The sequence below is a fragment of the Sphingobium sp. CECT 9361 genome, assembly GCF_918741285.1.
GTDB lineage: Bacteria > Pseudomonadota > Alphaproteobacteria > Sphingomonadales > Sphingomonadaceae > Sphingobium.
The window spans coordinates 57,672-115,342 of record NZ_CAKKNC010000012.1 but is presented as its reverse complement, the minus strand read 5'-3'; the positions used below and the strand labels follow the sequence as shown (position 1 = coordinate 115,342).

Sequence of the window (57,671 nt, the reverse complement as noted above, 5' to 3'; positions counted from 1 at the left end):
GCGCAAGCACAAGGTTACGACGGACAGTCACCATCGCTTGGGTGTCGCGGCAAACTGGTTGGACGGTGATTTTGCCGCCGATGCTCCCAATCGGAAATGGGCGGGCGACATTACTTATATCTGGACGTCGGAGGGCTGGCTCTACCTTGCCGTCATTCTCGACCTGCATAGCCGTCGCGTCGTGGGCTGGGCAGTCAGTGACAGAATGAAGAAGGACTTGGCGATCAGAGCGCTGGATATGGCGGTGCGCCTGCGCCAGCCTCCGGAAGGCTGCTTTTTTCATTCGGATCGTGGCAGCCAATATTGTTCTTACGACTATCAGAAAAAGCTGCAGGCCTATGGCCTGCGTCCATCGATGAGCGGCAAGGGAAATTGCTACGACAATGCGTCCGTCGAGACCTTCTTCAAATCCCTGAAGGCCGAACTCATCTGGCGGCAGAGCTGGCCGACACGGCGTCAGGCAGAAGCCGCCATCTTTCAGTACATCAACGGGTTCTACAACACCCGCCGCCGACATTCATATCTGGGCGGCATCAGCCCGCTCGCCTTCGAAGCCAAGGTGGCTTAATGAGATAGGTGACCGGCACAAAACCGTTACAAGTCCAATCAGCCACGCCACCATCGAGACCGAGCAGGCATGACGAAACCGAAAATCGCTAAAAATTGGTGAAGCAGACATTCACGCTCGATAGGGGCATAGTCGCGTTCGGCCCTGAGCGGACAGTCAACCTAGATGCAGCTGCCGCTGGCCTAATCGCTCGTAGCTGGCAATACTCCGGACCAAATGGGTAGGCGAAGGGGCATAGAAAAGATGCAGAGTTACGAAACGCTTATCACGCGGCTTGACCGCGCCGTGTTCGAAGAAGCGCTTAATATGCAGTCGGGCTACGTTTTGGATTTTTCAGATCGCACTTTTGGGGATTTCTTCTGCACAGAAGTTGGTGTCGATCCTGATGCCCCGCCCGGATCTTCGTTGTTTTCAGCCTATGGCACTTCGAAAGCCAAGCGCCTGCGGTCATTTATAGCACGAGCGCAACCTCACCTTGTCGCTCGTGCGCTACGTGCGCTCTGGGAGTACCGGGAGAACAACATCCTAGGCAGCAGCGGGCCACGCGAGGATCGTTTGAGAGAAGTCTATTTCAAGATAGTTGGCAAGTTCGAAGGGGAAGAGCACGTAGTTGATTCAACGGGGATAGAAGCATTCGAGGCAAATGAAACCCTTCAAGAATTAGTCGCTGCGATCCGCAGGGACTTGGACGCTGGCCGTCCAAATGCTGGATTGGACCGACTGCATACGTATTGCATGAAGCGCTTCGCGTCCCTTGTAGTCAAACACGGGGGTGAGCCCTGTGGCGAAAATGACGCCCTGCACGCCAGAGTGGGGAAATATGCTAAGGCACTGAAAGCATCACGAAACCTCACGGAAATGTCGGACCGCATCATCAAGAGTTCCATTTCCACTTTCGAGTCGATGAACGAGATTCGGAACAACAAGTCCTTTGCGCACGACAATGAAAGCCTTGTCTCGATGGATGAAGCGAAGTTCATCTATGACAGCGTGACCGCCCTGCTACGTTTCATCAAAACGATGGATGCGCAAAAGTTTGAGGATTGATGCAGATGGCACATGCGGGCTTGAGTGCCCGCAATGTCCCGCGGAGCTGATGTTCGAACTTGCCTTAGCGTTGGTCAATTCTTGGGTCGGAGGCGCTGAGCGCCGCACTGCGCCTGCAAGGCAGCTTTCGGGGTGTGAACTGAGGTCGGGAACGTCCACTTCTGACGCGGTGCAGTCCGCAGCTGCCGACCAAAATTCGCCATTCCGATCCAACGCTCCGTACGGCAGCTCACGCCGAAAGCTGCCGATAAGGCTCTGCGAAGCGGTGGCTCATCATTTCGGGCGTCGCCTCAGACACTGAAATTAGCAAGGTCGAACCGGCAGAAGAAGAAAACGCCGGACTGAACAGCTTCGCTTCTCTTCGACTTTCGCCCTATAGACAGCTGCGCAGCAATCCCGAGCTTGCTACCATGACTTCGAGGTCCAATTGCCTTATACCGCCCGCGCGGACGGCCGCGTGGCCGTCACCATCGACAGCAATGTCTGGGATCAGTTCTTTGCCCTCGGCTTCGATCTGGCTGCCGAACTTCCCGTCACGCGCTTTGCGCTATTCGTGCCGCGCGAGATCGAAATCGAAATCGCCGCCATCCCCGATCGGCCGGACAAGGTCGCTCTGAAGGCGTACATCCGGGAGCAGATGCGAGACGCCTCCGTCAAGGTCTCCGCCGTCTTCGGCTTCACCATCTGTGGACGCCCCGGGTAACGCAAGTGGTATTTGGAGGTAGGCACGTAGTCGGATGCTGCCATCTGTCCGGCCTCTGATGCAGCGATGATAGCTGCGGGCCCGTATGGGAGTTCGCGGACCGGAACCACATCACCCATAGCGTGCTGATGAAGCACGGTGGGAAGCCCTGGTTCTTCCGATCCCGTCTCGCCGACTGTTGTGCCATACCCTCCTTCGACCGACTACGTTCCGACGACCTCTGGCCTGCCCTGGCTTACGCCGTGGCTGCGACCGGAGCTTTGTAGACTTCATCCTTCATCAGCAGCGCCCAGACGATCCGCGCCGTCTTGTTGGCCAGCGCGACCGTCACTAGCATGCGTGGCTTGCGGGCCAGCATCTGCTCGAGCCACGATCCCTTCGCCGCGCCCCGTTTGCTCGCCTGTAGCACCACTGCGCTACTGCCGATAATCAGCAACCTTCGCAGCGTGCGCTCGCCCATCTTCGAGATGGATCCCAGCTTCTGTTTCCCACCAGTTGAGTGCTGACGAGGGGTGAGGCCGACCCAGGCGGCGAAGTCACGCCCCTTGGCGAACGTGCCCGACGGCGGCGCAAGCGCGGTGATCGCCGTTGCAGTGATCGGTCCGATGCCTGGGATCGTCATCAGGCGACGCGCGACCGCATCCTCTCGAGAGCGCCGCACGATCTCCTTGTCGAGTAGCGCGATCTGCCGGTCCAGCATGGCCAGAGTATCGAGCAACACCATGCACACCGACCGCGCCTCTTCGGGCACCGCCGATCGATCGGAGAGAAGCGCCCTAAGCTTTTCCAGATGCGCCAAGCCCTTGGGCGCGATCCAACCATATTCTGTCATGTGCCCGCGCAGGGCATTGCTGATCTGAGTGCGCTGGCGGACGAGCAGATCTCGACCCCGGAACACCATCGCCGCCGCCTGCTGTTCCTCAGTTTTCACCGGCACGAACCGCATGCTGGGACGCTGTGCCGCCTCGCAGATCGCCTCCGCATCGGCCGCGTCATTCTTCTGGCGCTTCACAAAGGGTTTCACATAGGCCGGAGCGATCAACCGCACATCATGACCGAGCTTGAGCAACTCGCGCGCCCAATGATGGGCTCCGCCACACGCCTCCAACACAACCAGGCAAGGCGGATGAGCGGCAAAGAACGGCAACAACTTTGAGCGCGTAATCTTCTTGCGCAAAATCGCATGGCCTGACGCATCTACCCCATGCGCCTGAAAAACATGCTTGGCGATATCCAACCCGATTATGCTAACTTCTGACACGGACGCCTCCCTCAAGTGGTGTTCAACACCTCCACTGTGGCACATCGATGCCGTCGGGGGGCGTCCACCCCATCACCCAAAAGGGTCCACAGCGGCGCGGCGGCTTCGGCTTCGGCACGTTCCAGTCTGAAGATGCGCGCGCATTCTACGCTGCGATCCGAGAGCCCTTTCTGATCGGAAAGCCGACCCGTAACAGCCAGCTTAGCCATAACGAGGGCGATGCGGCCCTTGGCGCGGCGTCGCTCGCATCTGTCGTCCTGACCCGTGACCTCAAGAAGGCCGGCCCGCTGCGCGTCGCGCGCGATCATGGCGGCAAGCTGATCGATATGACGACGTTCGATCGCGCGGGGCCATCCCTCGCCTCTCTCATCGATACCTGTCACGCGGAAGACTGACCGATGCGGGAGCAGGCCCGCCCCCGGGCACAATGTTGGCCATAAGGACGCAGTAACCGATTGCCTGCCCGTCGCCCGCTGCTTACCTTTGTCCTGCCTATCTCCGAGGAAGATTCACGACGTGCCGGCATTCGCGCAAAACTTCTCGAGTTATGCCCAGTCGTCATTCGAGGTCCTCTGCGACATCGCCAATGTCACCAAGAACCCCTCGATCCAGGATCGCGAGGGTTGGGACTATATGGTCGAGTTTGCTCGCGAAAGGGTCCATGGCCTCCCGCACGATCGGCAACCGGGGAACGCCACGGTGCGGGTTCAGGTAAGTCCAAGACCGATGGAAAGCCGACCACGAGCGTCAAATTGAGCAATGCGCTCCGGTTCGCCAATGAGCCGGATCCGTGCTTCATCACGCTCTGGTGGCGCAACAGCGACCATAGCGAGGAGAGGATCTACGCCCGTCACTTCGACAAGCCGCTGATCGAGGCCGCCCTGCGCCGCGCCCGGGAAGCGCAGCGCGACGGTAAGACGGATCTCCATCGTCTCCGCTTGTCGATCGCCTTCGACGAAGCCGACGATCGCACCGATGATCTTCTGCCGTGGATACGCTCGATCGGCGACACCGACCAGCACGACTATGCCAACCAGAAGCGCCAGTTGACCCGCGAGTTGGGCTTCGACGAAGGCCATTTCGGCGGCACGGTGACGATCCCCTTCGACGACGTCCAAAAGCTGATCGATGCCGCCGTCGGACTGCCGACAAGCCCGGCCGACGTCGAGATCATCTTTGGCGACAAGCGGTTCGACATCGTTTCACCGCTTTTCGCCGGCAAGCCCACCATCTTCAACCTCGACGCCATTCCGCAACCCGGGCAGCTCACCTTTCAGAACGCGGCCGGCCAAGCCGCCACCTTCGCCGGCGAGGTCCGCAAGTTCGCCATGGACAATCTCCCGTTGGAGACGGTCCGCGCGACCTTCACCTCACCGACCATAAGCGCTGTCCTGCGCGGCCCCGAGCTCAACATCAGCTACCAGTTCCGCGGCACCGATGTTCACCCTTTCGATCACCTCCAGAATCTTGCGCGGTTCATGGTGATCTCGGGCGAGCGCTGCACGGTTTCGCTTATGCTCGACGACCAGGACGAGCCGCTCGAGACGACCTGCCCTCCTGTCGCAATCGAGGACCGTGAGATTTTCGTCTGGTTGGACGACGCCTTGGGATATCTCCGAAGCTGCTGCAGCCCCGACGATAATCCGCCAATGCGCGCCGCCGACGTGTTTGCCGCGCATGACGAGGTCGTCAATTTCGCGATCGCCGGCGCCGCCGGCACGCCCACTTTCGATTTCGAAACCGACCGCGACATCAGCCTCCCGCTCGTGAGAAGCATGGTGGCCTTTCGTCTCGTCCAGTTCGGAGACCTGAGCTTCTACTCGATCTTCCGCCGCGCCTGCCTCGAACAGTCGGCCGAGGCCAGGAGGATCCATCTCCGTTTCAACGATCCCGTCGAGCTTGAGGCCGGTATGTTGGCGACCGACAGTGTGTCCGCGCGCGCCACCGTCGCGCGAAGCTTCGGCGCGCTCGCCACGCGTATCGGCAAGGGTGCGCTCATTCTCAATGGCGGTGACTACCTATCGCTGATGCGCAAGGAAGGCCCCCTCATCGAGGTGCTGTGAGCTCCTTGCCAGAAGACGCCCTGCGTTCATGCGTCTCGCAGACGGCTTTGGGCCGGGCCGTTACGCGCCGCCTCTAACTTCAGCTCGAGCTCATGGGCTTCTGACACGCCAAGGCTGACAAGTCTCCCGAGCATGGCGTCGATCCGCAGGCGCTGCCCATGATCGTGGTAATAGAGCGACGGGTCGCCCTTCGACGCACTTTCGAACCACTGCGCGACCTTTCGGCCGATCGCCAGTTCATGCCACATCGCCCGGTCGCCCGCCGTGGCCTCTAGCCAGGATTCGATGGCGAAGAGAAGGAAGTCGAGGTGACGCGCGGTCGGCCCAATCAGGAGAGTGTTCATCGTGCAAAGCGCCACAAAGGCGGTCGGCCCGCCCGGCATCATGGGGCGCAGCGCTTCGAGCAGCGGATCGATCCGGTCGAAGATGGCTGGAACGAGATAACTCTGACTGCCCGAACCGAAGACATATTCATTCATCAGCATCACGGCGATCGTCGGACCTGATTCAAGGTCGATGCTCAGGTCGCCCGGTCGGCGGTGCCGGGACCAGCGATCGAGAGCTATGGTGCGCGTCACCAGCTGCCGCCGGATCGTGAGGGCGCGATTGGGCGGGCGCCCCCGATCATTGAAGTAGGAGGCATCGGCCGCGCGTGTGAGCGTGTCGGCGACGTCGCAGAACGAGCGGTCGGGAAGTTCCAGGATCGGCGTCAGGATAGCATCGAGCCGGTCATGCGCCGAATCCATGATGACTGCGGCGACCAGCAGATAGAATTGCTGGTTCCAGTCGTCAGGCGATCGGTCGAGCTCGGCGTCGGCGGGATAGCCATGAGCGTTGAGCCGCGCCGACCACGGCGCATAGGTATCGACAATCTCGCCGAACCACGCCGGCCTCGGGCACGCCTCGCGATTCAAAAGCGCGAGCCACTTCGCAATGCCTTGCGTCTCGACATGGATCGATGCCTTTTTCGAGCGCGGCGCCCAACTCTCCTCTGCCTCGTCCTGTTCGAACTCGATCCGCGCCCCGTCGCGCGAGAGGATCGCGCGCGGACTGTTCCGCAGAAAGGGTCTTTCGTCTAGCAGCGCTGGCCACTCAGGCTCGGGCCCGCCGTCCAGCCATGCGATCTCGGCAGAAACCGCCTCCCTGTCCTGACGCGCGCGCTCTGTCTCATAGGCGACCTCATCGGCGGGATCATCATCATAGGGGTGCCACCGATAGCGGCGACGGGCGAACGCCATCCGGATCGCCGACTTGATGAGCCGCGGATCAGCGTGATCGATCGTCGCCCGGGCCGCGGTGAACGCCGGTATCGCTGCCCTGTCGCCTCGCACGGCGGCTTCCACGATCCGATCGCGATCTGCCGTCACCTTGCGACGATGCCAGAGATGAACAAGCGCGCAAATCGCCATCCCGGGCCGGTTGAAGCCGAGTGTCTCGCCGGAGCCGTAGGCGTCCACCTCCTCAATCAGAGCGATATCTATGACTGCCCTGACCCAGGCTTCATGTTCGGCGAGAAGGGCGTCATCGCCGTCGCGCGCGACCAGCATGGCGGTGGCAATGAGGCGGGTGGACCGTGCTTTTAGATAATCTTCGTCGCGGTCGTCGGGCAGATCGCCCGCCGCATGCTCCGCCGCTTGTCGTGCGGTCTCCGCCGAGCCTCTCGCCGGATCGTTGGTCGCGAGCTGGATTCTCGCCTCGATATCACTCGACAAGGCGAGCGCGCGGCTTGCGGTTTCGAGGCGCGCTAGATGCTCGGCTTCGGCGGGCGGCGGCACGAAGCTAAATAGGCCGTCGACCTCGACCCAGTTGGCCCGGTCCAATAGGTTCAGCGCATGCGCTCCCATGAACGTTGGATCGCGAAAAGTATCGCTCTCGTTACAAGGTCCGAGTTCATCGACCGCTTGGGCAAGAAGCCGCCGGACGGCGGAACTGGCATCGTCGTTCCCGGAATAGGAGAACATCAGTTGCTCGAGGGTGAAGCGGCGGGAGCCGCGTTTTGCAAGATCGGCGAGCCGCACGCGGCCGCTCGGCTCTTTCTGGAAAGCCATCATGTCTCCGAACATCTCGATCGACGCGCGGTCGCGATCGCTGGCGAGGATATGCGGGTTGGCCACAAACGGAACGAGCGCGTCGCGCGTCGCGGGCCAATGGGACATGAGGACGTCGATCGCGACCACGAGATAGGCAGCGCAGCTTCCCTCCGGCCCGAGGATGTCCTGCAGCACCGTGGCGACATCCTCGCCGCGCTCGAGCCGCTCATGCGACCAAGCTTCGAGGGCCTTGAGGGCGGAGCCGACCGAGGATTCCGGTGCCTGAAACTGCCGTGACCAGAAATAGGTCTGGACCCAAGGGAAGAACCGCGGCGTACCGTCGACGACGACCGTGAAGCCATTGGTCTCGGTCGCCTTGCCAGCGGCATGACCGTCGACTGCCGCTGCGACGAGCGTGCGAATGAGCGCAAGTCCGATTTGCTGATTGGCATCGAGCAGATCGAGAAACGGGGTCTGTGCTGGTGACGCCGGCATGTAATCGCTATCCGCGAAACCGAAGACGCGGCCCATTGACTCGCGGCGAGACCGTCCCTTGCGCGGATTCTCGATGAGGCTGGCTTCGATGAGCGCCGCAAGTTCTGCGGGCGCGACGCTCGCTAGAGCCTTGCTGAACAGCCGGATCGCCTTGACCTTGTAAGTGTCGTTCTCGCCCGCCACCGCCCGCAGATAGGCCTTTGCCTTCTCCGGCGCGTTGGCCGCGAGCAGCAGCGTCATGCTGCGAAGATCCTCGATCATGCGCGAGCGCGCTTCACCCTGCATCCTCGGGGCGTCCGCCGGCGACGGGATCGCGATCGCCGTCTCTCGCACATCGAGCTGCAACAGCCAATCAAACAGCATCCCGGCGGCCGCTTGTCCGTAAGCGGAAATGGTCATTGCGAGGAAGAACTGGATCTCCACGAGTTTGACCACGGACGCGATAGCGTGAACCGGGATCTGCGCCTGATGGTCCAAACACCACATCAGCATCGCGGGCGCCGATGGTGAGGATGCCGCACGAAGGGACGTCGTGCCTTCGGGAACCTCGAACCCCTGGGCCTTGATCCGTGCGAACAGCGCCGCCGCCGACATCGTTTCCACGGCTATGATCGCGGTGCAGAGTTCGATGAGGAGCGCACCGCCCTGCGCAAGCAACGTGTCGGAGCATCGGTTGAGCAGCTCGGCCGACAGTTCCGACCTCACGATGGCGAGGAGCGCTTGCCGACGCCACGCTGCATGCGCGCCAGGGCGCGCCAGAGCCTCAAGGAGCGCCTGCCATACCGCGCCGTTTGTTGCCCTCTCCAACGCAAACCGGCCGGCAAACTCGATACCGCGCGCGAGGCGCGGCGAAGGCTGCACCGTCAGGTCGACGCCATCGAGCAGGGTGATGTTCTCATGGAGGCGCGCGCCGATCGCCCAGTCGCGCAGCACGTCATGGCGGAAACCCAGCTTGTCGCGGTGCGGCTCGCTCAGGCTCCGGCTGTCCAACAAATGCGTGCGTGCATCCGAATCGGTGGCGACATCGATTGTGTCGCGGCCGCCGAGCGCCGCTTCGGCCAGTCCGGCGAGCAGGCGTTGGGCCGCGCGCTTGTCTTTCGGCTCCGCCCCGTCGGCGCTGTCCCACCAATGGTGCGCCAGCGCCGCCTCCGTGCGGATGTCGACCGTGCTCGGCACCTTCAGCAGCCGGGTCAGCCGGTACAGATTGCGGGCGATCGGAGCGGCTGGATGGTCCGGCGACAGCAGGGCGTGCAATTCCGGCGCCATCTCGACCAGAACCGCGACCTCGTCCTCGTCGAGCTCACCCACGAATACGCGATGCGGGGCGCCGAGCCTGGCGATGGCGTCTTCGGCGAGCCAGCTGCAGTCCTCGACGCCGAGGTCGGGCCGCGTCGAGACAACGACCGAGAACCCCTCGATACCGGCGATTTCCCGCAGGACGTCGTTGACCGTGCGGCGCCGCTCCGCTGTCGCGAACATCTCGAGCCCATCGATGAACAGGATCCCGCCGCCGCTGGCCGCGATATCGCCGAGAAATTCCCCGGCGGTCCCCGGGACGCCCAACCGCTCCGAGAGCGCCGACCAGCCCCCGTCGGGCGTTGTAATCGGATCAAGGACGATGACCTGGCCTTCGCGCGCTTGCCTCTCGGCAAAATGACGCAGCACCCAGGATTTGCCGACGCCGGGATCGCCGGTGATTTCGATGAAGCGGTGCGCGTCGCGCGCCTCTTCCATCGCCGCCACAGCGCCCAGGCGAGGCAGGGTGATCCCGCCGACGCTCGTGCCGATGTCCATGAGTGCGTGGCGCGACAACTCCGCAAGCTTGCCGCGGGCCAGGGAAAAGTTCCGGTCGCCGGCGAGGCGAAAGCCGTGCGCCGTCACCGTGTCGATCAGCACCTCGCGCGTGAGCGATCCACCGGTCGTGCCGGTCTTGATGGCCACCGCGATCAGATCGCTCCAGAGCCCTTCGGCGCGGCCGGCATCTTCGGGCGCGAGCACCTGCCGCGCCAGCATGAGCGCATAGTCCCGCGCCTGTGGTGCGCCGGATTCAAAGTCGAACTCTAGGATCAGGAAGCGTCGGATGATATTCCAGATCACCTCGTCGTCGTCCGCGATCCCATGCGCGACGAGATGGGTCCGGAACGCTTGGCCGAAATTGCGCATTTTCGGGCTGGCCACGCCATTAAGCGCAAGCCGGGCGAAGAATTGAGCCCCGGAACTCGCGGCGCGCGCCCAGGCGAGCACATCCTGATACGGGCCGGAGATCGCAAAACTGGTGCGCTGGGTCGCGGCAGCCAGGAGGTGCCGGTCGGTCGGCGGACTGTCCGGCGCGGTGCGCGCGATCTGTTCGCACAGGTTGATGAAAATCGCGTCCTTCGGCGCGAAGGTGGCGGTGCGCTTGGACTGGATTTCGAGAACCGAGCTTCCGCTTTTCGACGCCGCGTGGACGATCAGATCGTCAAGCGCATAGCCTTCATCCACGCCCTGGAACTGAACCCGTTTGATCACGGCATCGGGGAGACCACGCGCTTCGCTGCCAGCCAACATCTGAAGCAGATAATAAGCGCCAAGCTCACCCTCAATGTAAGTGCCTGCACCCCCGCGCCCGACCGGGCTCGAGCTGCTGACTTCATCTTTGGGAGGCTTCTCCGGTTCCTGTTTCATCCATCTGCATTCGAAATCTCGGCGGCCCTCACGTGGCCGCCCACCAGTAGCGCGAAGCAGGACTTAACTCGACTAGTTTTGATCGCGATTTTGCCTATCTATACCTTCCGAGCTTGCACTTGGGGAGCGGCTCGACAGGGGAATGCCGTAACCTACGTGCCGGCAACCGAGCAGGTCTTGAGATCGAAGAAACTGCGAGGGATGGCGGCTTACCGCAAGAGCTGCCGTTCAGTATTTGGATTCGGAACGGCAGGAATGTCGAAGGGTTTCGGCCGCCGGCAGGCGTACGAAAGTCTCACATGTACGACCCGCGGGGCCTCAGGCGATAGGCTATGGGGATTTCGGGTCGGCGCCGTTTCGCGGACTGGCACAATCGCCGGTAGGGTGCGATGGACGGGAACCAGGCGGTCGGCATTTTGTCCGGGGCGGGCAGCATAATCGGTGCGTGCTGCCATCATTCTGGTTGTGAGCGGCGTCATGGATCGCTTCCAGCGCAAGCGCCGTGATTTCCTGCCACGACGCTTTGACAGGAGGGATATGGAGCAGTTCATGCCGGTTCATGACGTAATCTCCGGGATCGGCATCAGGATGTCCGGCGGTGCCCGCGGCTGTCGCCAGCGTTCGAAGGTTTCGATGATGATCATATGCCCGCCGCAGCAAGGGCATGGTGGTCGCAGATCGACGGGCTCTTCGAGGATCGCCTCGTCAGGCGGCGCAGCTACCTCGAGCAACGCGCGAGCACGCGCGAGGTTGGCTTTGCGCGATGAGCTGGCCAGCAGACCGTAATGCCGGATACGATGGAAGCCACGAGGCAGGACGTGCGACATGAACCGCCGGATAAACTCGTCGGTCGCGAGTGTCATAACGCTTTGGCGTTCGGGTCCATCGCGACGGTAATCTTTGTAGCGCAGCGTGACGCCCTTCTCGTCGAAGCTGATCAACCGGCGGTTCGAGATGGCGATCCGGTGGGTATAGCGGGACAGATAGGCGAGCACCGCTTCAGGGCCCGCAAAGGGCGCCTTTGCATAGACCACCCATCGCGTCTTCCGGACCGGCGCCAGATGACGCAGGAAGGCGCGCCGTTCGGTAAGTGATGCGAGCGATCCGAAGAAGGCGAGCTTGCCGACGTCATAAAGCTGGATCAGCCGGGTCAGGAACAGACGGCGAAACAGCTTGCCTAGGACACGCACCGGCAAAAGGAAGGCAGGGCGCGTCGATATCCATCGCGTCCCGTCGAGTGCGATGCCGCCACCCGGCACCACCATATGGACGTGGGGATGGTGCGTAAGGGCCGAGCCCCATGTGTGGAGCACGGCGGTGATCCCGATCCTGGCGCCTAGATGCCTGGGATCGGCCGCGATCGTCAGCATAGTCTCCGACGCTGCCTTGAACAGCAGATCATAGACCACCGCCTTGTTCTGGAAAGCGACGCTGGCGATTTCCACCGGTAGCGTGAAGACGACGTGGAAGTATCCGACCGGCAAAAGGTCGGCTTCGCGCTCTGCCAGCCAGGTGCGCGCGGCCGCGCCCTGGCACTTTGGGCAGTGCCGATTACGACAGCTGTTATAGGCGATCCGCCGATGCCCGCAGTCCTCGCAGGCCTCGACATGACCGCCAAGGGCTGCGGTGCGGCAGTTCTCGATCGCCGTCATCACCTTGAGCTGGGTGAGGCTCAGATGCCCGGCATGGGCGGCCCGATAGGCCGGTCCGGCGGTGCGAAAGATGTCGGCGACCTCGAGTGAGGTGCGCAACGGCTCAGCCGTCTGGCGCCACTTGTGGATCGGGCAGCGTTACCAACCTGTCGAGCGGGCTAATGACCGCGCGCACCGTTCGGGTGGCGACCGTGGTGTAAAAGGCGGTGGTCTCGAGGTTCGCATGCCCCAGCAGCGCCTGGATGATGCGAATATCGACCCCGTCCTCCAACAAATGCGTGGCGAAGCTATGCCGCAGGGTGTGCGGGCCGACCCGCTTGGTGATGCCCGCGGACTCTGCGGCGTCGACAACTATGCGATGGAGTTGTCGCGTACTGAGCGGCTTGAGGTAGTGCATCCCCGGGAACAGCCAGCCATCGGCATGCATGACGCCCTGTTGCCGGCCAACGGACCACCACTCGCGCAACAGGGTAAGCAGGTCAGCAGGCAGGAGCGCATTGCGATATCGCCCGCCTTTGCCGCGCTCCACCCGCAGGAGCATGCGCTTGCTATCGACATCGCGGACCTTGAGCATCGTCACCTCGGCGGCACGCAAGCCCGCGCCATAGGCAACGGACAGCGCTGCTTTATGCTTGAGGCATGTGGTCGCCCCCAGCAGCTGCGCAACCTCGTCGGGGCTCAGAACGATGGGCAAGGAACGCGGGTTCTTGACCGTATGGAGCTTGCGGGAAAGATCCGGTCGATCAATCGTGTGCGTGAAGAAGAAGCGCAGCGCTGAAACGATACTGTTCATGGTCGGCACGCCCAGGCCGGCGTCGCGCTGTTCGACCTGGAATAGCCTCAGGTCCTCTGCTGTCGCGGTGTCGGGAGGGCGCCCAAGATAGGTGGCAAAACGCGCGACGTGACGCACGTAGTCGAACTGGGTTTTGCGAGCGAACCGTCGCAGGTTCATGTCTTCAATCATGCGCTGGCGCAATGAGCTGACTGGGGTATCAGAGACACTGGTGATCATCGTACGCTCCTTGGTTGAAAGGAGTCGCGATAATCTGCCTATGCCGCAGCAGGCTCAACCAAAGCGCCGATATCAGTGGATCAGCGGTACTTCAAATCCAGGCACCCATCCCGCGCCAGCGGGTTCGTACTTGTCCCAATCGAGGTCATCGAGCAACCAGATGACGGAAAACCCGGTTGCCGTCATGACTGGCGACAAACAGGTTTTTTCAGACACCATGAGCGGGGCTGTCGGGCCTTAGCGTATATCTGGGTCCGTTCTATGTACCGACGCCAAACCGAAGGAGACGACGTTGCGTCATTCCTGTTGGAGCGGGTCCATAGCCTTACGGAGAGCGGAGGCGATGACGGCGTGTCGACCTGGCTGGCCATTGCCAATCGCGTTAGGCAACTTGTGACCGCGCCAGATCGGATCCACGGACTGAACCAACAGGTCGTGGCAAGTGCCTTTTGCGGAGGATTATTTTGCACCTTCCCACTTGAACCCTTCTCAGCTCGAACCCTCTCCGATACCAATGGAATGTCACGGGCGGAATCCCCCCAAACATTGCTGTCCGTGACACCTCCGGTAAGATGCAGGATTATCCCCGGGTGCCGAACACGATCCCTTTCGGACTTCCCCTCATGGGGCGCACGCACATTGCAAAAGGAGGTGAACCTCGCTCATAGCGCGTAAAGAACCGATGTGATGCACATATGCAGGACTTGTTGTTGTACAGGCTCAATTACTGTTGGATGTTAGCAGCCTTTTTTAGATGGCGGGAACCGCGGAGCGTCATAAAGGTCATCAGGCCGAGGAATGCCGCTATATCATAGAGCCCGTATCCCACGGCGGCTCCCAGGGCGCCAGTTGCCCAAAGGCTCGCAGCGGTTGCTGTGCCAGAAGCTTGCCCCCCATGCTTGAGGATAGCCCCTCCACCGATGAATCCCACGCCGGTGATCAAGCCTTCTAGAATTCGAGCTTGGCCAGCCGACTCTTTGCCAAGAACCGCGATTGCAATAAGCACAAATCCGCAGCTGGCCACCGCGACCAAAGGGAAAGTCCGAATCCCGGCACTACGCTCTTCAGTTTCCCGGTCCCATCCAATAGGAAGAGCAAGACCATAAGCGGCACCCAGATTTATGAGGTGAGATCCAATCTCATAAAGAGAGCTAATTTCAATACGCATACGGCCCGCCTCCTTCGGCCCTATCATCATCGGGCAGGCGTGAACCCGTCGTTGCCATGTCGGCCGACAAAAACAGCTTGGTCTCCGCAAATCTCCCGTTGAAAACGTATAGGATCCACCATTTCATGAAGCCGGGCCGTTTCCGTCGTGGTCGCGCAGATCATTGTGAAGGGCCGTTGCTGCTATTGCGGCGTGGCCCATTGCGACGCTGATCTGATCGAGCGACATGACAATATCGCCGGCTGCGTACACGCCCGCGACGCTGGTGCGTTGCTTGGTATCGACAAGGATGCAGCGACCATCGCTCAGTTCGATGCCAAGCTGCAGCGCGAGCGAGTGGTTGCTGTCCGATCCTAGCGCGGGATAGATAGTGTCAAAACGGCAAGCGGTTCCATCACGCAGCCGGGCCGTAGCGCGTCCTCCGAACTCGAGCTCTTCAAGCGGGCTTTCATTCACCTTCACCCCGGCACGCCAAAGGTCGGCGCGATCCGTCCCGTTGAGTTCCATAGTTTCATAAACGAGGAGCGTTACGTCATCGGAGTAGGTCGTGAGGAACAGCGCCTCTGCAACCCCGTGACGATTGGCCCCGATCACCCCGATCGCCTGTCCGGAAGCTTCATATCCATCGCAGACAGGACAATAGCGCAGCAAGCCGCTCGCGAGGGCGTCGCGATGTGTGGCAGCATCCATTTTCGGGCGCCTGTTTTCGACGCCGGTTGCCAGCAAGACGGCGCGAGCGGTAACTGCAATATCTCTGCCGCGCGCCACGAACACGTCATCGCCACCCTCAAGGGCGATGAGGCGGTCGTTGACGATCACCGCGCCATATTGCTCGGCCTGCTTGCGCATCCTGGCTAGCAGATCCTCCCCGCCTATCCCTTCCGGGAAGCCGGCATGATTGTGGGAGAGGGGTATCCATTTTGCACGGCTGTGCCCGTCATCGACCACGACAACGCGGCGATGATAACGGGCAAGGTAGATTGCGGCTGTGAGGCCGGCAGGGCCGCCGCCGACGACGAGGGCGTCGTAGCGATCAGCGGTCATGCCGCCTGCCTCGCCGGATCGCGATAAGCGAGCAGGCGAAGAGCGTTGACGACGACCAGTAGAGTCGAGCCTTCGTGCATCGCTACCGCCGGGCCTATACCTAGCCCGAGGATCGTAGCGGGTACAAGAAACGCCACTACCCCGAGGCTGACGAAGACATTTTGCCGTATGATGCCGCGAGTGTGGCGGCTCAAACCCACTGCAAACGGAAGATGTGCCAAATCGTCGGCCATCAGCGCGACGTCAGCGGTTTCCAACGCCACGTCCGAACCCGCAGCGCCCATGGCGATACCGACCGTCGCACTGGCCATGGCTGGCGCGTCGTTAACGCCGTCGCCGACCATCGCAACCTTGTCCTCACCCGCCAGTTTCTTGATTGCAGCGACCTTGTCCTCCGGCATCAAGTCGCCCCATGCCTCGTCGATACCAACCTCCCTAGCGATGGCATCAGCCACCTTCTGGTGATCTCCAGAGATCATGATCATGCGCGTGACGCCCATGTCATGGAGGCGCTTGAGCGCCACCTTCGCTGCCTCTCTGGGTGTGTCCATGAGCCCGATTGCGCCAATGTCCCGCTCGCCCTTCCGCACCACCATCGTGGTGCGCCCACCCTCGCGCAGCGTGGCAATGGCATCAGTCGCGGCCGCGTTTAGCGTAGGGATGCCTTCCACGCCGAACATCTCGGCCTTGCCGATCCACACTGTCTCTCCATCGACGGTTGCAGTGACACCGCGTCCGGTCAGGCTTTTAAGAGCGGTCGCGCTCGGCAGCTCGCGCCCGCCTAGCCGCTCGCGTCCATCCTTCACTATCGCCTGTGCCAGCGGGTGATCACTCAAGGCTTCGACCGCAACGGCGAGCATCAGTAGATCCTCCTCGGTTGCGCCATCGACGGGCACGACATCGGTGATACGGGGACGACCTTCGGTTAGGGTGCCGGTCTTGTCGAACGCGATTGCCTTAAGCGAGCCTAGGTTTTCAAGCGGCGCACCGCCCTTCACCAACACGCCGCCGCGTGCGGCCCTTGCAACCCCGGACAGCACCGCGCTTGGGGTGGCGATGGCCAGCGCGCAGGGGCTGGCGGCGACCAGCACCGCCATCGCGCGATAAAAGCTGTCGCGGAACGGCTCGTCGACCACAACCCACGCAAAGAGAAGAAGAAACGAGAGGGCCAGCACAGCTGGCACGAAGACACGCTCGAACCTATCGGTAAAGCGCTGAGTGGGAGACTTTTGCGTCTCCGCTTCGCTCACCATCTTCACAACCTTGGCAAGCGCACTTTCGTTGGAACGCCGTGTCACCTCGATTTCAATCGCGCCGCCGCCATTAATCGTGCCCGCGAACACCCGCGACGTCGCCTCGACTGCATCGGGCTTCGCACGCGCGGCCTCGACATCGGCAACAGGTTCCTTGTCGACGGGGATGCTCTCGCCTGTAACGGGGGCCTGGTCGATCGCGCTCGAGCCGCTGGTGATGAAGCCGTCGGCGGGCAAGCGCTCGTTCGGACGGACAATCACAACGTCGCCGACCACCAGTTCCTCAACAGGAATCTCCGCAGTCTGCCCGTCGCGGCGCACGGTCGCTTTTTCAGGCGCGAGTTTCGCCAGCGCCTCAATCGCGCGCTTTGCGCGGCCCATCGCATAATGTTCAAGCGCATGGCCAAGGCTAAACAGGAAAAGCAGCAGGGCGCCTTCCGCCCAAGCGCCGAGCGCAGCGGCTCCGGCAGCTGCCACAAGCATCAGCGTGTCGATCTCGAATTTCCTGAGCTTCAGATTGTCGATCGCCTCGCGCAGCGTGAAGAAGCCGCCGAACACATAGGCGCCGATATAGAAGGCGGTGGGCAGCCAGTCCGGCGCGCCCGCTACCAGCTTCTCGATTCCGAACCCGATCGCCAGCATTGCGCCGCACGCAACCGCGAAGATCAGCTCAGTGTTGGGACCAAGGAAATTGGCGTGTGCGTGATCATGTCCATCACCCGGCCCATGCTTCTCCGCGCCTCCGGCATGGCCGCCACTTCCATGCGCGTGCCCAGAATGGTCGACGGTCTGATCCGATCCAGTCCGCTTCCCGGGTTTGACGTTGAGCTTGCCCAGCGCGGCCAGGATCGCCCGTTCGTCCGCGCGCTCTTTGTCATATTCCACCCGGACACTACCCGAGGCGCTGGCATCGGCCTGCAGCACGCCGGGCACCCGGCACAGGGTTTCGCCAACTGTACGGGCGCGGCGCTCATGGCCGATACCCTCGACCTGCCATGTTGCATGGCCGTAACGTCCGCTGAGCTCGGCACCTGCCGCCCGCACTATGTCGCGCACGCGTGACAACGGTAAGGCGTCACTGTCGAAATGGATGCACAGTTTTGCCGGCGTATCGCCATCAGCTGGCAGGACATGCGCACGCTCGACGCCGGGTTTAGCGCTCAAAGTCGAGACAAGGCGGCCGACACAAGCATCGGCCGCATCTGGAACTTCCGGCAGAAGGACGGGAATGTCGAGTTCGAGCTTTTCGGTCATCACGCCGTCTCCGTATTGGTCTTGGTTTCTGTCCGCGCATCGCGCAGGATTTCGATGCCGCCCTTGATCGCGATAAGCGCGGTAGCCAGGCCGACCAGAAGATCGGGCCAGTTGGCCCCCAACCAGAGCACGAGCGCGCCGGCGATCAATATGCCGCCATTGGAGATGAAATCGTTGAAGCTGAACGTGGTCGCGGCACGCAGGTTCACGTCAGGTTGCTTGAGCCGCTGCAGAAGTCGCAAACAGAGATAGTTGACGACGCCGGCGATCGCCGACATGACCATCATAGTCGGCCCGATCGGTTCACTGCCCTGGATGTAGCGGCGACCCACGTCGATCAAGATACCGCCGGCAAAGATCAGCAGCATGACGCCGGAGACCGTTGCAGCACGCGTCTTCCACCTAATCCCGCGGCTCAGCGCGACGAGGCTCAGCCCGTAAACCGCGGTATCGGACAAGTTGTCGACGCCGTTAGCGATAAGCGCGCTGGAATCGCCGGCTAGGCCGGTGGCGAAAAACCCAACCGCGATCGCCGCGTTGAGCAGCAGCACGATCCAGAGCGTGCGTCGCTCGGCTGAAACCTTGCCGTTCGGTGCAGCCGTCATACCATGATCTCCTCGATGAGCAGGAGGGTCAGGAAGCCGACGAAGAACATCGCGCTGATTAGTGGCGAGTCTGGCGTCTCGTGCGCCTCGACCAGCAGTTCTTCGGTGACCAAGTAGAGCAGCGCCATCAGGCCGAAGCTTAGGAAGCCAGTGATCCATATCGGAGTCAGCAACGCCACCGGCTGCGCGATAAGCGCGCCGATCGGCACCAGCACTGCCAGCGCACAGGTCAGGCCGATCGCCTTAGCCTTGCGATACCGGCCTGTCAGATCGTTGGTGAGGGTGAGCGCGAGAAACAGCACTTCGAGAGTCAGCGCGACGGCCAGCAGCGTACCCGCCTTCTCACCAGCGATGAACGCAAGACCGAGGACCAAGCCGTCGATGGCCAAATCGAGACCGATCGCGGCTAGCAGCGCGACCGGCCCCTCAAACCGGCCTTCTGCCGCCTTCAGGCCAAGCATCACAGCGACTCCTAGCGCTCCGCCGATGAGAGTTGCGGTCGGAGAACCACCGTGCATTACCAGCGGCAGTATCTCCGTTGCAGCGGCGGCGAACACCACGCCGGCTGCGAGGTGCTGCATGGCCGCGACCAATTTCGCGCCGGGCTGCCGCCACCCGGCAATGAATGCACCGATCATGATCGCGATCATGGGGATCATGGAAAATTTGAGCGCTGCCATTGTCAGCGCCTCGCTGTGGCGGGTGGGTTAGTCACAAGCTCGTTGCCTTCCTGCACAGGATAGGAAGCTTGTCCGCTTCCTCGATCTTGATGTCGCTACCGGAGAAGGTCGCGCTGACTCCGTCGCCGACATATTGCAGACCTTGAGACGGCGCGGTCAGGACGGTCGGCACCGCGGTCGGATCGCTTCGCAACACAAGGGTAAGTCCCGCATCCTTAAAGTCGATAAGGAGCATGCGATCGTCGCTGCATCGATACGGATGGCGACCCGGAGTTCCGCTGGCGTCTCCTCTGTCGTTCGCATGGATTTCCTGCTCGGTTGGCGGCGCCTTGCGAGGCTGCTCCGAGCACGCGGCCAACGGCAAAGCCGCACTGCAGGCGAGTCTCGTGGCCCAACGAATAGTCGATGTCATCGCTGCCTCCTGCTCCTGCTTCCCTTGGCTCCATGACGAGCGGGTGAAGACCTGACGTTGGGATTCGGTTGGGCTGACAGACGCCGCAAATAGCGCTCAAGACAGATATCTGACCAAATGAGACTGGCGTGAAGCTTACGGCGCATCAGTGCCGCAAGCGTGTCCCCCAGCAGTCCTGAAAACCTCAGGGTATGGCGCAACCGCGTGCCCGTCGGCTCACGTTCGAGCGCATACGCCTCTTCGAACATTAGGAGCTTGGGGACGCCCGCAACCCAGGCAAATGTCACCGGCTTGTCGAAACTTGTGATGTCGGCCCTTGCGGTTACTGATTTATCGATGCGGTCGATGCGGAACGTATACGCTGTGTCACCGCCAAGCGTGGCTGCACCCGACAGCTGGAAGGCCGGCTTCCATTGCGAATGGCCCGCAAAATCGGTGAGCACCGACCAAACACGCAGCGGCGATGCCTTCAGACTCGTAACATTGTCGATCATTGGCACCTCACTCCTCCTTTCTGGACAAAGCGGGGAGAGCGGATGCCGCCCTCCCCTTCTCGATCATGTGAGCTGCGGCGACGCTTCGATGCCTTCCACCTTGTCCGGTTCTTGAGCCTTCACTGCTTGCTGACCGAACCGCGCGTAAAGCGTCGGAAGCACGAACAATGTCAGCAGGGTGGCCGAGATCAGACCGCCGATTACGACGGTGGCGAGCGGCTTCTGGACCTCTGCGCCCGCGCCGCTGGCGAACGCCATCGGCACGAAGCCCAAGCTCGCGACGAGCGCCGTCATAACGACGGGGCGCAGGCGCTGGATCGCTCCTGTGCGCGCCGCCTCTGCGCGGTCCATCCCGGACCGGATCAAATCCTGCACCGAACTGACCATCACAAGTCCGTTGAGGACTGCGATGCCCGACAGCGCGATAAAGCCCACCGCGGCCGAGATCGAGAAGTCCATCCCGCGCGCGAACAACAGCAGCACACCGCCGACCAACGCGAATGGCACGCCGGTGAACACGATCGCGGCATCGCGCGCTGACCCCAACGCCCCATAGAGTAACAGTAGGATCAGGATGAAGCAGGCCGGGATCACGAGCTGAAGCCGCTCGCTGGCCGACTTCAGATTCTCGAATTGGCCGCCCCACTCGAGATAGCTGCCCGCCGGCAGGCGTACGCCCTGCCCGACGGCCGCCTGCGCGTCCGCCACCACGCTGCCGACGTCACGACCACGCACGTTTGCCTGGACGACGACGCGGCGCTTGCCATTCTCGCGGCTGATCTGGTTAGGCCCGTCAACCACCCCAATGCTGGCGACGCTGGAGAGTGGTACATAGCCACCGCCCGCCACTGGCACTTGCACCTGTTCGAGCAGCCCAAGATCGGCACGCTCGGCATCGGACAGCCGGATGACCACCGGGAAGCGTCGATCACCTTCGAAGATCATGCCGGATTCCCGTCCGCCAAGCGTGGCGGTGATGGTGTCCTGCACATCCTGCGCGGTGACGCCGACCCGGGCCATCGCGTCACGATTGACGCGAATATCAAGCATCGGAAGACCCGTCGTTTGCTCGACCTTCACGTCCGCTGCCCCTTGCGTCTTGCGCAGGACGCCGGCGATCTGCTCGGCAGTGCGGTTCATGGAAGCGAAGTCGTCGCCGAACACCTTGACCGCGATGTCGCCGCGCACGCCGGCAATCAGCTCGTTGAACCGCATCTGGATCGGCTGCGTGATCTCATAGGCGTTGCCCGGGATTTTCCCCAGCTTCGTCTCTAGACGTTCGACCAGATCAGCCTTCGCCAGCTTGGGATCCGGCCACTGATCGCGGGGCTTCAGGATGACGAACATGTCGGTCGCGTTAGGCGGCATCGGGTCCGACGCCAGTTCGGCCGTGCCAGTTTTCGAGAAGACAAACCGCACTTCTGGTTGCTTCGACACCATTTGCTCGATCGGCACCTGCATAGCCTGGCTTTGCTGGACCGAGGTCGCCGGGATGCGCAGCGACTGGATGAGCAAGTCACCCTCATCGAGCTGCGGAAGGAACACCGATCCCAACGTCGTGAAAGCCAACGCTGCCACAACGAGGCTGCCGATCCCCGCCCCGATCGTGAGCGAGGGTCGCTTCATCGCCTTTACCAAGCTCGGCTCATAGCGGGCCTTGAGCCAGCTAATGATCCTTCCGTCCTTTTCCTCAACCCGCTTCGACAGCCAGATGGCGATCGCCGCAGGCACGAATGTGAGAGAGAGCACGAAGGCGAACAACAAGGCGATGATGACGGTGAGCGCCATCGGAACGAACGTTTTGCCCTCGACCCCGGTGAGGGTGAGCAGCGGCACATAGACGAGGATGATGATCGCCTGTCCGTAGACCGAGGGCCGGATCATCTCGCGGGCTGCGGTGGCCACTGCTTCAAGCCGCTCCTTCACGGTCAGCAGTCGGCCTTCGTGATGTTGCTGCTCGGCCAGACGCCGCAGCGCATTTTCGACGATGATGACCGCGCCATCGACGATAAGACCGAAGTCGAGCGCGCCGAGGCTCATAAGGTTCGCCGAAACGCCCAGGCGGAGCATTCCGAAGCCCGTAAGCATCATTGTCACGGGGATGACGGCCGCGGCGATCAGCGCCGCCCGGAAGTTGCCGAGGAGCAGGAACAGCACGACGATCACCAGCAGCGCGCCCTCGGAGAGGTTCTTGGCGACAGTCTTGATGGTAGAATTGACCAACGCGGTGCGATCGAGAACCGGCTGCACCACGACGTCAGGCGGCAGCGAGGCATTGATCTCCTTGAGCCGGTCGGCGACTGCGGTGGCGACATTGCGGCTATTTTCGCCGATCCGCATAATTGCGGTGCCGACGACCACTTCTGTACCATTCTCCGATGCCGACCCCATCCGGATCGCCTGCCCGTTGCGGACCCGCGCGACCTGGTCGAGCGTGATCGGCACGCCCTCGCGGGTCGCGACGACGGTTCGGGCGAGTTCCGCCGCATTGCGCACCAGCGCGTCGGAGCGGACCGCAAGGCCTTCGCCGTTGCGGTTGACGAACCCCCCGCCGACGCTCGTGTTGTTGCGTTCGAGCGCGGTGCCGAGTTCAGTAAGTGTGATCTTAAGCGACGCGAGTTTCTGGACGTCGGGGACGACCAGATACTGCTTGGAATAGCCACCGATCGAGTCGATGCCCGCAAGCCCATTCGTGTTTTTCAGGAGCGGGGTGACAATCCAGTCCTGCGCGGTGCGCAGATAGGTTGCCTTGTCCTCCGCGGTGGTCAGCCGCTCGCCTTCCGGCGTGATGTAGCTGCCATCGGGTTGCTGGCCCGGCTCTCCGGGCCGATGCTCGTCATCCTTTCGGTGATCGAGCCGAACGGTCCACATATAGACTTCGCCAAGACCCGTCGCGATCGGCCCCATCTCGGGATTCACGCCGTCGGGCAGGTTCTCGGCGACGCCTGCTAACCGCTCGCCGACCTGTTGGCGGGCGAAATAGATATCCGTCGAGTCATCGAACACCGCAGTGATTTGCGCGAAGCCGTTGCGGCTGAGCGAGCGCGTGTTGTCGAGGCCGGGAATGCCGGCTAGCGCGGTTTCAATCGGGAACGACACCTGCTTCTCGACCAGCTCGGGCGAGAGTGCAGGTGCGCGGACGTTGATCTGCACTTGATTGTTGGTGATATCCGGCACCGCGTCGATCGGGAGCCGGTAAAGCGAATAGCCGCCGATTACGGTGGCGATGGCAGTGAGAAGCAGGACGAGCCAGCGCTTCTCGACCGCCCATGTGACAATGCGCGCGATCATGGCATCAATCCTCGTGCGCCGCTTCGCCCTTGCCGATTTCGGCCTTGAGCGTGAAGCTGCCTGTGGTGGCGATCTGCTCGCGGCCGGTGAGGCCAGAGCCAATGATGACGGTTGCCCCGGCAGCGTCCCCGAGCGTGACCGGGGTTGCCTGGAATCCAGTTGGCGTTCGTACGAACACGACCGACTTGCCCTCGACTGTCTGAACGGCGGTGGTGGGCACTAGAATGGCCGTGTTAGCGGCGCCGCCGGTGCCGCTGAGCTGCACCGAGGCCGTCACCGCCTCACCGACTCGCCACTGACCGCCACCATTTTCGAGAGTTGCGATAACCGGCACCTGCCGCGTTTGCGGATCCAGGGCTGGCGACACGAAGCTGATCCGTGCGCTCGCCTGCCGTCCCGAAGCCGTCACCATTACGGTGTTACCGGGCTTCACCCGACCTGCATCTTCCGGTTTGAGGTTTAGCGCCAACGACACGCGGCTAAGGTTCGCGATGCGGTAAAGTTCGGCATCGGCCGCGACCGTTTGCCCCAACACGACCGGGCGGGCGATGATCTGGCCGCCTATCGGCGCGACAATGCCGAGACGGTTGAGTCCGCCCCCGCCGCCGCCTGCGGCCGAAACCTGGCTTTGAGCCTGCCGATAGGCGATGCCCGCCTCAATCGACGCGGTGCGCGCCGCGATCAGATCCTGCTCGGGCGACACCCGCTGCGCGAACAGCCGCTGCTCGCGCGCCAGGTTCGAGTTGGCAAGAGCAAGCCGGGCACGTGATGCCTCGACCTCACCTTTGAGCTGCGCAGCCTCACGACTTTCGATGACGGCGATGGTCTGTCCGCGTCCGACCGACTGGCCGAGATTAAGGGTCAGAGAAACGACACGGCCACCGATCGCCGCCGAGACGACCTGCGTTCCTTGCGGATCCCCCTCAATCGTGGCCGGCAGCTCGATCGTGCCCGATCCGCCAAGCGTCGGGCGGCCGACCTGAATGCCCGCCGCCGCTATCTGATCGGCGCTAAGCGTAACCTTGCCCTCATCGGCATGTCCGCCTCCTGCGCCTTCTTCGCCACTCTTGGCCGACGCGGCCTCGTTTGCAGTCTCATTAGCGGGCTCAGGTGAGCCGCCACACGCTACGAGAGCGAGGGCAAGCGTCAGTGAAGCCGCGGTACGCGGCATGAACATCGACATGGATCAATTCCCCTGTTGGTCTGGCGCCGGAGCGGTCAATCGCTCAAGACGGGCGCGGGTATTTTGGTAGTTGGCGAGCGCATCGATCGCGGCGACGCGCGTCTCTGCTAATGTGCGTTCGGCATCGAGTAGATCGAGCTGCCCGAATTTGCCCTCGCGGTAGCCGATGCGTGCGATCCTGGCGGCCTCTTGTGCGGCGGCTAGAGCCGGACCGGCGGCAGCTCTAGCCGAAGTCGCAGCATTAGCCGCTTCCGCTTCCGCGTCGGTGATCGCCTGCTCGACATCGAGCGCAGTCACACGACGCACAGCTTCGGCGCGCGTTCGTTCGGCGGTCGCTTGGGCAATGGCGGCGCGCCCATTGTTGAACACTGGGATCGGTATCGAGATCGCGAACACCGCAGCGGTGTCTTTCGTCGCCTCCAGACGCCGCAGCGCCGGTCCTATATTGATGTCGGGAATGCGGTTGGCTTTGGCGAGCCGGATACCTGCGTCGGCGATGGCAAGGTCGGCATCAGCTGCCGCCAGCGCAAGGGTTCCCGCCGCCGCGGTCGGGGCCATCGGTCCATAGGTCGGTGCGGGGAGTCGATCGAGCAATCCTACATCGAGAGGCCCGTCGATAGGGCGACCTATCCGGCGTGCAAGATTGATCCGTGCGGCTGCTGTGAGGCGCGTTAGCCGCTCGACATTGGCATCTGCATTGATCCGCGCGACATCGGCACGTTGTTGTTCAAGTGGCGATGCGCGGCCAGCCTGAACTCGGACCCCGGCTCCGCGCAGCACCTCGCTCGCGATCCGTGCCTGGTCACGTGCCGTCGTCAACCGCCGTTCAGCGGCGATCGCATCCACGTAAAGCTGTGTAACCTGCACCCGGATATCGGCGGCTACTATTGCGGCTTGCAATTCCGCCCGAGAGACTTGCGCGCTTGCGACTGCGACACGCGCGCTACGCTTTCCACCCAGTTCCAATGGTACGGCTACACCGACCGTAGTCTCGGCGCTTCGAAGTCCCCGATAGGGCCCTGAGCCGACCACATTCTCGACCTGACTCTGAAAAGTCGGGTTGGGACGCAGACCCGCAACGGAACGTCCGGCCTGCGCGGCCTCGACCCCCGCTGCAGCTGCTACGTTGGAAGGCGCGACGCCGCCCGCCTCCATCACAGCCTGATCCAACGTGAATGCCGACGAGGGCTGTGCGGATGCTAGCGTCGCCAATGAAGGCTCCGCTGTCGGCGCAGGCGCTTGTTGCGCCTGTCCTTGCGCCTGTGCAATCGATGCACAGGACGCCGCAGCCAGTGCGGCCGCGATCATCTTTTTCATTACGTGGTAATCCTGACAAATTGCGTCAAACCAGCATGCGCTGGCCGGCGAAAATGTCAGGCGGAGGGCGGCCTTAGTGCAGGGTCAACCGCATGCGATGCGATTCCTGCGTCTGAGCTGGGGAAAGGGCGTACGTCTGCGGCACGCAAAGTAGCCGCCAGCTCACCCGAAGCCGGGACATTCATCGACGACCCGTGGCAACTGCCGTGATGGTGCGGAACAGCGTTGTCCGAATCACCTTGCGATTGATCGGCATCGCCATCGATATGTACGATACCGCTGCACTCGAATGTGACTGATTCCGGCCTTTCTTGCGCGTGCACGGTCGCCGTCACCACCAAGGATGACGCGAGCATTACCAACACGAGGGACCAGAACCTCTTCAACATAACTGCTTTGTGTAGTCAAAACACAGCGCCAAGTCATCGTAAAACTTCAAGCGGCACCGTTGTGCCCCGAGACACGCGGAATCTCCGCTGCCAAAGCCTCCAAGCCGAGCGCATAACGATTACCGGTATTGTGAGTCTACCGAGATATCGAGTTAGGCGGCCCCGACCGCCCAACCACTGCGGCTGCGATCAGAATATTGACCTTTGGGGCCCCGCTTTTGCGAGTTCGGCGGTCGGCATCAATAGCCCGCCCATGCCATGTTGCTGGTGGGTAAGGTATCGAAAGCACAGCGGGCCTGGGAGTGGCGATTGTCGACAATTGGATTGCTTAGTGGGCGGGCAATCTCTCAGGCACATGCGAATGATCGTCGCTGACAACCAGTGCCCTGCCAATTTATGGTCCTGCAGCTCCTAGCCGGTGAGTGTGCAGGAGCTAGCCTTCATCGATCTGTGGCGGCGACTTTGCAATGACAGGTCGTACAAATTCATCTATGGAGATGAATATGGTTCGTTGGGGCTTCCTGATGCTTTGCACGATTGTTGCGTCGCTGACAGCGACTGCGGCGGTGCACGCAGGTGAGTTTTCCAGTTCCTTTACAACCAGCGCGACAACGATCGAATGCTCTGGATATGTCCATAGCGATGGGGATCAGGATCAGTCGCAAGGGGACGCCGATGGGTCTCTGCCCCATCATCATGGTGGCTGCCATGGCGTGGCGTCGCTCGTTTCGGCCCGATCAATTGTTCCAATCCTATTCGACCTTCGGAGCGCCCCCGCTGTATTTGTCGATTCGACGGCCCTCGGCCGTTGGTCGCCTGGGCCTGATCTTAGACCCCCTATCGCCTGATTGATGCTCAAACGACCGTGCGCTGCCTAGAGCAGACGCACAACTTGATGCCTATCAATCGGAATTTTCATGCATGAACAAGGTCATCGCGGCCTTTCTGGCTGCCACGTCGCGTCGCCGCGGCGCGGGCCTAGGACACCATTGCGGTGGGCCAAGCCCTGGACGTGGCATTCACACCGCACGTTGCGGTTTCAAACGCTGGCTGGATCGCGCACGCACCGTGTCCAGGCCAAGCGTCTTCGCGGGATAGTCATTCCTCCCAGGGAATATCGCTCCTCGATGAAGAACATCGCATCAAAGGCTATGCCGCTGGACGCGCTCAATTATTTAAGGCCATAGGCTTTTTCGACGCCTCTTTGGGTGACGTCGATGGACGTAGCGCCCCATGTTGATGGATAGACCGGGTAAGCGCCCCGCAAGATCGGATCGTATGATCTTGCGTTTGGCAAAATCGGGTTCCCATTTTTCTTTCGCATCCCGCGGCGCCCCTGTCCAAGCGCGGAAAACTTGATCTGGCTGCCGCGATCTTCTATCCGCTCGCCCCATGTCACCGTCTGGGTAGAACCGGTTGCTGCAAGAGCTGCATCGAGCGCCTCAAGAATGGCGCGCCGCTGCTTACCATCAAAGACTTCGGCATCGATGCGCCGCCACCCACCATCGTATCGGTATAATTTTGTTCCCGTAGTAGGCATGAGCCAGAGTTTCGAGGCGTCAGCACTCGCCGGAAGCGTTGCGCGACCTGAACCGCGCCGGGTTTGCCGGAGGCTATTTGGTTTGGGTCATGCGGCCATAGGCCGTTGTTCGATCATGGCATAGTATTGCTCCTCTGCTTCTGCGGGCGGGATGTTGCCGATGGGTTCGAGCAACCGGCGGTGATTGAACCAGTCGACCCATTCGAGCGTCGCGTATTCGACGGTCTCGAACGATCGCCACGGTCCCCGCCGGTGGATCACCTCGGCCTTGTAAAGGCCATTGATCGTCTCGGCCAAAGCGTTGTCATAGCTGTCGCCGACACTGCCGACCGAGGGCTCGATGCCCGCTTCGGCGAGGCGTTCGGTGTACTTGATCGAGACGTACTGGCTACCGCGATCGGAGTGATGGATGAGACCGCCGCTGTGCGTCGGTCGGCGATCGTGGAGGGCCTGCTCGAGTGCATCAAGGACGAAGCCGGCATGGGCCGTGCGGCTTGCTCGCCAACCCACGATCCGCCGTGCGAACGTATCGATGACGAACGCGACGTACACGAACCCCGCCCAGGTCGCGACATAGGTGAAGTCCGAGACCCAGAGCATATCGGGCGCTGGCGCGCGGAACTGCCGGTTGACGTGATCACTCGGGCACGGTGCCGAGCGGTCGCCGATCGTCGTGCGCACCGGCTTGCCACGGATGACGCCCGCCAAGCCCATCGCCCGCATGAGCCGTGCGACCGTGCAGCGCGCGACGTCGAACCCCTCGCGCTGCAGCTGCCGCCAGACCTTGCGCACACCGTAGACGCGGTAGTTGGCTTCGAACACGCGCCGCACCTCGATCCGAAGTGCAAGGTCGCGGCGCGCCCGCGCCGACAGGCGCAATGGATCACGGCGCTTCGCCTCGTGTGCATGGTAGGTTGACGGGGCGATCGGCAGGACCTTGCAGATCGGCTCGACCCCATGAATGGCACGCTGATCGTCGATGAACGCGATCATCGCTTGAACGGGCGGTCGAGCTCCGCCTGAGCAAAATACGCCGATGCTTTGCGCAGGATCTCGTTGGCCTGGCGCAGCTCGCGGTTCTCGCGCTCCAGTGCCTTCAGCTGGGCCGCGACCTCGGTCGGCACGCCGACGCGTCGGCCGCTATCGACCTCGGCCTTCTTGACCCACTCGTGCAGCGTCTGCGCCGCACAGCCGATCTTGGCTGCGATCGACATCACCGCCGCCCATCGCGATGCGTGGTCGCGCTCGTGATCGAGCACCATCCGCACCGCGCGCTCGCGGACTTCCGGCGCATATTTGTTCGTCGTCTTGCTCGTCATGGCTCCACCTTCTCAGGAGTTGGAGCGTCCGACAAACCCGGGGCGGTTCAACCTGCTTTTCAGACTGCGGCCAATCATCCCCCAGAGATGACCGCAACTTGCGCAACGACGCGAAGCTTTTCGTCTCCGAGCGCTACGTTAAAGCAGCTTCTTTTAGTAACCTTTAGCGATTTTCAAAAGACAGGATTTTTATGAAACTTGGCGCCCGCTTGCGGTCGATCGCACTCTTCAAGCAACTCGGCCCTGGCCTCGTCACAGGCGCAGCGGACGACGACCCTAGCGGAATCGCGACTTACTCCCAAGCCGGTGCGCAGTTTGGCTTTGGGCTGCTTTGGACCATGGTACTAGCCTATCCGCTCATGTGTTCCGTTCAGCTTGTTAGCGCACATATCGGCCGGGTGACCGGCTGCGGACTCGCCAAGAATATGGGTGACATATTACCAAGGTGGTTGGTGACGGGTTTGGTCTCACTCCTGTTTATCGCCAACACAATCAATATCGGTGCCGACATCGCAGCAATGGGTGCCGCAGCCGAAATGGTTGTGGGTTGGGGCTCGCATATTTTCACGATCCTGTTTGCCCTCGTGTCCCTCACTCTGCAACTCTTTGTCCCCTACCGTCGATATTCCAGTCTGTTGAAGTGGCTCACACTGGTCCTCTTGGCCTATGTAGCAGTATTGTTCATGGTAAAGCTTGACTGGTCTCTCATAGGCCTTGGCTTGATCATGCCCTCCGTCAGCAGCAAGGAAGCCGTCGTCACGATCGTCGCGATCTTCGGCACGACGATCAGTCCATATCTTTTTTTCTGGCAAAGCGCGCAGGAAGTGGAAGAGGTCACCCAAGATGATGATGCTGAGCCGCTCGTCGAAGCCCCCTGGCAGGCCAGGCGGGAGTTTCGCCGCATGCGGCTCGACACTTTTTCTGGCATGGCAATTTCCAATTTGGTGGCCCTGGCGATCATGATTGCGACCGCGGCGACCCTTCACGCGTCAGGTCAAACATCGATCGGAACCGCAGCCGACGCGGCGAAAGCGCTTGAGCCTGTTGCTGGCAGATTTGCCTTCCTGCTGTTCGCCCTTGGCATCATCGGCACCGGCTTGCTCGCGGTGCCGGTCCTGGCGGGTTCGGCAGCATATGCCATAGGTGAAAGCCGCGGATGGAAGTGCGGCCTCGAACATAAACCTTGGGAAGCGGTCGGATTTTACGTCGTTATAGGGCTAGCCACGCTACTCGGAATTGGCATCGACTGGTCAGAGCTGGATCCCTTGAAGGCACTCTTTTGGAGTGCCGTTATCAATGGAATTACGGCAGTACCGATAATGATCGCTATGATGATCGTCGTATCAAAGCACTCCGCCATGGGTAAGTTTACCGCCCGCCCACAGTTGCTGTTCGTAGCCATCCGGTGAGGGCCGCGGCGGACGTGTGTCAGGCGGCGATGTCAGCGCGGTGGGTTTGCCAATTCCAGGGCAGCAGGTCATCGAGCCGACTGGCGGGATGGCTGGCGATGCGGGCGAGGACATCGGCAAGCCAGGCCTGAGGATCGACGTCGTTAAGGCGTGCGGTCTGGATCAACGTGTAGATCACCGCTGCACGCTCGCCGCCTCGATCGGACCCGCAGAACAGCCAGGCCTTGCGGCCAAGCGGCACGCAGCGAAGTCCGCGTTCGGCGGCGTTGTTGGTGAGGCACACGCGCCCGTCTTCAAGGAACCGGGTGAACGCGTCCCAGCGCCGCAGCATGTAGTTGATGGCCTTGGCGAGGTCGTGATTACGCGACAGCTTGGCGAGCTGGGTAGTGAGCCAGGCGTGCAGCTCGGTCACCAGCGGTGCGCTTAGTTCGCGCCGCATAGCGAGGCGTTCGCCGGCGTGCTTGCCGTTGATGGCGCGCTCGACATCGAACAAGGCGTCGATCCGCTGCACGGCTTCGAGCGCGATCGGATAGATCATGCCGGCGCGCTCGCCGCGGCTCTTCCTGCGCGCCGCGCCCTCGACGTCGGCCAGCTCGAAGAACTTGCGCCTCGCGTGAGCAAAGCAGCCAGCCTCGAGCACGGGTGCCGGCATGCGGGTAGGTGCATAGAGCTCGATGTAGCCGCCATAGGCATCGGCCTGCAGGATACCTGACCAGGATGCCAGATGCGCGCGGGGATGCTCGCCGCGGCGATCGCGCGAGTAGTGAAACAGCGCCGCTGGCGGATCGGCGCCGGCGAATGGCCGATCGTCGCGGACATAGACCCACAGCCTGGCCGTATCGGTCTTGCCCTTGGCCATGACCGGCACAGTGGTATCGTCGCCGTGCAATCGCTCGGCGGCCAGGACATGGGCCTCGATGCGGCGGTAGAGCGGCATCAGCGCAAAGGCGGCGGCGCCGACCTGATCGGCGAGCGTCGAAGTGCTGAGCGGCACGCCCTCGCGGGCAAAGCGGTCAGCCTGGCGGTTGAGAGGCTGGTGCTGTCCGTACTTATCGAACAGGAGCATGGCCAGGAAGCTGGGACCTGCCCATCCGCGCGGTACGACATGGAACGGCGCTGGCGGCTGCGTAATCAGCTCGCAGTCCCGGCAGGCGACCTTCTCGCGCACGGTCTGGATGACCTTCCAGGAGCGCGGAATCACCTCGAGCGTCTCTGTGACGTCTTCGCCGAGCTTGGACAGGCGGCTGCTGCCGCAGGCCGGGCAAGCGCAAGGCGCAGGGATCACCACCCGCTCGCGCGGCAGGTGCTCGGGGAACGGCTTACGGGAAGGCTTCTTGCGCTCGAACGGGGTGACGCTCGCGCTCCTTTGAGCGGCGGCCTCGGCGGCGAGATCGTCCTGGGCGGCGTCACCTTCGAGATCTTCGAGGCTCAGCTCCATCTGCTCGAGCAAACGGCGAGTACGCTCGGCGCTGAGCCCGTACTGCTCGCGGCGCAGCTTGGCGATCTGCAACTTGAGGTGGGCGATCATCGCCTCGGTGGCGCTTGCGCGGGCATGGGCGTTGGCGAGCTTGGCCTCGGCCTCATCAGCTCGTCCGATCGCGGTCGCCAGCAGCGCCTTGAGCGCTTCGACATCGTCCGGAACGGGCGAAACCGCAGCTTCCATGAGCACGATGGAATCACAAAATACCGCCCGGATGAAGCACAAAATGCGCCGCTGACGAAGAAAGTGCGCGGTCTACCCCGCGCTTTGCGGGCGCCAGGAATACTGCGGGTTACGCCAGTCGATCCCGTCGAGCAGACAGGCCAGCTGCGAGGCCGTCAGCGACACCATGCCGTCCTTCGCCGACGGCCAGACGAAGCGCCCCTTCTCAAGCCGCTTGGCGTAGAGCGACATGCCGATCCCGTCATGCCAGATGAGCTTTACCAGCGAACCTGCCCGCCCGCGGAACACGAACAGATCGCCGCCGTGGGGATCGCGGCTGAGGCCTTGCTGGACCAGCAGCGCCAAGCCTTGCATCCCCTTTCTCATATCCGTGTGACCCATCGCGATCCACACGCGTGCACCTGCAGGGATCACCGCAGCGCTCTCAAGGCGGCGGCGACCAGCGCCGGCGATGCCGAGGGGAAGATGCTGACCCGGTTGCCGCGCGCCAGGTCGACGACGATCGCGGGGTTGAGGCTGGGCCGAGCTGAGCCGGCGCGCGGTATGTGGGTGGCGAATTGCTCACAGGATAGCCGCGATAATCCCCCCCGCCATAGCCGTGCCCGCCATCCCAGCTAACGCCGCCATGTCCTCCGCTCCAATTGACACCTGCTCCGTGAGATTGCGTCTGCGCGACGCTCGGAGATGCAAACGCCGCCGCGAAAGCTGACATCGACAACATCTGCGCTATTTTCATGGTCATATTGTCCTTAATCCGCTGGCCGATCGACCCATGGCTGCAATTTGTGTCAATGATGCCGCTCTTCCCGCCGTCTGTCATGATGGTCACGGCGATAGCCTCGATTACCGTCGTAGTAGCCGCGTTGCTGGTAGCTGATGCGCCGATCATAAAAATAAGGGTCATCATAGTAGGCGGACCGGGGGGCATAGCGGTAGCCACCGTAGTCGCCACCATAGCCACCGTAATATCCAGCTCCGTGACCAACGTTGATGCCAACCCCGCCATGCCCGCCCCGATGGTGGCCGCCGCCATGCCGGTCCCGCGCCAAGGCGGGAGACGCAGTCAATGTCGCGAGGGCGGCACTAGCGAGAACGAGAAGGATCTTTCGCTGCATCTCTTCTCTCCTTAGCGCTTCGAACCAGCCACTCTTGCCGATCTCCGTAGCCACGCAGCACTGAACTCATCGTGAACCACAAAGCCTGAAATTGTCTGTCAAGCCAGTTCGTCGTGAAGGCATGCCAAGTAAAAGGTGGCCGACCGCAGGACGAGCGCCTCGCCGACAGATGGCGCACTCTTCTCGGTGAAGCGATAGAACAGGCGCAACAATATAAATGACGATGCAAGATGCTGCGGACTTTGGGTGGGACAGTGGGGAGGATGTCGTCGATCGCCTTGCGGGGCGATTGCACGACCATGCAGGACGAACCTCGCTATGCCTACGCCCATTAACGGGTGCCCTGCATACCCCGAGTGCCGTCGTCGCGATCAGAGTTACGCTTCAACCTGCGAACGGAGCCGCCCGAACGAGGCGCCTTCAGCGGTCGCGGTCGCGGTCGCAGCGACGGAAGGGGAAGCGACGTGCGTGGTCAAGGTGTCGGACGTCGGCCCGGTCGTGGACGATCCTACTATCCATTTTGTGGCACCTATTCCGGGCAACCTTATTTTGGCTCCATCTGGTTGGAATCGGCGTAGGCGGTCACGGTGGCGGGCATGGTTCCTTCGGTGGTCACCGCTCCGGTCCTCATCGCTAGAGGCGGATCGGTATTTGACCAAAAATGCAACCGCCAGGCTGCGCCATTCGGGTTAGGTTCATTGCGAGACGCGCATCATGCTCTGGTCAATGGCCGTCGCGGTGTCCTGTTGTCAGTCGCAAGCCGCATCCGAACGAGCGAGGAATTCAGCATGTCCGATATCGTCCCAGCATCTGCATCCACGGCCCGCGCGCAGGGGATGCTCTGCCCGGTATGCAGAGTTGATCTCCTGCTTTCCGATCGACAGGGGATCGAGATCGATTATTGTCCGCAGTGCCGGGGCGTCTGGCTCGATCGTGGCGAACTCGACAAGATCATCGAACGGAACGCCGCTTTCGAGGCCGATGCACCGCCGCAGTCTATCGGCGGCGGCGCACCTGGGCCCGGCTACGGCCAGTCAGCCCCGTGGGGTGGAGGTCATGGCGAGGATCGTTACAGTGGCGGGCACGGAGGGGGCCATGGCGGAGGTCACGGCGGAGGCCACGGCAGCGGCCATCAGCGAGGCGGCTTTCTGGGCGGTCTGTTCCGATAACACCAGCATCCGCTCGTGACACGTTGCCGCTCGGGTCTGATCAGGTGGCCGGAGACTGATCAGACCGGCATGTTCATTATATCCTTGTAGGCAGAAAGAAGCTTGTTTCTGACCTGCAAGGTCGCTTCGAAACTGATTGATGCGCGCTGCTGCATGAGCACTACCGACGCGATGTCGGTTGTTTCACCGCGTTCATAGGCCTCAGTCGCGACATCTTCCTGCTCCTGGAGGGTGTTGACCTGCTGGAGGGCATTTTGAAAAGTTGTCGCGAAGGATGCCGAACCGGCAGCGACACCGTCAACGCGGGCTGTATCGGTCGTTTGGCCAGTGTTCGCAACGGGGCGGGTGGCGGCATCCCGCAAGGCAGCATTTCGCTGCAGCACTGCGTTGCGAATAGCCATGACATCTGCAGCACCGACGCTCGTCACTATGGCTTCCTTCAGGACATCAGTGGGGCCGGGAAATCTGTCGCACTGGAATGAACCGCAAAGACTATAAGAACGCCCCCGCAGTCCTTGGTTACGCCGGATGCGTTACGATCTCGTTAACCATCATGATCGGGCCAAGGGTCCCGCACATCGAAACGCGCCGAGTAAACGGGATCCTCGTCTGGTGGTGATACCACTGATCGAGCACGCATTCATAAAAAGAAGAACCGACCTTCCAGTGGCGTGCGCAATGGCAATGACATTGGCTACGCCTGCCTGGCGGAATCTCGACGCTACCGCTGCCCTAAAAAGCGAATTACTGTCGGCCATTGAAACGTCACGTCATTGCCCTGACCAGCGCGTCGATCGAAACGGTCGCGAAGCGCGTATAGTTGTCGGCGACGCCGTAGGGCAGGAGTAGCGACCGACCGCGCACCAATCCGCCGCAGCTATAGACGACGTTGGGAACATAGCCATCGCGGTCGTCCACGCTAGGCTCGATGAGCGGACTGGCGAGGCGCCCAAGAACCTTCGAAGGGTCATTGCGGTCGAGTAGCGCCGCGCCGATGCTATAGTTGCGGACCTCCCCGACCCCGTGGGTGAGTAGCAGCCACCCTTCATCGATCTCGATGGGCGAGCCGCAATTGCCGAGCTGGATAAATTCCCACGACTCGGCCGGCTCGAGAATCTTTCTGCCGCCGACCCAGTGGAACCGGTCGTTTGAAGCAAACAGCCAGAGGTTCTCGCTGTCCTGTCGTCCGATTGCCATGTAACGCCCTCCGATCTGACGCGGGAACAGCGCCATACCTTTACCGTCAGCGAGGTCGCCGGTGACCGGGCGCATCGCAAAGCGATGGAAGTCGTCGGTTTCGAGCATCTCCTGCCGCACGCCGCGCAGGCCCAGCGCGGTATAGGTGCCGGCATAGGTGTACGTGCCGTCGGCGCGCTCCACGCGGGTTAGCCGCAGGTCCTCGATCCCGCCGCTCTGGCTTTCGACGAAGGGGAACAGGACGGTCTGCGACACATCGTGGCTGGCCGAGCAATCGAGCGAGAAGGGATCGCCGTCCTTCCAGTCGTCCGGCAGGATCAACTCCGGCGGAACCGAGACCGCACTGGGCGTATCGAGCATCACCGATCCATCCGCCGCCCAGATGCCCGTGCGGAACGTCACCGACGAGAGGTGGCCCTCACCTATCCCGCGCAGCGACAAGATAAAGCGTAAGGCGCCCGCGGGCGTCGCACCCTGGTCGGGGTGGGCGACCACGCTGGGGTTGAACAACGCGGCCGATTCATAGGAATACTCCGCACTGAAATAAGCTCCGATGAGCAAGCGCTGGTCGCGCCTGAGCGCAGCCTGGCCGGGTACGAGGTCCGCGACCGCTTCGAAACGGCGAAGCAACGTCGCCTCAACATCCGGATAACGCGCATCGAGCGAGAGGCGGACCCGCGCGAGGTCCCGATCGAGCTTCGCGGCGTCGAGGAAGAGTACGCGCGCAATGATGCGCGCGCCGCGCGACCGGCCAGCTATGGCGTAACGCGGGGGATCGGAGGGTAAGAACGGACGAGTCACCGTCCGCGCCGGATCGGGACGCAATAGGATCGGCAGGTGGGACACGGGAACGGTAGTCATCTGAACACTTATGCTCCCGTAACCCCATATGTTGGCTCGTGAAGGATGGGCATGATTGTGCCAAGCGCCGTCGTGCTCGCGTCCCTGCAAGCGGGTGGACGTCTCGAGCTCTTGAACGGCTCTACTGCGCAGTGAGGCGTCAGCGTGTCGCTTGATCCTGGATGCTGCCTGAGCCCTACGGCGTTCCAGAAGCCGGGATATCCTCGACGCTCTCCCGGCCATCGTCGTCGGCGGGGGCGAGCTGCTCCGGCGTCTCGTCTGAACCGCTAGGAAGCGAGTCGGGGTGGGGGTCGGGCGGCGCGCTTGCCATTGAGTTTCTCCTCTAGCCTAGCTTCTCAAACTTGTGATTTTCCAGATTAGTTCCGGTACTGCAAAGAGAATAAGGGGGTTGCTGGCTGGCGCGGCCGCATCAATCGGCAGCCGCGGCGGCACGGCGACGGTTCAGGAAGAAGCCGCCGAGCACCGCGATCAACATCAGAAGCTGGGCGGCCATCGATTGCAAGGTCGGGAAGATACCGAGCATGGAAACGCGGATCCCGCCTCCAAGCGGCGCAATGTCGATGATGCCGGCTTCCTGTAGCGCCGACACGCCCTTGCCGGCAAGGACGATGGTGAGGATTGCCATAAGCCAAGAACTGTAGGAAAAGAATTTCGCGATCGGCAGGTCGCGGCTGTAGCGCAGCATGGCCCAGGCGATGAGGCCGAGCAGAACGACAGCCGAGCCGGCGCCCGCCAACATCGTGCCGCCATTGCCCTGGGTCCAGAGCGCGGCGTAGAACAGGATCGTCTCGAACACCTCGCGATAGACGACGATGAAGGCCAGGCCGAACAGGAACCAGGCCGACTGCTTCGACAATGCGTGCGACATCTTCTGGCGGATGTAGCGTTGCCATTGGTCCGCCTGCGCCTTGCCGTGCATCCATATCCCCACGGAGAGCAGGACGACAGCCGCGAACAGCGACCCGAACCCTTCGGTAAGCTCCCGGCTCGCGCCGCTGATCCCGATCGCATAGGTCGCGATTCCCCATGTGATCGCGCCGACTATGAGCGCCCCGATCCAGCCGCCATGGACATAGGGCAGCACTTCAGGCCGCTCGGCCTTGCGCAGGAAAGCGATCATCGCGACGACGATCAGCAGGGCTTCGAGCCCCTCGCGCAGCAGAATGGTGAAGGCGCCCAGGAAGGTCGATGCGCTGCTCGCTGCGTCCGGGGACAATGCCGCGTCGGCATCGTCGAACAGGCCGTCGAGCACCTGGACGCGCTTGGCAACCTCGTCGGCGGGGCGACCTTGCTGGAGCGATGCCCGAAATTCGCCCATGGCGCTTTCGATGTGCCCCATGAGCGTTGCGTCGCGCGCGGTCAGCATCGGCTCGAGTGGCTCGAAGCCATCGAGATAGGCGGAGAGCGCGAGTTCCTTGGCGGCGTGGCGGTCGCCACCACGATAGGCCGCAAGGCTCTGTGCCAGCTTTGCGCGCGCGATGGTCAGCGAACCGGGTGCCTGCCGGATCACCGCGTCCGGGTGACGGCGCAGATAGGCGATCACCGCGTCTGCCTTGTCTGGTCCGATCGTCTTCGCAAGCACCTCGGGTGTCAGCCCCGCTAATGTCGTCAGGTCGGGGATCCTGTTCCGCAAGTCCGGATCGGACTTCCACAGCCGCTCGCCCTGGCTTGCAAGAGCATCGGGAAAGGCGAAGCGACCGGCATAGAAGGCCAACGCCCAGCGATCGTCGCTCGGCAAGGTCGCAAAGCTTTGCATCGCCGTCCCGTCGATGCCCTGGTCGATGACCTGGTAGAGCGCGAACGGGCTGCGCTGCCGCGCACGCACTACCTCGCTAAAAGCGATCGGCGGCGTCTTGAGCTTTGCAGCATCGGGGCCATGCCCATCCCCGGTCATGCCGTGGCAGCTCGCGCAATTCTGCGCGAACAAGGTAGCGCCGCGGGCCAGATCGGGCGCCTTGCTCGGCGCGAGGGGCACAGGGTACGCCTTGAGCAGATCGGCGGCGAGGCCATGGGCGATGCGGGCGACCTCCTCGGGCGTTCCTTTCGCGGCGATGACGCCCTGAAGTCGAGCTGCACCCGCGATCAGCTGCTTGCGCGCCGGCGTGGGCGACAGCGTCGAAAGGCGGGTCGATACCGAAGCCGCGAATTCGGTCATCTCGGCATATTCGGAAGGACTCTTCACCCGTCCGCCGCTGACAGCACCGCCATAATCGACCGCTATATAGTCGAGCAGCCGCCATGCCGTCTGCACGTCGGTCGTTTGCGCATCGGCAGCGACGCTTGTGGCAAGGGCAAGCAAGACGGCACCGAGAACCGCCAACACGCGCCACAGCGCAACCGTCCGCCGACGAATCGATAAAAGGTGAAGGCTGCCAGAAAGCGTGAACATACGTCGCGTCTACACCCTCTAGCTGCTAGAGGGTCAAGCAGTTTTGCGACTTATTTGCATTAGCTGCTGATAATTGCGAACGGTGACATCATCGACCGCCCTGCTCAGCCGAACGCAGTGCAATCCGGCGCCAATGTCTCGATGATGCGGCACTCGGAAATGGTGCCATGCCCGCACTGGACAATGACGTTGCTCAATTCGGACCTCAGCGTGTTCAGATCGCGAAGCTTTCGGTCGATTTCGGCGAGATGCTCCCGCGCGATCGCGTCCACCGCCTTGCAAGAAATATCCTTCTGGTCGGCAAGCTTGAGCAACTCCTGAACCTGGTCGATCGAGAAACCCAGCGCGCGAGCCCTGCGAATGAAACTGAGCCGTGCGAGATGTTGGGCGGTGTAGGCGCGATAGTTGTTCTTTGTTCGGGCGGGCGCCGCCAACAAGCCGATGCTCTCATAATAGCGGATCGTCTCCACCTTGGTGTCGGTGGCTTTGGCCAGACTCCCGATGCTGAGCGGCTCGGTGGACATATCGTTTGACCCTCTAGTGACTTCAGACTGTATAGAGGGTGTCATGTCGAAAAGTCGAGGTGACGCTATGTTCGATCAAATCGGGACGAGCCCCATAGCGATAGAGCGCCGATGGCGCTTCAAGGTGCAGGGGCTAGACTGTCAGAACGAGGTTCGGTTGCTCAGGGAAGCGCTGCTCCCACTCGGTGGAGATGAGCGGTTTTTGTCGTTCCAGCCGAAGCTTGGCCTGCTCGACGTCGACGTCGCGTCCGGCCTCACAGTCGAAGCCGTGATCGCGGCCGTATCGACCACCGGGATGACCGCTGAGCTAGACGGTCAGAGCGGTATCTCAAAAGATGCCGCGGGAGCCGATGGTTGCAGAAGCTGCTCGGGTGAACCGGCGCCCGTTGCCCAGGCCCTGCCGGACCGTCCGGACGGCGTCATTTTCGCAATCCATGGCATGGACTGCGGTGACGAAGTCGCGGTGCTCAAGCGCGAACTCGGTCCGATCGTCGGGCCGGAAAAACTGTCGTTCGATCTGATCAACGGTCGCATGTCGATCGCGAGCGATGCCGATCTCTCTCTTCACGCCGACATCCTAAGGGCAGTCGAACGCACGGGGATGCGCGCCGAACTGTGGAATGAAGGCGAGCGCAGTGTCGGTGCGCCAGAGGAACAGCGGCGGCGCCGTGTTCAGGCCGGGCTGACCATCGCAAGCGGCGCTTTGGTCCTGATCGGTTTTGCGATTCACGCGCGCGCGAACGGCTTCGCTGCGGTACTGCACGAGAGCCTGGCGCGCGAGGCGCACCCCCCGCTTCTGGCGATGCTCGCTTATTCCTTGGCGATTCTGTCGGCCGTTCGATACGTCGCGCCCAAGGCGATCCTCGCGGCGCGGCGACTCCGGCCGGACATGAACCTGCTCATGCTGGTCGCGGTGGCGGGCGCCCTCGGCATCGGCCAATGGTTCGAAGCGGCGACTGTCGCATTTTTCTTCGCCCTTGCGCTGGCGCTTGAGGCATGGAGCCTGGGACGTGCCCGCCGTGCCGTCGCCGCCCTTTTGGAAATCGCGCCGGATTCGGCCCGGATACGGGATGCGGCCGGCGTCGAGAGGGACGTGCCCGTTGCCGACGTTGCGGTCGGAACGCACGTGATCGTTCCGCCGGGCGGAAAGATACCGCTCGATGGCCAGGTGGTTGCGGGGACCAGCGCGGTCAATCAGGCACCAATCACGGGTGAAAGCGTACCCGTCACGGTCATGCAGGACGCAACCGTCTATGCCGGGACCATCAATGGCATGGGCGCGCTCGAAATCGTAACCACCCGGCCAGCCTCCGACACGACCCTCGCGCGTATCGTGCGGATGGTCGGCGAGGCGCAGAGCAAACGGGCTCCGACCGAACAATGGGTGGAACGCTTCGCGCGGATATACACGCCGGTCGTGATGGCGCTTTCCCTGGCGGTATTCCTCGTGCCGCCTCTTCTGCTGGGAGGCGGTTGGGCCGCCTGGTTCTATCAAGCGCTCGTGTTGCTCGTCATCGCCTGCCCCTGTGCGCTGGTCATCTCGACCCCTGTCAGCATAGTCGCCGGATTGACGGGCGCGGCCCGGCGGGGCGTGCTGATCAAGGGAGGTGTCCACCTGGAAACGCCTGCCCGCCTCACAGCGATTGCGATGGACAAGACCGGCACGCTCACGCTTGGGCGCCCCGAGGTAATCGAGCTTGTCCCGCTTGGCGGTCGGGGCGAGATCGAGCTGCTGGCGCTCGCGGCTGCCATCGAAGCGCGAAGCGAGCATCCGATTGCCCACGCGATCCTTGATGCCGCAGCAGTGCGCGGCGTCGATATCGTCCCTGCAACGGCGGTGACGGCCTTGCCCGGGCAAGGAGTCGTTGGCGCGATCGGTGGTCGCGAGATCTGGGTCGGCTCCCCTGGCTATCTCGGCGAGAGGCTGGGGGGTGCAGGCGATGATGAGCTTGCCGCCCAGTTGCGTCGAATCGCTGCGGCCGGACTGACCGGGATCGTTGTCGGCGAGGGCCAGTCGGTCATCGGATTAATTTCAATTGGTGATGCAGTGCGTCCTGAGGCCAGGCAAATCGTCGCGCAACTGCATGAACTTGGCATCGCACAGGTCGTGATGCTGACGGGAGACAGCCGCGCGCCCGCTCAGGCCATCGCGCATGAAACCGGTGTGGATGAAGTTTACGCCGAGCTGCTTCCCGAACAGAAGGTCGAGGCGATAGAAAGACTGGTGGCGCAGCATGGCCTTGTCGCGATGGTCGGTGACGGCGTCAACGACGCGCCGGCGATGGCGCGGGCCAGCCTCGGCATCGCGATGGGCGCGATTGGGAGCGATGCGGCGATCGAGACGGCGGATATCGCACTGATGCAGGATGATCTCTCCCAGCTACCGTGGCTTATTCGGCACTCCCGTGCGACGCTCACCATCGTCCGGCAGAACATCGGCTTCTCGCTTGCGGTCAAGCTCGTCTTCGGGGGGCTGACGCTGCTCGGAATGGCGTCGCTTTGGGGCGCGATAGCAGCAGATGTCGGAGCATCGCTCCTGGTCGTGCTCAACGGGCTGCGTCTTATCAATCGCGACCAGCGGGCGCGATAGCTCGGTTTCCGAGCGTCACGAAGCCACGATCTTCGCTCTTCGATCCCGCAAAAGGACCACATTGATATGGCCGGACAATGTACCGCGAGCATCGACACGGGCTTTGTGACATTGGGCTATGCCAAGGTCGCCCTCTTGGGCGTGGTGCAGGGCATTACCGAACTTCTGCCGATTTCGTCGACGGCCCATATGCGCGTCGTACCTGCCGTGCTGGGGTGGCGAGATCCGGGTTCGGCCTTTTCGGCCGCAATGCAGCTCGCGGCGCTCGCCGCCGTTATCAGCTATTTCTGGCAGGACGTTCGCCGTCTTGCCGTCGAGTCTGTGTCGGCGATCAGCCGCCGCGAATTCGGCGATCCCGATCTGCGTCTTGCGACCTGGATCGTGCTGGCGACGATCCCTATCGCGCTGGCGGGCGTGCTCCTTTCGAGCAGCCTCAATACCTGCAACTCGCCCCTTCGCGCATTGCCGGTGATCGGCTGGGCGTGTATCGTAATGGCGGTGCTGATGGCGCTCACTGAAATCCTGGCACGCCACCGCCGCAGCGTCGAGAACGCATCACTGGTGGACGCGCTGCTCGTCGGCCTGGCCCAGGTCGGAGCCCTCATCCCAGGCGTCTCACGCTCCGGATCGACTCTCACCGCTGCGCTCGCACTCGGATTTAAGCGTGAAGAAGCTGCGCGCTTTTCATTCCTGTTGGGCATCCCGGCTATCGCTCTCGCCGGATTGAAGGAATTGTGGGAGCTGCACAAAGTCCACCTCGACATGCACGGCTGGTCCATTCTGGCGGTCGGCCTTGTCGTCGCATCCATTTCGGCATTCGCGGCGATCTGGGCCCTAATGCGCGTCCTCGAGCGCTTCTCCGCCTGGCCTTTCGTCATCTATCGCGGAGTGCTTGGCGTTCTTCTGGTCATCGCGACCACCAACGCCTGGCTAGTCTGAGGCGTCAGCCTCCCAGCACATCGGGAAATGGGCATGGCAATGCCTCATCGACGCATCGCGATGCCTATGACTATGAGCTGCGCCCAATCTGGTATCCGGCGAATGGTCGTGCAGCTCAGTCAGATGTAGCCACAGTCCGATAGATACCAGGATTTCGGCGACGGTGAGAGGCGCCGTGACAGGTTCGCCGATCTTGCAGAAACATCGATCAAATCGTGCCCAATTGGGCGGTAGCAGACAATGTCGTGATCAACGGGCATCCGACCTGATCGCCGGCGTCGCAGGCACGAACGGTGTCGGCAAGCACGCGCTCCATACGCCTCAAGTCGGTAATCCGCGCGCGCACTTGCCGGAGGTGCGAAGCCGCGATTTCGCGGGCGTCGCCGCATGCCATATCTTCGGCGGTGGCGATTCCGAGCAGCGCCCGAATTTCGTCTAGCGTAAAGCCCAGCTCGCGCGCGCGCCGGACGAAATGGACCCGCGCAACATCCGCGAGGCCAAAGCTGCGGTACCGGCCCCGGCGGGCCGGCATAGGCAGCAGTCCGATACGCTCATAATAGCGGATCGTCTCAATGTTGCAGCGCGTGCGCCGCGACAGCTCCCCAATCGCGATGGTTTCCATGGCCGCCCCTCGCCTTTCGAAATTGGGGGTTGAGTCTGTAGTTCCTACAGATGGTAGAGTTCCAGCCAATTGATCGCAAGGAGTCGCCGATGATGTCCAAACCATATGTCCTGGGCCGCTTTTCGAGCGTGCGTGGGGCGCTGTTTCTCGCCTTCGGCGCAATAGCGTCGGCATTCGGCGTAGCCTCCTGCTGCGCCTTGCCGATCTTGCTGACCACCGTTGGCGTCAGTGTGGGGTGGCTGGGCGGGATCGCCGTTGCCGCAGCTCCCTATCGGACGCTTCTCCTCGGCTTGAGCGCACTTTGCCTTGTCGGTGGTGCGATCATGCTCTGGCGGCAACAGCGCGTGGCGATGACCTGTGGGCCCAACGGCGCCTGCACGCCGGCTGCCTTGCGTGTTGTGGTGTTCGTCGGCTTGACGGTCGGCGCGATCCTGCTCTGGCTTGGATATTCCTATGTCTGAGCGAGCGCCCCTTCTCGAATCGACTATCACTTGCCCGCAATGCGGCTCGGTGAAGGCGGAAACGATGCCGACGAACGCCTGCCAATATTTCTACGATTGCACCGGCTGCGGTGCCTTGTTGCGCCCGAAGGCAGGAGATTGCTGCGTGTTCTGCTCCTATGGAACGGTAGCGTGCCCACCAATTCAACTTTCGGGTCCAGACGCGTCTTGCTGCGCCTGACTGATCTCCATGGGGTCAGGCTGTTCTTCAAGACATCTCCCCCAGGCGGACATACTCAATGGCCGCCTCGGGCAAATAGTGCCTATTGCGGCCGCACGGCAGTGACCTCGGCGGCCACGCCTTGGGTCTGGACGTCGAACCCGATCCGCTCGCCCACCCGCAGGCCGCGAAACAGCGTCGGCGGATTAGCCTTGAACGCCATGGTCATTGTGGGCCAGCCCACCGCCGGAATCGGTCCGTGCTGGATCGTGTGCTTGTTCGCCTTGGTATCGATCGCGGTGATGACACCGACACCCTGCCCCGTCTTGTCGGCAGGCGCCCTTTGTCCATGCCCCCATACCGGACATGCCTTTCACATCTCCGCTCATGGATTAGGCGTGGGCCGGACCGGCGGCCAAAATGGCGGCGGTAAACAGTGCGATGCGTAGCGCTCTTATCATGACCTCCTTTTGCTGAGAGGCTGGGGTAGTTTCAAAAGATGGACGTAGCGGCCTGCGCAGCAGCAGCGGGTAAGCGGCCGCCAAAACGAACATTGACACCGGCGAGGCTGCCAGCATGCCACCGACAGAGTACGGCGATCCGGCTCATCACCTCCAAACCCGCGCCTAAACCGAGAAGTATCCGCAGCTTCCCTTTGCTTTCCTGCCGGACCGCTCAGTAGTAATCGGCAAGCTTTAGAATCCGCGTAGTTCCGTCCGCGACCTTAAGCGTTACCCGGCTTCCTGCGGGGCCGTAGCGCCATTGCCAAAGCAATCCCCGCGTATAGGAGTCGTCGATAGGACGACCGTCCACGGCTACGACGTGCTCACCGACAGCCCACCCCGCCCGATCCGCAGGGCTGCCGGATGCCACATGCACCACAGTCAGGTCAGTAGTGGAGGCGGCGAGGCCGAGGCCGCTTCGATCCTTCAGCATCGGCAGGCGCGCCCGAGGAGGGGCGGAACGCAACCACAACTGCCCTTGAGACACGTCCAGGACGATATCGAATTGTCCGAGCAACGGCATCCCCACATTCCCTACGTGCTCACCGAGGTCCACCGATCAAGGGCGAGCGCCGGAACTAAGGCGCTCGAGAGCGCGCCCAGGCTCACCGTGTCGGCAACGAAGGCCTTGACGATTTGCACTCCCTCGACCCCGCCAAGGGCGGCGGTGGAGACGGTCTTGCCGACGAGAACGGAGTGCGCCTCGATATAGGCGGAGGATAGCATCAACGCCGACGAACTGCCGAAATCGAGCATCAGCGGCACCGGGTCCAGTCCGGCGATGGATGCGAGCACAAACAATTCCTGTTTGGCACCGTGCCCGAGCGGGAGCGCAGTCCATTCCGGCCCCGGCACAAAGCTGGCCGGCCTTTCAAATGCGAACCGTCGCGTCGCAAAATCGAGCGCCACGCAGCCGCCAGCCAGCACGTCTGCCCCGAGCAGCATATCGATTGGCCGACCAAAGGCAGCCGAGATCGCCCCCAAGTCTGCGATCACCGCGAATGGGAGGACGGGAGCATAAGCGCCCAACATCACCGCGACATTGCGGACCAGATCGACCGGAGCCTTGCCGCTCAGGCCGTTGATCCGTCGCGGCTCCAGGTTCGTCAAGCCAAGCTTGGCCGCGAGCGGTTTGCTGATAATTGACGCGCCGCTTCCGCTGTCGAGCACCGCGTCGATTGCTACGCCGGACATCTTGGCAGGCACAATCAGCGTGTCCCCGGTTGCAACTTCTATCGGGTGCCAGACCGGAGGCGTGGCGAAGCCGCCCCAAGACTGACCCCGATCGGTCCTCGCCGCCCATAGCGGAAGCGGAATACTGGTTACGACAAGCCCGGCGGCCAGACATTTGAGTGCCGTTCGCCGGTTAGTGTGACAGGGCGTCACCTTTTCAGCCCAGCTTTCCACCAAATTTGTCGGAGGGGACTCCTTCACGCCGCCACAACCGTTCTCGGAGGCTCCTGGACAGTCTTCCCTTTCGCTAATAACCGGAACATTAGCGCCGAGATCGCCGGAAGAACCAGCAGCGTCAGCGCTGTCGACGTGATGAGCCCCCCAATTACCACGGTTGCAAGCGGTCGTTGCACCTCCGCTCCGGTTCCGGTGGCAAGCGCCATCGGGATGAAGCCGAGGCTCGCGACCAGGGCCGTCATCAGAACCGGCCGTACTCGTTCCATCGCGCCACCAATGATCGCGCCGTCGATCCCTTCGCCGTCATCAAGCCGCTTGCGGATCGCGCTCATCATGACAAGGCCGTTGAGAACCGCCACGCCCGAAAGCGCGATGAACCCGACCGACGCCGTGATGGAGAAGGGTATCCCGCGCAGGGCCAGAGCAAACACACCTCCGGCCAGCGCCATGGGAACGGCCGTAAACACGACCAGCGCCGGCCAGGCACCGCCCAGTGCCATGTAGAGCAGCGCGAAGATCAGGACGAAGCAAAGCGGCACGACGATCGCCAACCGCTCGGAAGCGGACTGAAGGCTCTCGAACTGGCCGCCCCATTCGGTGAAGGTGCCGGCGGGCAGCTTCACATCGGCGATCTTCGCCTGGGCTTCGGCGACGAATCCGCCAAGATCGCGGCCTCGCACATTGGCCTGGATGACGACCATCCGCTTACCGTTCTCCCGGCTGATCTGGTTGAGCCCCTCGGTGTAGGTGAAACGCGCGACTTCGCTGAGCGGGATGGAACGCGCGTTCCCGGCACCGTTGGATGGTAGCATGACCGGGATCGAGCCCAGGGTGTCGATATCGTCGCGCTGTGCGTCGGGCAGACGCACCACGACAGCGAAGCGCCGATCGCCTTCGAACAACAAGCCCGCTTCGCGTCCACCCAGGGCGGCCGCGACCGTACTGGCGACCTCCTCGACCGACAGGCCGTAACGGCCCGCCGCCTGGCGATCGACCTTGATGTCGAAGGTCGGCGCACCAGATGTCTGTTCCGCCTGCACGTCCGCCGCGCCTGGAATGGTCCGCAGCGCTGTCGCGATTCTGCCTCCCGCCTCGCTCATCGCGTCCAGGTCGTCGCCATAGAGCTTCACCGCGACGTCAGAGCGGACGCCCGCGATCAGCTCGTTGAACCGCATCTGGATCGGTTGCTGGATTTCGGTGCGGTTGCCGATCAGCGGCTTCATCCGTTCCTCGATCCGCCGAAGGATGTCCTCCTTGGATTTGACCTCGGCGGGCCACTCCTTTTCAGGCTTTGGGATGACATAGGTATCGGACGCATTAGGCGGCATCGGATCGGTACCCAGATCGGCATTGCCGTTCTTGGAAAAGACCAATGCCACCTCGGGTAACGTCTTGAGTGCATTTTCGATCTGGAGCTGCATCGCGGTCGACTGGTCGATCGAGGCGGACGGAATACGGAAGTTGGTGACCGTGATGTCCTTCTCGTCGAGCTGCGGCATGAACTCCTGACCAAGCGTGCCGAACAGCAGCACCGCCGCCGCAAACACGCCTACGCCGCCCAGGATGAACGGCATTGGCCGCGCCACGGCGCGGGTGAGCGCTGGCTGATATTTCTCCTTGAACCAGCGGATCGATCTGACCTCGGTCTCGCTGACCTTGCCGGTCACCAGCAACGCGACCATCGCCGGCACGAACGTGATCGACAGGATGAACGCGCTGGCCAGCGCCAGCATCAGCGTGATCGCCATCGGTGCGAACGTCTTGCCCTCCACGCCCTGGAAGGTGAGCAAAGGTATGAACACGAGGAAGATGATGGCCTGGCCATAGACGGTTGGCCGGACCATCTCCTGCGCGGCGTGAGTGGTTTCAGCGAGACGTTCGGTCCGTGTCAGCAGCCTGCCTTCGCGGTGCTGCCGCTCGGCGAGGCGCCGGAGCGCGTTTTCGACGATGATGACCGCGCCGTCGACGATCAGGCCGAAATCCAGCGCGCCGAGACTCATCAGATTGCCCGAAACACCAAGCTCATTCATGCCCGCAGCGGTCATCAGCATCGTGATCGGAATCACGGCTGCGGTGATGAGCGCCGCGCGGATGTTGCCGAGCAGCAGGAACAGCACGACGATGACGAGCAGTGCGCCTTCGACCAGATTCTTCTCGACCGTGGCGATGGTCGCATTGACCAGCTTGGAGCGGTTATAGGCTTGGCTTGCGACAACGTCCGGCGGCAACGTCTTGTTGATTTCGACCAGCTTGTCGGCGACGCGATTGGCGACGATGCGGCTGTTCTCGCCAGTGAGCATCAGGATAGTCGAGATGACTGCTTCTGACCCGCCGACGCTGCCAGATCCGGTCCGCACCGCGCCCCCGATGACGACCTGGCCGACGTCCTTCACGCGCACCGGGACGCCGGCACGCGTGGCGATCACCGCCTCTTCTATGTCGGCGACCGAGCGCAGCCGCGCGTCGGCGCGAACGAGAAAGGATTCGCCGGCACGGCGGACATAGTTGGAGCCCGCCGACAGGTTCGACCGTTCGAGCGCGTCGGCGAGGTCAGTGACCGAGACGCCATAGGATGCAAGCGCGGTCAGATTCGGCTCGACGACATACTGCTTCACATAGCCGCCGTTGGAATCGACACCGGCAACACCCTGCACGGTCCGCATCTGCGGCCTGATGATCCAATCCTGGACCGTTCGCAGATAAGCGGCCTTGGCAACCACCGTGGTCAGTTTCTCGCCCTCGGGCGTCAGATAGGAACCATCGGACTGCCAGCCGGGCTGACCGTCGACCACCTTAACGCCCTTGCCGTCGGGATGTTCGAACGCGACGCTGAACATGAAGATCTCGCCCAGACCCGTCGTGAGCGGCGCGAGTTGGGGTTGAACGCCAGCAGGCAGGCTGTCCTTGGCCTGAGCGACCCGTTCGGTCACCTGCTGCCGAGCAAAATAGATGTCGGTGCTGTCCTTGAAGACCGCGGTGACCTGGCTGAACCCGTTACGCGTGAGCGAGCGGGTCGTCTGCAGACCGGGAATACCGGCAAGCGCTGTCTCGACGGGAAAGGTGACCTGCTTCTCCATGTCGACCGGTCCGAGGGTCGGCACGAAGCTGTTGATCTGGACCTGGCGGTTGGTGACGTCCGGGACCGCGTCGATCGGCAGCAGGGTGATCTGCCAGGCACCGAACAGGACGACGAGGAAGGTGATGAACACAACGGCCCATCGCGCTCTGACCGAGAGCCCTAATATGCGCGCGATCATTCCGCCGACTCCTTGCCAAGCTCGGCCTTGAGAAGGAAGGCATTGGTGGTGGCGATCACCGTGTTTGCAGGGAGGCCCGAGGCAATCTCGACCATGCCCCCGCTGCGCGTTCCAACCCGCACGGTCTGCGCCTTGAACCCCTGGCGGGTTCGCACGAACACCACCGAGCGATCCCCTAGCGTCTGGACCGCATCCTGCGGCACATTCACGCCCGAGGCCACATCGCCGCCGCTGGCGAAGATACGCGCCTGGACAAGCTGGCCGGGTGCGATCAGGCCGCCGCCGCCGCTTGGCGTCACGACCACCGTCGCTTGCCGCGTCTGCGGATCGACCACGCCAGTCGCCGAGCGGACCCGGCCTTCCACCTTCTGGCCATTATTGGTCGTCAGTTCGGCCCTGTCACCCGCCTTCACACGCAATGCGTCCGCTGCCGGCATGCTCGCCTCGATCTGAAGGCGGCGCGGATCGGCGACACGGAACAACTCGGTCTCGGCCTGCACAAACGCGCCGAGATTGACGGGTGCGGACGTTATACGGCCGGAGATCGAACTGACCACCGCAACCGACCTGCCATCGCGCGAGACCTTTGCCGCGCTGGCGGCAGCGCTCGCTTGCCGGGCTTCGGCCTGCGCGACCGCCAGATTGGCTTCAGCGGTCTCATAGTCTGCCCGGGGCGACACCCCTTGATTGAGCAGTATTCGCTCGCGCGCCAGTTGTCGGCTTGCAAGCGTAACCCTTGCGGCAGCCGTACTGCGATCGGCGGCGATCGCCGACGCATCGCGGCTCTCGACAAGGGCGATCGTTTCGCCCGCGCTGACCGGATCACCGATCCGCTTGAAGATCCGGGTAACGGTGCCCGCTGCCCGGGCAGTGAGCACTGCTTCGGCATCTGGCGTTGCCTCAACGGTGGCACTGGCGAGGATGATGCCGGCGACGCCACCGGCTGCCGCTTGTGCAAGGCCAATCCCCGAGGTCTTGATACCATCCTGGTTGATCACGACCGTGTCGGTTGGAGCGGTGGAGGCGGCCGCCTCCGTCTCGGCTGTCGGTGCGGATGGGCCAGCCATTCTGGCGACACCGAAACCGGCAAGGGCGGCGAGGACGAGACCGATCGCGGCCCCGGCATAAAGCATGTTGCGTTCGGGGTTCATTGGATCTCATCTCCGGAAAGGGTGCGGCCCTGGAGGCGGGCGAGCTGCGCGCGCGCCTCGAAACTGGCGACTCTGGCATCGAGCACGATGCCGCGTGCCGCGCCAAGGCCTTGGCGGGCGTTCAACAATTCGACGAGCGGGGATTTGCCAGCCTCATAGGCAATGCGAGCGAGACGATAGGTTTCTTCGGCGGTGCGTTGCGACGCCTCCGCAGCAGCAACCCGCGACTGTGCGGCCGCAATCTGCGCCCCGGCCGCGCGGGCTTCGGCAATCGCATCGTTACGCGCCATGGCCAATCTGGCGGCGGCGGCCTGTGCCTCTGCTTGCGAGGCAGCAATATTGCCACGGTTGCGATCGAAGATGTTGAGCGGGATCGAGACGCCTGCCGTCAGTGCGGTCGCATTCTCATAATCGAGACGCCGCACGCCGACGATTGCCGTCACATCGGGGATTGCCCGCTTCTGTTCGGCGGTCAGGCGGCGCTCGGCAGCCTCTCGCTCTGCCTGCGCGGCAAGAAAGGACGAACTCGTCATCGGATCGACTGGGCCATAAGTCGGTGCCGCGACCGGCACGGCCAGGAGCGATTCCGATAAGCCGGTGAAGGTCTCTTCGACGCCGGCGAGTGCGGAGAGACGGGCATAGGCCGCAATGCGATCCGCTTTCGCCCCTTCAAGATCGGCGGTCACGGCGTTCAGCGCGGCTTCTGCTTGCAGGGCGCGCAGCCGCGCTTCCTTGCCGGCATCGACCAGCACGCGAGCGGCGCGCAGGATATTCTGCGCTTGCTCGACCTCGCCTTCGGCCAGCATTATCCGCTGGTCTGAAACGTCCGCCGCTGCATAAGCGCGCGCAAGATCATAAGCGTAGCGGATCTTCGCATCACGATCGCGGGCGCGGGACGCGGCGACGCCGGCCTCTCCGGCTGCGATCCTCGCCGAACGCTTGCCGCCGATTTCCAGCGGCTGGCTATATTGCAGTGTCGTCTCGGCGCGGTCGACCCCGCGATAGGGAGACGATCCCGCGACATTCTCGGTGAGAATGCCAATGGTCGGATTGGGTCGGGCGCGGGCCTGGCGTGCAAGACCTTCGGACCGGCGGACCTCGGCTTCGCTTTCGATGCGCCGGGGCGCCTCGGCGGTCTGGCGTAGCAGTGTAGCGAACGGCGGCGCCACTTGCGCCTGTGCGGGTGCGCACAGCGCCGCGACGCAGGTCGCGACCATCATGCCGGACACCACGCAACGCGGCAGCCGGCCTATAAAGGCTCTCATATTCTTATCCCCAAAAAAGGCTGCAATGACGGCACGCGCTACGCGCGTGAATTCAGCCTCGCGGGGGACGCAGAATTGACGAAGGTGCGATAGAGCGCGCCGCTTCGGCAGGGTCGCGCGCCCAGATTGCGGTGACAGGCTTCAAGAGCGCAACAATCACAGCCTGCGCAGGCACGTCGATTGTCTGGAGCACCGCATGAGCCGCCAGATGCATCAGGTCGGGCGTGTCCGGCTGCTCGGCCGGGGCGTGATCATGATGATCCCGATCGACGCTGATGACATGCGCGGCATCATGAATGTGCGGAATAGCGTCATGCCAGGTGGCAAGCGCCAGCATCCCGAACAGCGCCAGAATCGCCGAGAGCGCAAAAAGGCGCATGCGGGCACAGGCCCGCACCGAAGCGCGCAATCTGACCGACGATGCCGTCATGTCGTTACGGGTATCGCGAACACGGCCGGTCCACAAGCACGTCGCATGGTGCCGATCATGGCGGGCCAGACGAAAATCATTGGCGGGGCCAGCGCTGATGAAGTTCGTCGATGACGAACGCATGCTCCCGCGCCTTGCCGTGATCGCCGCGCAGATGGGGATGATCGGGCGCGAGATCCGCATGGTCATGGTTCACCGTATCTGGGTCGGCGCTGGGCCAGAGCCACAAAGCGGCCAGGGTTCCGACGGCCGCAATCGCCGCCATTGCCGCAAAGGCCGCCGTCTGCCCGATACTGGCGCCCAACAGACCCACCAGGGGATAGCAGATCAGCCAGGCGCAATGGCTGAGCGCGAATTGTGCGGCGAACAATGCCGGGCGGTCGTCGGCATTGGCCGACCGTCGAAGCAATCGGCCCGATGGCGTCACGCTCATCGAATAGGCGATACCGAGTATGAACCATCCGATCAGGACCATTCGCCAATAACCGGGCGCTGCCCCAAAGCTTGCCGTGAGCACCGCCAGAAGGGCGAGACCGATCGCCATTGCTGCCGCAGCACCAATCATGATCGTACGATCGGCGATCCGATCGAGGATGCGTGGCAGGGTCAGCGCGGCCAGGATCGAGCCTCCGCCAAAAGCGGCGAGCGTGAAGGCAACATCGCGCTGCGTGAGGCCAAGATTGCCACGCACGATTACCACCGTGTTGACGATGACCATCGAGCTGGCCGCGGCTGAAGCAAGGGTCAACGCCAGCAGCCCCCGCAGGCGCGGGGTCTTCAGATAGATGCGCGTACCCCGCGTGGTCTTGGCGTAGATGCCCCCAGTTCTTGGTTCTGATTTCGCCGCGCACGGCAGGACCGTCGTCACGACGAGCAGCGCCGAGCACAGAAACCCGATCGCCGTTCCCGAAAATAGCCAGTGGAAGTTGATGACGGTCAGCAGCCCGGCAGCGAGGATCGGGCTGGTCAGGCTTTCCATGTCATAGGCGAGCCGCGACAGCGACAGCGCGCGGGTATAGTCGCGCTCCTCGGGCAGGATATCGGGGATGGTTGCCTGGAAGGTCGGCGTGAACGCCGCGGAGGCCGATTGCAGCACGAAGATCAGGACATAGACCTGCCAGACCTGGCTCACGAACGGCAGGCAGATCGCCACCACCATCCGCACGAGATCCATGCTGACGAGAAACGCGCGACGTGGCAGGCGGTCGGCAAAGGCGCCAACGACCGGCGCGACACCGATATAGGCAACCATCTTGATCGCGAGCGCAGTGCCGAGCACCGCGCCAGCGCTGCCGCCGGCGATGTCATAGGCAAGCAGGCCGAGCGCAACTGTTGCGAGCCCCGTGCCGATGAGCGCGATGACCTGAGCCATGAACAGATGGCGATAGGTGCGGTTTGCCAAGACAGAGAGCACGTGACGCTGATCCAGTTCGCGTGGAATGTATCCCCCAGGGGGGATATCGACCATGCTTGAGCTATCCTCCTGGGGAGGATATGTAAAGCCTTGCTGCGCGTCGCACGGAGTTTGCGGATGACCGAACACAGGCACGAAAGTCACCCCGCGATCGTTAAGCGGCTCAACCGAGCGGGCGGTCATCTGCGGAGCATCGTCGAAATGATCGAAGCCGGGCGGTCGTGTGTCGATGTTGCCCAGCAGCTCCATGCCGTCGAAAAGGCGGTCGCCAGCGCGAAGAGAGCGCTGATCAACGACCATATCGATCACTGCCTCGCCCATGCCGAAGTAAGCGATGGTGTCGGATCGGCGGTCGAGGAGTTCCGGACGATTTCGAAATATCTTTAGCTTTGTCGCGCGATCGTCAGAATCTGACGAACGTCAATATTTTGTCCGGGCGGGTTGGGTAGAGGCAGATTTCGACAGGGTGATCGGCCAAAAACTCCTGTCCTCAACGGCGCTGCGCCGTCGCCCGGCCATGAATTTCAGCAAGTTTGCCATGTTCGAGGTCAGCGATACCAGATCCGTGCCCAATGCGAACAAGGCTCCGACCATCAAATTATGGGCGAGCCAAAACGGTGCACCGATGAGGAACAGGCCTTTCATCCGCGTGGTTGAGGTCTGCAGTCGTGCGAGACTGCCCAATGAACTGCCGGCAAATGCCAAGGCCGACGCTATGCCGTGCCACGTCACGACCGAGAGGCAGGCCAACAGAATAAGAGACGCTCCATAAAGTCTCGTAACCACATAGCGATCGCGCACTGACGCGGAAATGACGAGCTGTGAGCATGAAATGAGGCAGGCTATCGCAGCGGTGGGCGAGCCCAGCATCAGGAAATAGAGCGCGAATGCGGCAGCACCCGCGCTCTGGATCTTGACCACCGTTCGATAGTCACTGAAAAATGGCCAACTCACGACGCACAACAACGCCACGCAGCCGAGGGTTGTGGCAATCACAACCGCCACCGCGCAGTTTTCGTGAACTTGATCCGCTTTTCGCGCTCGGCTTTCTTTTTTCTCATAGCTGAAGCGTAAAGGAACGAGGTTAATTACGCTTAAAGGTGGCCCTCATAAAATCGGCCATTCAAGGCTTCTTTTGGATTGCCGTCACCTCACCGGCACTGCCAACAAGCGTAAGGTCGAAATCGACCTTGTCGCCGACCTTCGCCGCATCGGTGATTGTCGGCGCTGCCTTGAACGCCATCGTCATCGCCGGCCATTTGGCTTCCGGAATCGGTCCGTGATCGAGCGTGATCGTGCCTGCGGCCTTGCCGATCGCGGTGACCGTGCCATGCCCCTTGGCCTTGATCGGCGAAGTGGCCGCTGGCGCCATCGCCATATTGCTCATGTCGCCACTCATGGCGGCGGCGGGCGCCGCCTGGCTCGTCTCCGCCGCAACCGGCGTCTCCGCCTGCTTGCCGCAGGCAGCGGTCAGGGCGGCGAGGCCGAGGGCGATGGTCAGTCGTGCATAGGTCATGATCTTGTCCTTCATGATGAAACGGGTTGGTGGAGGGGCGTAGTCTTTCGTCGCCTGAGCAACAGATAGGCGGCAGGCAGTACGAACATGGACAGCAGCGGCGCGGTCAGCATGCCGCCGATCATCGGCGCGGCGATCCGGCTCATTACCTCGGAGCCGGCGCCCGATCCCAGCAAGATCGGCAGCAGGCCGGCGAGGATGACCGCGACCGTCATTGCCTTGGGGCGGACGCGCAACAGCGCACCTTCGCGCACCGCCGCTTCGACCTGATCGGCATCAGGATCGTCACCGCGCCCCTCCAGGGCATTTTTCAGGTAGATCAGCATCACCACGCCGAACTCGGCGGAGACACCGGCCAGCGCGATGAACCCGACGCCGGTCGCGACCGACTGGTTGAAGCCGAGCAGATAGAGGATCCAGATCCCGCCCGTGAGCGCGAAGGGCAAAGTCCCCATGATCAATGCCGCTTCATCGAACCGGCCGAAGATCATATAGAGCAACACGAAGATGATCAGCAGCGTTGCCGGCACGACCAGCTTCAATTTGGCGACGGCGCGCTGGAGATATTCGAACTGGCCGGAATAAGCGATGCTGACGCCGGGAGAGAGCTTCACCTGTTTCGCGACCGCACGCTGGAGGTCACCGACCACCGAGGCAAGATCACGGCCGCGGACATCAACATAGACCCATGTAGAAGGCCGGGCATTCTCGGTCTTGAGCATCGGCGGCCCTTCGGCGATCGAGACTTGGGCCACATTGCCGAGGGTGATCTGCTGACCCGATGGGGTCAGGACCGGCAGTGTCCGCAGGCCTTCGAGGCTATCGCGCAGCTCACGCGGATAGCGCACGCTGATCGGGTAGCGCGCGAGGCCCTCGACCGTCTCCCCGATGGTCTCGCCGCCGATCGCGCCCGAGACGATCGCTTGGACGTCGCTTATGTTTAGCCCGAACCGCGCCGCCGCGGCCCGGTCGATATCGACATCGACATAGCGCCCGCCGGTCAGCCGTTCGGCGAGTGCCGAACTGACCCCCGGCACGGTCTTCGCTACCGTCTCGACATCATGAGCAATGCGGTCGAGCTGGGCGAGATCGGCACCCGATACCTTGACCCCGATCGGGCTCTTGATGCCGGTCGCCAGCATGTCGATCCGGTTGCGGATCGGCGGCACCCAGACATTGGCAAGGCCGGGAAGCTTCACCGTGCGATCAAGTTCGTCGACCAATTTTTCGGGCGTCATGCCCGGTCGCCATTGATCGTGCGGCTTGAACTGGATCGTGGTCTCGAACATTTCGAGCGGGGCCGGGTCGGTGGCGGTCTCGGCGCGGCCGGCCTTGCCGAACACACTCTCGACCTCGGGCACAGTCTTGATCAGCCGATCGGTCTGCTGGAGCAACTGCGAGGCCTTGGCCGCCGAGAGGCCCGGCAGCGCCGAGGGCATATAGAGCAGGTCGCCTTCGTCCATGTTCGGCATGAACTCACCGCCAAGGCGCGTAAGCGGCCATGCCGTGGTCGCAAAGGCGAGCGCCGCGATCAGCAGCACCGTCTTCGGTCGCTGCATCGTCCAGTCAAGCGCGGGCCGGTAGATGTTGGTCAACCAGCGATTGACCGGGTTGAACTGCTCAGGCGGGATTTTCCCCCGGATCAGCAAACCCATCAGCACCGGCACCAATGTCACCGACAGGATCGCCGCCGACGCCATCGCGTAGGTCTTGGTGAAAGCGAGAGGTGCGAACAGCCGCCCTTCCTGTCCTTCGAGCGTAAACACCGGGATGAAGGAGAGCGTGATGATCAACAGACTGAAGAACAGAGCCGGGCCAACCTCTGCGGCAGCCTCGGTGATGACGATCCACCGCATCTCGCCCTCGAGATGCTTGTTCGGGTGATCCTGTTCCCAGTGCTCGATCTTCTTGTGCGCGTTCTCGATCATGACCACGGCTGCATCGACCATCGCGCCGATCGCGATGGCGATGCCGCCCAGTGACATGATGTTGGCATTCACCCCCTGAAACCGCATCACGGCAAATGCTGCCAGCACCCCCAAGGGCAGGGTAAGGATCGCGACCAGCGCCGATCTGACGTGCCAAAGGAACAGGCCGCAGACGATAGCGACGACGATGAACTCCTCGACCAGCTTGTGGGTGA

General features: G+C 62.5%; 46 protein-coding genes, 1 pseudogene and 1 other annotated feature (2 of these 48 cut by a window edge). Of the genes and pseudogenes, 12 read left to right on the top strand and 35 right to left on the bottom strand.

The annotated features are described in order from the left end of the window. From LQ220_RS16380 to LQ220_RS16370, 3 genes are all read left to right on the top strand, one after another. Positions 1–568 (top strand): IS3 family transposase gene (locus LQ220_RS16380; protein ID WP_217988819.1) (it extends 559 nt beyond the left edge of the window). Within the gene, positions 1–568 belong to an annotated coding region that runs on past the window's edge; the region does not span the whole gene. A gap of 243 nt (positions 569–811) precedes the next feature. Then, positions 812–1,615, top strand: coding sequence for an abortive infection family protein (locus tag LQ220_RS16375; protein ID WP_230189220.1), 804 nt, complete (start codon positions 812–814; stop codon positions 1,613–1,615). 427 nt (positions 1,616–2,042) lie between these two features. Then, complete coding sequence (locus LQ220_RS16370; RefSeq protein ID WP_230189219.1) at positions 2,043–2,318, top strand: hypothetical protein; 276 nt, start codon at positions 2,043–2,045, stop codon at positions 2,316–2,318. A gap of 235 nt (positions 2,319–2,553) precedes the next feature. Here LQ220_RS16370 and LQ220_RS16365 read toward each other — a convergent pair whose 3' ends face one another. Beyond that, a complete protein-coding gene (locus tag LQ220_RS16365) occupies positions 2,554–3,579 on the bottom strand; it encodes an IS110 family transposase (RefSeq protein WP_230189218.1) in 1,026 nt (341 codons plus the stop codon). A 47-nt stretch (positions 3,580–3,626) separates the two neighbouring features. Between LQ220_RS16365 and LQ220_RS16360 the strand changes: the two genes are divergently transcribed. Both LQ220_RS16360 and LQ220_RS16355 read left to right on the top strand, forming a co-directional pair. Next, complete coding sequence (locus tag LQ220_RS16360) at positions 3,627–3,974, top strand: hypothetical protein (protein ID WP_230189217.1); 348 nt, start codon at positions 3,627–3,629, stop codon at positions 3,972–3,974. A 357-nt stretch (positions 3,975–4,331) separates the two neighbouring features. Then, positions 4,332–5,642, top strand: a complete 1,311-nt coding sequence (locus LQ220_RS16355; RefSeq protein WP_230189216.1) for a hypothetical protein — start codon at positions 4,332–4,334, stop codon at positions 5,640–5,642. A 26-nt stretch (positions 5,643–5,668) separates the two neighbouring features. On the opposite strand, the gene LQ220_RS16350 is transcribed toward LQ220_RS16355, so the two are convergent. From LQ220_RS16350 to LQ220_RS16280, 15 genes and pseudogenes are all read right to left on the bottom strand, one after another. Then, positions 5,669–10,831: an AAA family ATPase gene (locus LQ220_RS16350; protein ID WP_230189215.1), complete on the bottom strand. Its 5,163-nt coding sequence runs from the start codon at positions 10,829–10,831 to the stop codon at positions 5,669–5,671. A 557-nt stretch (positions 10,832–11,388) separates the two neighbouring features. Beyond that, positions 11,389–12,582, bottom strand: a complete 1,194-nt coding sequence (locus LQ220_RS16345) for an IS91 family transposase (RefSeq protein WP_230189214.1) — start codon at positions 12,580–12,582, stop codon at positions 11,389–11,391. A 4-nt stretch (positions 12,583–12,586) separates the two neighbouring features. Then, a complete protein-coding gene (locus tag LQ220_RS16340; protein ID WP_230189213.1) occupies positions 12,587–13,495 on the bottom strand; it encodes a site-specific integrase in 909 nt (302 codons plus the stop codon). A gap of 724 nt (positions 13,496–14,219) precedes the next feature. Continuing rightward, positions 14,220–14,657: an MgtC/SapB family protein gene (locus LQ220_RS16335; protein ID WP_230189231.1), complete on the bottom strand. Its 438-nt coding sequence runs from the start codon at positions 14,655–14,657 to the stop codon at positions 14,220–14,222. Positions 14,658–14,786: 129 nt separating this feature from the next. Next, positions 14,787–15,707: an NAD(P)/FAD-dependent oxidoreductase gene (locus LQ220_RS16330; RefSeq protein ID WP_230189212.1), complete on the bottom strand. Its 921-nt coding sequence runs from the start codon at positions 15,705–15,707 to the stop codon at positions 14,787–14,789. Beyond that, positions 15,704–18,214: a heavy metal translocating P-type ATPase gene (locus tag LQ220_RS16325; protein ID WP_230189211.1), complete on the bottom strand. Its 2,511-nt coding sequence runs from the start codon at positions 18,212–18,214 to the stop codon at positions 15,704–15,706. The genes LQ220_RS16330 and LQ220_RS16325 overlap by 4 nt, the downstream gene beginning before the upstream one ends. Then, positions 18,214–18,819 (bottom strand): cation transporter, encoded by a 606-nt coding sequence (locus tag LQ220_RS16320; RefSeq protein WP_230189210.1) that lies wholly within the window; start codon positions 18,817–18,819, stop codon positions 18,214–18,216. The genes LQ220_RS16325 and LQ220_RS16320 overlap by 1 nt, the downstream gene beginning before the upstream one ends. Then, entirely contained in the window at positions 18,816–19,499 is a 684-nt protein-coding gene (locus LQ220_RS16315) for a transporter (protein ID WP_230189209.1), read from the bottom strand. Before LQ220_RS16315 ends, LQ220_RS16320 begins: the two co-directional genes overlap by 4 nt. 31 nt (positions 19,500–19,530) lie before the next feature. Then, the gene (locus LQ220_RS16310; RefSeq protein ID WP_230189208.1) at positions 19,531–19,911 is read right to left on the bottom strand and encodes a hypothetical protein; all 381 of its coding nucleotides are present in this window, start codon (positions 19,909–19,911) and stop codon (positions 19,531–19,533) included. Further along, entirely contained in the window at positions 19,908–20,405 is a 498-nt protein-coding gene (locus LQ220_RS16305; protein ID WP_230189207.1) for an SRPBCC family protein, read from the bottom strand. Before LQ220_RS16305 ends, LQ220_RS16310 begins: the two co-directional genes overlap by 4 nt. A gap of 63 nt (positions 20,406–20,468) precedes the next feature. Further along, on the bottom strand, positions 20,469–23,696 hold the full coding sequence (locus tag LQ220_RS16300; protein WP_230189206.1) for a CusA/CzcA family heavy metal efflux RND transporter: 3,228 nt from the start codon (positions 23,694–23,696) through the stop codon (positions 20,469–20,471). 4 nt (positions 23,697–23,700) lie between these two features. Next, positions 23,701–24,879, bottom strand: a complete 1,179-nt coding sequence (locus LQ220_RS16295) for an efflux RND transporter periplasmic adaptor subunit (RefSeq protein WP_230189205.1) — start codon at positions 24,877–24,879, stop codon at positions 23,701–23,703. A 3-nt stretch (positions 24,880–24,882) separates the two neighbouring features. Continuing rightward, positions 24,883–26,196, bottom strand: coding sequence for a TolC family protein (locus tag LQ220_RS16290; protein ID WP_230189204.1), 1,314 nt, complete (start codon positions 26,194–26,196; stop codon positions 24,883–24,885). A 1,408-nt stretch (positions 26,197–27,604) separates the two neighbouring features. Then, positions 27,605–28,161 (bottom strand): annotated as a pseudogene (locus tag LQ220_RS16285) (HAD family hydrolase); the annotation flags it as partial. A 51-nt stretch (positions 28,162–28,212) separates the two neighbouring features. After that, positions 28,213–29,444 (bottom strand): IS3 family transposase gene (locus LQ220_RS16280; protein ID WP_230189203.1). Its coding sequence is split into 2 segments (ribosomal slippage): positions 28,213–29,153 and positions 29,153–29,444, totalling 1,233 coding nucleotides; the frame shifts between segments, so codons are not numbered across the junction. Beyond that, positions 29,044–29,160, bottom strand: a sequence feature (AL1L pseudoknot). (Overlaps the previous gene by 117 nt.) Positions 29,445–29,635: 191 nt before the next feature. On the opposite strand from LQ220_RS16280, the gene LQ220_RS16275 reads away from it, so the two are divergent. Continuing rightward, complete coding sequence (locus LQ220_RS16275; RefSeq protein ID WP_230189202.1) at positions 29,636–30,853, top strand: divalent metal cation transporter; 1,218 nt, start codon at positions 29,636–29,638, stop codon at positions 30,851–30,853. Positions 30,854–30,872: 19 nt separating this feature from the next. Here LQ220_RS16275 and LQ220_RS16270 read toward each other — a convergent pair whose 3' ends face one another. From LQ220_RS16270 to LQ220_RS16260, 3 genes are all read right to left on the bottom strand, one after another. Further along, a complete protein-coding gene (locus tag LQ220_RS16270; RefSeq protein ID WP_230189201.1) occupies positions 30,873–32,516 on the bottom strand; it encodes an IS66 family transposase in 1,644 nt (547 codons plus the stop codon). A gap of 72 nt (positions 32,517–32,588) precedes the next feature. Further along, the gene (gene tnpB, locus LQ220_RS16265) at positions 32,589–32,909 is read right to left on the bottom strand and encodes an IS66 family insertion sequence element accessory protein TnpB (protein ID WP_354957993.1); all 321 of its coding nucleotides are present in this window, start codon (positions 32,907–32,909) and stop codon (positions 32,589–32,591) included. A gap of 395 nt (positions 32,910–33,304) precedes the next feature. Next, complete coding sequence (locus LQ220_RS16260) at positions 33,305–33,631, bottom strand: hypothetical protein (protein ID WP_230189199.1); 327 nt, start codon at positions 33,629–33,631, stop codon at positions 33,305–33,307. Positions 33,632–34,467: 836 nt separating this feature from the next. On the opposite strand from LQ220_RS16260, the gene LQ220_RS16255 reads away from it, so the two are divergent. Further along, positions 34,468–34,800, top strand: coding sequence for a zf-TFIIB domain-containing protein (locus tag LQ220_RS16255; protein ID WP_230189230.1), 333 nt, complete (start codon positions 34,468–34,470; stop codon positions 34,798–34,800). 59 nt (positions 34,801–34,859) lie between these two features. On the opposite strand, the gene fliE is transcribed toward LQ220_RS16255, so the two are convergent. The 4 genes from fliE to LQ220_RS16235 all read right to left on the bottom strand — a co-directional run bounded on the left by fliE (position 34,860) and on the right by LQ220_RS16235 (position 39,771). After that, on the bottom strand, positions 34,860–35,201 hold the full coding sequence (fliE, locus tag LQ220_RS16250; RefSeq protein ID WP_230189229.1) for a flagellar hook-basal body complex protein FliE: 342 nt from the start codon (positions 35,199–35,201) through the stop codon (positions 34,860–34,862). Between the two features lie 364 nt (positions 35,202–35,565). After that, on the bottom strand, positions 35,566–36,858 hold the full coding sequence (locus tag LQ220_RS16245; protein ID WP_230189198.1) for a glycoside hydrolase family 130 protein: 1,293 nt from the start codon (positions 36,856–36,858) through the stop codon (positions 35,566–35,568). Between the two features lie 409 nt (positions 36,859–37,267). Then, the gene (locus LQ220_RS16240; RefSeq protein WP_230189197.1) at positions 37,268–39,247 is read right to left on the bottom strand and encodes a cytochrome c/FTR1 family iron permease; all 1,980 of its coding nucleotides are present in this window, start codon (positions 39,245–39,247) and stop codon (positions 37,268–37,270) included. Positions 39,248–39,351: 104 nt separating this feature from the next. Then, a complete protein-coding gene (locus tag LQ220_RS16235; protein ID WP_230189196.1) occupies positions 39,352–39,771 on the bottom strand; it encodes a helix-turn-helix domain-containing protein in 420 nt (139 codons plus the stop codon). 67 nt (positions 39,772–39,838) lie between these two features. Between LQ220_RS16235 and LQ220_RS16230 the strand changes: the two genes are divergently transcribed. Both LQ220_RS16230 and uppP read left to right on the top strand, forming a co-directional pair. Next, complete coding sequence (locus LQ220_RS16230) at positions 39,839–42,361, top strand: heavy metal translocating P-type ATPase (RefSeq protein WP_230189195.1); 2,523 nt, start codon at positions 39,839–39,841, stop codon at positions 42,359–42,361. A gap of 66 nt (positions 42,362–42,427) precedes the next feature. Continuing rightward, positions 42,428–43,300 carry an undecaprenyl-diphosphatase UppP gene (gene uppP, locus LQ220_RS16225; RefSeq protein WP_230189194.1) on the top strand — a complete coding sequence of 291 codons (873 nt, stop codon included), beginning with the start codon at positions 42,428–42,430 and terminating at the stop codon, positions 43,298–43,300. Positions 43,301–43,508: 208 nt separating this feature from the next. Here uppP and LQ220_RS16220 read toward each other — a convergent pair whose 3' ends face one another. Further along, complete coding sequence (locus LQ220_RS16220) at positions 43,509–43,922, bottom strand: helix-turn-helix domain-containing protein (protein WP_137788256.1); 414 nt, start codon at positions 43,920–43,922, stop codon at positions 43,509–43,511. Between the two features lie 89 nt (positions 43,923–44,011). Between LQ220_RS16220 and LQ220_RS16215 the strand changes: the two genes are divergently transcribed. Together LQ220_RS16215 and LQ220_RS24935 are read left to right on the top strand one after the other, a co-directional pair. Continuing rightward, positions 44,012–44,383, top strand: a complete 372-nt coding sequence (locus LQ220_RS16215; RefSeq protein WP_230189193.1) for a mercuric reductase — start codon at positions 44,012–44,014, stop codon at positions 44,381–44,383. Continuing rightward, positions 44,376–44,603 carry a GDCCVxC domain-containing (seleno)protein gene (locus tag LQ220_RS24935; protein WP_088185132.1) on the top strand — a complete coding sequence of 76 codons (228 nt, stop codon included), beginning with the start codon at positions 44,376–44,378 and terminating at the stop codon, positions 44,601–44,603. The genes LQ220_RS16215 and LQ220_RS24935 overlap by 8 nt, the downstream gene beginning before the upstream one ends. Before the next feature lie 82 nt (positions 44,604–44,685). Here LQ220_RS24935 and LQ220_RS16210 read toward each other — a convergent pair whose 3' ends face one another. From LQ220_RS16210 to LQ220_RS16175, 8 genes are all read right to left on the bottom strand, one after another. Then, a complete protein-coding gene (locus tag LQ220_RS16210; protein ID WP_230189228.1) occupies positions 44,686–44,835 on the bottom strand; it encodes a copper-binding protein in 150 nt (49 codons plus the stop codon). Positions 44,836–45,257: 422 nt separating this feature from the next. After that, positions 45,258–45,608, bottom strand: a complete 351-nt coding sequence (locus tag LQ220_RS16205; RefSeq protein WP_230189192.1) for a PDZ domain-containing protein — start codon at positions 45,606–45,608, stop codon at positions 45,258–45,260. 11 nt (positions 45,609–45,619) lie between these two features. Next, complete coding sequence (locus LQ220_RS16200) at positions 45,620–46,519, bottom strand: retropepsin-like aspartic protease (protein ID WP_230189191.1); 900 nt, start codon at positions 46,517–46,519, stop codon at positions 45,620–45,622. After that, a complete protein-coding gene (locus LQ220_RS16195) occupies positions 46,516–49,752 on the bottom strand; it encodes a CusA/CzcA family heavy metal efflux RND transporter (protein WP_137788258.1) in 3,237 nt (1,078 codons plus the stop codon). The genes LQ220_RS16200 and LQ220_RS16195 overlap by 4 nt, the downstream gene beginning before the upstream one ends. Continuing rightward, positions 49,749–50,903, bottom strand: a complete 1,155-nt coding sequence (locus LQ220_RS16190) for an efflux RND transporter periplasmic adaptor subunit (protein WP_230189190.1) — start codon at positions 50,901–50,903, stop codon at positions 49,749–49,751. Before LQ220_RS16190 ends, LQ220_RS16195 begins: the two co-directional genes overlap by 4 nt. Next, positions 50,900–52,168, bottom strand: coding sequence for a TolC family protein (locus tag LQ220_RS16185; RefSeq protein WP_137788260.1), 1,269 nt, complete (start codon positions 52,166–52,168; stop codon positions 50,900–50,902). The genes LQ220_RS16190 and LQ220_RS16185 overlap by 4 nt, the downstream gene beginning before the upstream one ends. 52 nt (positions 52,169–52,220) lie before the next feature. Beyond that, positions 52,221–52,721, bottom strand: a complete 501-nt coding sequence (locus LQ220_RS16180) for a hypothetical protein (protein WP_137788261.1) — start codon at positions 52,719–52,721, stop codon at positions 52,221–52,223. Continuing rightward, positions 52,675–54,012: an MFS transporter gene (locus LQ220_RS16175; RefSeq protein ID WP_137788269.1), complete on the bottom strand. Its 1,338-nt coding sequence runs from the start codon at positions 54,010–54,012 to the stop codon at positions 52,675–52,677. Before LQ220_RS16175 ends, LQ220_RS16180 begins: the two co-directional genes overlap by 47 nt. Positions 54,013–54,129: 117 nt before the next feature. Here LQ220_RS16175 and LQ220_RS16170 point away from each other — a divergent pair, with 117 nt between their 5' ends. After that, positions 54,130–54,399: a metal-sensing transcriptional repressor gene (locus LQ220_RS16170; RefSeq protein WP_088185138.1), complete on the top strand. Its 270-nt coding sequence runs from the start codon at positions 54,130–54,132 to the stop codon at positions 54,397–54,399. Positions 54,400–54,432: 33 nt separating this feature from the next. Here the strand turns inward: LQ220_RS16170 and LQ220_RS16165 are convergent, their stop codons facing one another. The 3 genes from LQ220_RS16165 to LQ220_RS16155 form a co-directional block, all read right to left on the bottom strand. Further along, positions 54,433–55,008 carry a YgjV family protein gene (locus LQ220_RS16165; RefSeq protein WP_230189189.1) on the bottom strand — a complete coding sequence of 192 codons (576 nt, stop codon included), beginning with the start codon at positions 55,006–55,008 and terminating at the stop codon, positions 54,433–54,435. A gap of 127 nt (positions 55,009–55,135) precedes the next feature. Continuing rightward, positions 55,136–55,528, bottom strand: coding sequence for a copper-binding protein (locus LQ220_RS16160; protein ID WP_171007680.1), 393 nt, complete (start codon positions 55,526–55,528; stop codon positions 55,136–55,138). 11 nt (positions 55,529–55,539) lie between these two features. Beyond that, on the bottom strand, positions 55,540–57,671 hold the 3' portion of the coding sequence (locus tag LQ220_RS16155; RefSeq protein WP_137788263.1) for an efflux RND transporter permease subunit. The gene runs 1,012 nt beyond the window's last position; only the last 2,132 of its 3,144 coding nucleotides appear in the window; its start codon lies beyond the right edge, outside the window; it ends in the stop codon at positions 55,540–55,542.

What these genes read in the sequence shown, in the direction of transcription:
- LQ220_RS16375 (WP_230189220.1), top strand. Translation starts at nt 812, where the DNA reads ATGCAGAGTTACGAAACGCTTATCACGCGGCTTGACCGCGCCGTGTTC.
- LQ220_RS16360 (WP_230189217.1), top strand. Translation starts at nt 3,627, where the DNA reads ATGCCGTCGGGGGGCGTCCACCCCATCACCCAAAAGGGTCCACAGCGG.
- LQ220_RS16350 (WP_230189215.1), bottom strand. Translation starts at nt 10,831, where the DNA reads ATGAAACAGGAACCGGAGAAGCCTCCCAAAGATGAAGTCAGCAGCTCG.
- LQ220_RS16340 (WP_230189213.1), bottom strand. Translation starts at nt 13,495, where the DNA reads ATGATCACCAGTGTCTCTGATACCCCAGTCAGCTCATTGCGCCAGCGC.
- LQ220_RS16330 (WP_230189212.1), bottom strand. Translation starts at nt 15,707, where the DNA reads ATGACCGCTGATCGCTACGACGCCCTCGTCGTCGGCGGCGGCCCTGCC.
- LQ220_RS16325 (WP_230189211.1), bottom strand. Translation starts at nt 18,214, where the DNA reads ATGACCGAAAAGCTCGAACTCGACATTCCCGTCCTTCTGCCGGAAGTT.
- LQ220_RS16320 (WP_230189210.1), bottom strand. Translation starts at nt 18,819, where the DNA reads ATGACGGCTGCACCGAACGGCAAGGTTTCAGCCGAGCGACGCACGCTC.
- LQ220_RS16315 (WP_230189209.1), bottom strand. Translation starts at nt 19,499, where the DNA reads ATGGCAGCGCTCAAATTTTCCATGATCCCCATGATCGCGATCATGATC.
- LQ220_RS16310 (WP_230189208.1), bottom strand. Translation starts at nt 19,911, where the DNA reads ATGACATCGACTATTCGTTGGGCCACGAGACTCGCCTGCAGTGCGGCT.
- LQ220_RS16305 (WP_230189207.1), bottom strand. Translation starts at nt 20,405, where the DNA reads ATGATCGACAATGTTACGAGTCTGAAGGCATCGCCGCTGCGTGTTTGG.
- LQ220_RS16300 (WP_230189206.1), bottom strand. Translation starts at nt 23,696, where the DNA reads ATGATCGCGCGCATTGTCACATGGGCGGTCGAGAAGCGCTGGCTCGTC.
- LQ220_RS16295 (WP_230189205.1), bottom strand. Translation starts at nt 24,879, where the DNA reads ATGTCGATGTTCATGCCGCGTACCGCGGCTTCACTGACGCTTGCCCTC.
- LQ220_RS16290 (WP_230189204.1), bottom strand. Translation starts at nt 26,196, where the DNA reads ATGAAAAAGATGATCGCGGCCGCACTGGCTGCGGCGTCCTGTGCATCG.
- LQ220_RS16275 (WP_230189202.1), top strand. Translation starts at nt 29,636, where the DNA reads ATGAAACTTGGCGCCCGCTTGCGGTCGATCGCACTCTTCAAGCAACTC.
- LQ220_RS16270 (WP_230189201.1), bottom strand. Translation starts at nt 32,516, where the DNA reads ATGGAAGCTGCGGTTTCGCCCGTTCCGGACGATGTCGAAGCGCTCAAG.
- LQ220_RS16260 (WP_230189199.1), bottom strand. Translation starts at nt 33,631, where the DNA reads ATGCAGCGAAAGATCCTTCTCGTTCTCGCTAGTGCCGCCCTCGCGACA.
- LQ220_RS16255 (WP_230189230.1), top strand. Translation starts at nt 34,468, where the DNA reads ATGCTCTGCCCGGTATGCAGAGTTGATCTCCTGCTTTCCGATCGACAG.
- fliE (WP_230189229.1), bottom strand. Translation starts at nt 35,201, where the DNA reads ATGGCTATTCGCAACGCAGTGCTGCAGCGAAATGCTGCCTTGCGGGAT.
- LQ220_RS16245 (WP_230189198.1), bottom strand. Translation starts at nt 36,858, where the DNA reads ATGACTACCGTTCCCGTGTCCCACCTGCCGATCCTATTGCGTCCCGAT.
- LQ220_RS16240 (WP_230189197.1), bottom strand. Translation starts at nt 39,247, where the DNA reads ATGTTCACGCTTTCTGGCAGCCTTCACCTTTTATCGATTCGTCGGCGG.
- LQ220_RS16235 (WP_230189196.1), bottom strand. Translation starts at nt 39,771, where the DNA reads ATGTCCACCGAGCCGCTCAGCATCGGGAGTCTGGCCAAAGCCACCGAC.
- LQ220_RS16230 (WP_230189195.1), top strand. Translation starts at nt 39,839, where the DNA reads ATGTTCGATCAAATCGGGACGAGCCCCATAGCGATAGAGCGCCGATGG.
- uppP (WP_230189194.1), top strand. Translation starts at nt 42,428, where the DNA reads ATGGCCGGACAATGTACCGCGAGCATCGACACGGGCTTTGTGACATTG.
- LQ220_RS16220 (WP_137788256.1), bottom strand. Translation starts at nt 43,922, where the DNA reads ATGGAAACCATCGCGATTGGGGAGCTGTCGCGGCGCACGCGCTGCAAC.
- LQ220_RS16215 (WP_230189193.1), top strand. Translation starts at nt 44,012, where the DNA reads ATGATGTCCAAACCATATGTCCTGGGCCGCTTTTCGAGCGTGCGTGGG.
- LQ220_RS24935 (WP_088185132.1), top strand. Translation starts at nt 44,376, where the DNA reads ATGTCTGAGCGAGCGCCCCTTCTCGAATCGACTATCACTTGCCCGCAA.
- LQ220_RS16205 (WP_230189192.1), bottom strand. Translation starts at nt 45,608, where the DNA reads ATGCCGTTGCTCGGACAATTCGATATCGTCCTGGACGTGTCTCAAGGG.
- LQ220_RS16195 (WP_137788258.1), bottom strand. Translation starts at nt 49,752, where the DNA reads ATGATCGCGCGCATATTAGGGCTCTCGGTCAGAGCGCGATGGGCCGTT.
- LQ220_RS16190 (WP_230189190.1), bottom strand. Translation starts at nt 50,903, where the DNA reads ATGAACCCCGAACGCAACATGCTTTATGCCGGGGCCGCGATCGGTCTC.
- LQ220_RS16185 (WP_137788260.1), bottom strand. Translation starts at nt 52,168, where the DNA reads ATGAGAGCCTTTATAGGCCGGCTGCCGCGTTGCGTGGTGTCCGGCATG.
- LQ220_RS16180 (WP_137788261.1), bottom strand. Translation starts at nt 52,721, where the DNA reads ATGCGTTCGTCATCGACGAACTTCATCAGCGCTGGCCCCGCCAATGAT.
- LQ220_RS16170 (WP_088185138.1), top strand. Translation starts at nt 54,130, where the DNA reads ATGACCGAACACAGGCACGAAAGTCACCCCGCGATCGTTAAGCGGCTC.
- LQ220_RS16160 (WP_171007680.1), bottom strand. Translation starts at nt 55,528, where the DNA reads ATGACCTATGCACGACTGACCATCGCCCTCGGCCTCGCCGCCCTGACC.